Annotated in this window: 50 protein-coding genes and 4 tRNA genes (2 of these 54 running past the window's edge); 41 read left to right on the top strand and 13 right to left on the bottom strand. The window is 70.3% G+C overall.

Annotation, left to right across the window (positions count from 1 at the left end):
• The 3 genes from ACFYYB_RS17440 to ACFYYB_RS17430 form a co-directional block, all read right to left on the bottom strand.
• On the bottom strand, positions 1-642 hold the 5' portion of the coding sequence (locus ACFYYB_RS17440; RefSeq protein ID WP_389436235.1) for a response regulator. The gene continues 18 nt to the left of window position 1, outside the view; 642 of the gene's 660 nt are visible here — the first part of the coding sequence; its start codon is at positions 640-642; its stop codon lies off the left edge, out of view.
• A 330-nt stretch (positions 643-972) separates the two neighbouring features.
• Positions 973-2334 carry a sensor histidine kinase gene (locus tag ACFYYB_RS17435; RefSeq protein ID WP_389436004.1) on the bottom strand — a complete coding sequence of 454 codons (1362 nt, stop codon included), beginning with the start codon at positions 2332-2334 and terminating at the stop codon, positions 973-975.
• A gap of 1306 nt (positions 2335-3640) precedes the next feature.
• Complete coding sequence (locus tag ACFYYB_RS17430; RefSeq protein WP_389436003.1) at positions 3641-4834, bottom strand: sensor histidine kinase; 1194 nt, start codon at positions 4832-4834, stop codon at positions 3641-3643.
• Positions 4835-4989: 155 nt separating this feature from the next.
• On the opposite strand from ACFYYB_RS17430, the gene ACFYYB_RS17425 reads away from it, so the two are divergent.
• The 14 genes from ACFYYB_RS17425 (at position 4990) to ACFYYB_RS17360 (ending at position 18638) form a co-directional block, all read left to right on the top strand.
• Positions 4990-5397 carry an NADH-quinone oxidoreductase subunit A gene (locus tag ACFYYB_RS17425; protein WP_250740903.1) on the top strand — a complete coding sequence of 136 codons (408 nt, stop codon included), beginning with the start codon at positions 4990-4992 and terminating at the stop codon, positions 5395-5397.
• Positions 5388-6005, top strand: a complete 618-nt coding sequence (locus tag ACFYYB_RS17420; RefSeq protein WP_389436002.1) for an NADH-quinone oxidoreductase subunit B — start codon at positions 5388-5390, stop codon at positions 6003-6005. Before ACFYYB_RS17425 ends, ACFYYB_RS17420 begins: the two co-directional genes overlap by 10 nt.
• Positions 6002-7729, top strand: a complete 1728-nt coding sequence (locus tag ACFYYB_RS17415) for an NADH-quinone oxidoreductase subunit C (RefSeq protein ID WP_389436001.1) — start codon at positions 6002-6004, stop codon at positions 7727-7729. The genes ACFYYB_RS17420 and ACFYYB_RS17415 overlap by 4 nt, the downstream gene beginning before the upstream one ends.
• Positions 7726-8694: an NADH-quinone oxidoreductase subunit H gene (locus ACFYYB_RS17410; protein WP_389436000.1), complete on the top strand. Its 969-nt coding sequence runs from the start codon at positions 7726-7728 to the stop codon at positions 8692-8694. The genes ACFYYB_RS17415 and ACFYYB_RS17410 overlap by 4 nt, the downstream gene beginning before the upstream one ends.
• Positions 8695-9294 (top strand): NuoI/complex I 23 kDa subunit family protein, encoded by a 600-nt coding sequence (locus ACFYYB_RS17405; RefSeq protein WP_389435999.1) that lies wholly within the window; start codon positions 8695-8697, stop codon positions 9292-9294.
• Positions 9291-9890, top strand: a complete 600-nt coding sequence (locus ACFYYB_RS17400; RefSeq protein ID WP_389435998.1) for an NADH-quinone oxidoreductase subunit J — start codon at positions 9291-9293, stop codon at positions 9888-9890. The genes ACFYYB_RS17405 and ACFYYB_RS17400 overlap by 4 nt, the downstream gene beginning before the upstream one ends.
• Positions 9890-10264: an NADH-quinone oxidoreductase subunit NuoK gene (gene nuoK, locus ACFYYB_RS17395; RefSeq protein ID WP_389435997.1), complete on the top strand. Its 375-nt coding sequence runs from the start codon at positions 9890-9892 to the stop codon at positions 10262-10264. The genes ACFYYB_RS17400 and nuoK overlap by 1 nt, the downstream gene beginning before the upstream one ends.
• Complete coding sequence (locus ACFYYB_RS17390; RefSeq protein ID WP_389435996.1) at positions 10261-12306, top strand: NADH-quinone oxidoreductase subunit L; 2046 nt, start codon at positions 10261-10263, stop codon at positions 12304-12306. Before nuoK ends, ACFYYB_RS17390 begins: the two co-directional genes overlap by 4 nt.
• Positions 12307-12344: 38 nt before the next feature.
• Positions 12345-13913: a NuoM family protein gene (locus ACFYYB_RS17385; protein ID WP_389436234.1), complete on the top strand. Its 1569-nt coding sequence runs from the start codon at positions 12345-12347 to the stop codon at positions 13911-13913.
• Entirely contained in the window at positions 13910-15514 is a 1605-nt protein-coding gene (locus tag ACFYYB_RS17380; RefSeq protein ID WP_389435995.1) for an NADH-quinone oxidoreductase subunit N, read from the top strand. Before ACFYYB_RS17385 ends, ACFYYB_RS17380 begins: the two co-directional genes overlap by 4 nt.
• A 289-nt stretch (positions 15515-15803) precedes the next feature.
• Positions 15804-16667: a zinc metalloprotease HtpX gene (gene htpX / locus ACFYYB_RS17375; protein WP_250740894.1), complete on the top strand. Its 864-nt coding sequence runs from the start codon at positions 15804-15806 to the stop codon at positions 16665-16667.
• Positions 16664-17056, top strand: coding sequence for a YccF domain-containing protein (locus tag ACFYYB_RS17370; RefSeq protein ID WP_327305117.1), 393 nt, complete (start codon positions 16664-16666; stop codon positions 17054-17056). The genes htpX and ACFYYB_RS17370 overlap by 4 nt, the downstream gene beginning before the upstream one ends.
• Before the next feature lie 165 nt (positions 17057-17221).
• A complete protein-coding gene (locus tag ACFYYB_RS17365; protein WP_389436233.1) occupies positions 17222-18175 on the top strand; it encodes a glycosyltransferase family 2 protein in 954 nt (317 codons plus the stop codon).
• Between the two features lie 67 nt (positions 18176-18242).
• On the top strand, positions 18243-18638 hold the full coding sequence (locus tag ACFYYB_RS17360) for a hypothetical protein (protein ID WP_389435994.1): 396 nt from the start codon (positions 18243-18245) through the stop codon (positions 18636-18638).
• On the opposite strand, the gene ACFYYB_RS17355 is transcribed toward ACFYYB_RS17360, so the two are convergent.
• The 3 genes from ACFYYB_RS17355 to ACFYYB_RS17345 all read right to left on the bottom strand — a co-directional run bounded on the left by ACFYYB_RS17355 (position 18602) and on the right by ACFYYB_RS17345 (position 22127).
• Positions 18602-19825 (bottom strand): APC family permease, encoded by a 1224-nt coding sequence (locus tag ACFYYB_RS17355; protein ID WP_389436232.1) that lies wholly within the window; start codon positions 19823-19825, stop codon positions 18602-18604. The genes ACFYYB_RS17360 and ACFYYB_RS17355 overlap by 37 nt on opposite strands.
• Before the next feature lie 61 nt (positions 19826-19886).
• Positions 19887-21314: a SulP family inorganic anion transporter gene (locus ACFYYB_RS17350; RefSeq protein ID WP_389435993.1), complete on the bottom strand. Its 1428-nt coding sequence runs from the start codon at positions 21312-21314 to the stop codon at positions 19887-19889.
• A gap of 324 nt (positions 21315-21638) precedes the next feature.
• On the bottom strand, positions 21639-22127 hold the full coding sequence (locus tag ACFYYB_RS17345) for a YajQ family cyclic di-GMP-binding protein (RefSeq protein WP_243333311.1): 489 nt from the start codon (positions 22125-22127) through the stop codon (positions 21639-21641).
• A gap of 198 nt (positions 22128-22325) precedes the next feature.
• Here ACFYYB_RS17345 and ACFYYB_RS17340 point away from each other — a divergent pair.
• The 3 genes from ACFYYB_RS17340 to ACFYYB_RS17330 all read left to right on the top strand — a co-directional run bounded on the left by ACFYYB_RS17340 (position 22326) and on the right by ACFYYB_RS17330 (position 23475).
• A tRNA-Tyr gene (locus ACFYYB_RS17340) sits at positions 22326-22407 on the top strand.
• Positions 22408-22540: 133 nt separating this feature from the next.
• The gene (locus tag ACFYYB_RS17335) at positions 22541-22984 is read left to right on the top strand and encodes a hypothetical protein (RefSeq protein ID WP_389435992.1); all 444 of its coding nucleotides are present in this window, start codon (positions 22541-22543) and stop codon (positions 22982-22984) included.
• Between the two features lie 95 nt (positions 22985-23079).
• Entirely contained in the window at positions 23080-23475 is a 396-nt protein-coding gene (locus tag ACFYYB_RS17330; protein ID WP_389435991.1) for a DUF3574 domain-containing protein, read from the top strand.
• Between the two features lie 67 nt (positions 23476-23542).
• Here ACFYYB_RS17330 and ACFYYB_RS17325 read toward each other — a convergent pair whose 3' ends face one another.
• Positions 23543-24199 carry an SDR family oxidoreductase gene (locus tag ACFYYB_RS17325; protein ID WP_389435990.1) on the bottom strand — a complete coding sequence of 219 codons (657 nt, stop codon included), beginning with the start codon at positions 24197-24199 and terminating at the stop codon, positions 23543-23545.
• Positions 24200-24253: 54 nt separating this feature from the next.
• Positions 24254-25576 carry an amidohydrolase family protein gene (locus tag ACFYYB_RS17320; RefSeq protein ID WP_389435989.1) on the bottom strand — a complete coding sequence of 441 codons (1323 nt, stop codon included), beginning with the start codon at positions 25574-25576 and terminating at the stop codon, positions 24254-24256.
• Positions 25577-26300: 724 nt separating this feature from the next.
• Between ACFYYB_RS17320 and ACFYYB_RS17315 the strand changes: the two genes are divergently transcribed.
• The 10 genes from ACFYYB_RS17315 (at position 26301) to ACFYYB_RS17270 (ending at position 32359) form a co-directional block, all read left to right on the top strand.
• Positions 26301-26373: transfer RNA gene (locus tag ACFYYB_RS17315), tRNA-Thr, on the top strand.
• A 48-nt stretch (positions 26374-26421) separates the two neighbouring features.
• A tRNA-Met gene (locus tag ACFYYB_RS17310) sits at positions 26422-26494 on the top strand.
• An 88-nt stretch (positions 26495-26582) separates the two neighbouring features.
• Positions 26583-26747: a 50S ribosomal protein L33 gene (gene rpmG / locus ACFYYB_RS17305; protein WP_003956487.1), complete on the top strand. Its 165-nt coding sequence runs from the start codon at positions 26583-26585 to the stop codon at positions 26745-26747.
• Positions 26748-26863: 116 nt separating this feature from the next.
• A complete protein-coding gene (locus ACFYYB_RS17300) occupies positions 26864-27340 on the top strand; it encodes a MaoC family dehydratase N-terminal domain-containing protein (RefSeq protein ID WP_389435988.1) in 477 nt (158 codons plus the stop codon).
• 1 nt (position 27341) lies between these two features.
• Positions 27342-27770 (top strand): MaoC family dehydratase, encoded by a 429-nt coding sequence (locus tag ACFYYB_RS17295; RefSeq protein ID WP_389435987.1) that lies wholly within the window; start codon positions 27342-27344, stop codon positions 27768-27770.
• Between the two features lie 239 nt (positions 27771-28009).
• A complete protein-coding gene (locus ACFYYB_RS17290; RefSeq protein WP_389435986.1) occupies positions 28010-28564 on the top strand; it encodes a TetR/AcrR family transcriptional regulator in 555 nt (184 codons plus the stop codon).
• A 159-nt stretch (positions 28565-28723) separates the two neighbouring features.
• Complete coding sequence (locus ACFYYB_RS17285; protein ID WP_389435985.1) at positions 28724-30202, top strand: DHA2 family efflux MFS transporter permease subunit; 1479 nt, start codon at positions 28724-28726, stop codon at positions 30200-30202.
• A gap of 107 nt (positions 30203-30309) precedes the next feature.
• Positions 30310-30777 (top strand): DUF3291 domain-containing protein, encoded by a 468-nt coding sequence (locus ACFYYB_RS17280; RefSeq protein WP_389435984.1) that lies wholly within the window; start codon positions 30310-30312, stop codon positions 30775-30777.
• Between the two features lie 92 nt (positions 30778-30869).
• Positions 30870-31925 carry a UDP-N-acetylmuramate dehydrogenase gene (locus tag ACFYYB_RS17275; protein WP_389435983.1) on the top strand — a complete coding sequence of 352 codons (1056 nt, stop codon included), beginning with the start codon at positions 30870-30872 and terminating at the stop codon, positions 31923-31925.
• Positions 31926-31942: 17 nt separating this feature from the next.
• Entirely contained in the window at positions 31943-32359 is a 417-nt protein-coding gene (locus ACFYYB_RS17270; RefSeq protein ID WP_254387405.1) for a hypothetical protein, read from the top strand.
• A 28-nt stretch (positions 32360-32387) separates the two neighbouring features.
• Here the strand turns inward: ACFYYB_RS17270 and ACFYYB_RS17265 are convergent, their stop codons facing one another.
• Complete coding sequence (locus ACFYYB_RS17265) at positions 32388-33407, bottom strand: adenosine deaminase (RefSeq protein WP_383948076.1); 1020 nt, start codon at positions 33405-33407, stop codon at positions 32388-32390.
• 227 nt (positions 33408-33634) lie between these two features.
• The gene (locus ACFYYB_RS17260; protein ID WP_327305102.1) at positions 33635-34861 is read right to left on the bottom strand and encodes a pyridoxal phosphate-dependent aminotransferase; all 1227 of its coding nucleotides are present in this window, start codon (positions 34859-34861) and stop codon (positions 33635-33637) included.
• 192 nt (positions 34862-35053) lie between these two features.
• On the opposite strand from ACFYYB_RS17260, the gene ACFYYB_RS17255 reads away from it, so the two are divergent.
• The 10 genes from ACFYYB_RS17255 to ACFYYB_RS17210 all read left to right on the top strand — a co-directional run bounded on the left by ACFYYB_RS17255 (position 35054) and on the right by ACFYYB_RS17210 (position 48416).
• Positions 35054-35126, top strand: a tRNA-Trp gene (locus ACFYYB_RS17255).
• Between the two features lie 107 nt (positions 35127-35233).
• The gene (gene secE / locus ACFYYB_RS17250) at positions 35234-35515 is read left to right on the top strand and encodes a preprotein translocase subunit SecE (protein ID WP_030298162.1); all 282 of its coding nucleotides are present in this window, start codon (positions 35234-35236) and stop codon (positions 35513-35515) included.
• 84 nt (positions 35516-35599) lie between these two features.
• Positions 35600-36577, top strand: a complete 978-nt coding sequence (gene nusG, locus ACFYYB_RS17245; RefSeq protein WP_389435982.1) for a transcription termination/antitermination protein NusG — start codon at positions 35600-35602, stop codon at positions 36575-36577.
• A gap of 170 nt (positions 36578-36747) precedes the next feature.
• Complete coding sequence (gene rplK, locus ACFYYB_RS17240) at positions 36748-37182, top strand: 50S ribosomal protein L11 (protein WP_266905484.1); 435 nt, start codon at positions 36748-36750, stop codon at positions 37180-37182.
• Between the two features lie 86 nt (positions 37183-37268).
• Complete coding sequence (gene rplA, locus ACFYYB_RS17235) at positions 37269-37997, top strand: 50S ribosomal protein L1 (protein ID WP_266905482.1); 729 nt, start codon at positions 37269-37271, stop codon at positions 37995-37997.
• A 169-nt stretch (positions 37998-38166) separates the two neighbouring features.
• Positions 38167-39045: an LppX_LprAFG lipoprotein gene (locus tag ACFYYB_RS17230; protein WP_389435981.1), complete on the top strand. Its 879-nt coding sequence runs from the start codon at positions 38167-38169 to the stop codon at positions 39043-39045.
• A gap of 280 nt (positions 39046-39325) precedes the next feature.
• Positions 39326-39856 carry a 50S ribosomal protein L10 gene (gene rplJ, locus ACFYYB_RS17225; protein WP_215023401.1) on the top strand — a complete coding sequence of 177 codons (531 nt, stop codon included), beginning with the start codon at positions 39326-39328 and terminating at the stop codon, positions 39854-39856.
• Positions 39857-39966: 110 nt separating this feature from the next.
• Positions 39967-40347 (top strand): 50S ribosomal protein L7/L12, encoded by a 381-nt coding sequence (gene rplL, locus ACFYYB_RS17220; protein ID WP_266955925.1) that lies wholly within the window; start codon positions 39967-39969, stop codon positions 40345-40347.
• 589 nt (positions 40348-40936) lie between these two features.
• The gene (gene rpoB / locus ACFYYB_RS17215) at positions 40937-44419 is read left to right on the top strand and encodes a DNA-directed RNA polymerase subunit beta (protein ID WP_327305098.1); all 3483 of its coding nucleotides are present in this window, start codon (positions 40937-40939) and stop codon (positions 44417-44419) included.
• Positions 44420-44516: 97 nt separating this feature from the next.
• Positions 44517-48416, top strand: coding sequence for a DNA-directed RNA polymerase subunit beta' (locus tag ACFYYB_RS17210; RefSeq protein ID WP_243333344.1), 3900 nt, complete (start codon positions 44517-44519; stop codon positions 48414-48416).
• Between the two features lie 86 nt (positions 48417-48502).
• Here ACFYYB_RS17210 and ACFYYB_RS17205 read toward each other — a convergent pair whose 3' ends face one another.
• Entirely contained in the window at positions 48503-50968 is a 2466-nt protein-coding gene (locus tag ACFYYB_RS17205; RefSeq protein ID WP_389435980.1) for a YfhO family protein, read from the bottom strand.
• 1064 nt (positions 50969-52032) lie between these two features.
• Between ACFYYB_RS17205 and rpsL the strand changes: the two genes are divergently transcribed.
• The 4 genes from rpsL (at position 52033) to tuf (ending at position 56389) form a co-directional block, all read left to right on the top strand.
• The gene (gene rpsL / locus ACFYYB_RS17200) at positions 52033-52404 is read left to right on the top strand and encodes a 30S ribosomal protein S12 (RefSeq protein WP_007265893.1); all 372 of its coding nucleotides are present in this window, start codon (positions 52033-52035) and stop codon (positions 52402-52404) included.
• 3 nt (positions 52405-52407) lie between these two features.
• Positions 52408-52878 (top strand): 30S ribosomal protein S7, encoded by a 471-nt coding sequence (gene rpsG / locus ACFYYB_RS17195; protein WP_215023410.1) that lies wholly within the window; start codon positions 52408-52410, stop codon positions 52876-52878.
• 39 nt (positions 52879-52917) lie between these two features.
• Entirely contained in the window at positions 52918-55047 is a 2130-nt protein-coding gene (fusA, locus tag ACFYYB_RS17190) for an elongation factor G (protein ID WP_327305095.1), read from the top strand.
• 148 nt (positions 55048-55195) lie between these two features.
• Complete coding sequence (gene tuf, locus ACFYYB_RS17185; RefSeq protein ID WP_266912806.1) at positions 55196-56389, top strand: elongation factor Tu; 1194 nt, start codon at positions 55196-55198, stop codon at positions 56387-56389.
• Positions 56390-56623: 234 nt separating this feature from the next.
• Here tuf and rfbC read toward each other — a convergent pair whose 3' ends face one another.
• Positions 56624-57223: a dTDP-4-dehydrorhamnose 3,5-epimerase gene (gene rfbC, locus ACFYYB_RS17180; RefSeq protein WP_389435979.1), complete on the bottom strand. Its 600-nt coding sequence runs from the start codon at positions 57221-57223 to the stop codon at positions 56624-56626.
• Positions 57220-57671 carry the 3' portion of a glucose-1-phosphate thymidylyltransferase RfbA gene (gene rfbA / locus ACFYYB_RS17175; protein WP_389435978.1) on the bottom strand. 424 nt of this gene lie beyond the right edge of the window, so the window shows 452 of its 876 coding nt (coding positions 425-876); its start codon lies off the right edge, out of view; the stop codon is at positions 57220-57222. The genes rfbC and rfbA overlap by 4 nt, the downstream gene beginning before the upstream one ends.

The raw sequence follows: 57671 nt of genomic DNA, 5'->3' as shown, positions 1-57671 counted from the left end.
GAGAACGGCCAGCACGCGCCGGTGATCCCCGTCACTGGGTGACAGGCCCAGCTTCATGAAGATGTTGCTGACGTGCTTCTCCACCGCCCCGTCGCTCACCACCAGCCGCTTGGCCACCGCGGAATTGGTCCGCCCCTCGGCCATCAGCCCGAGCACCTCGCGCTCGCGCGGGGTCAGCCCCGCCAGCACGTCCTGCTTGCGGCTGCGGCCGAGCAGCTGCGCCACGACCTCCGGGTCCAGGGCGGTGCCGCCCCGGGCCACACGGACGACGGCGTCGAGGAACTCGCGCACATCGGCCACCCGGTCCTTCAGCAGGTACCCCACCCCGGTACTGGAGCCGGCCAGCAGCTCGGTGGCGTACTGCTCCTCCACGTACTGGGACAGCACGAGCACACCTATCCCGGGGTGATCGCGCCGCAGCCGCACGGCCGCCCGGATGCCCTCGTCGGTGTGCGTCGGCGGCATCCGCACATCGGCCACCACCACGTCCGGCAGCGCGTTCTCCGCCGCCAGCTCCGCCACCGTCTTGATCAGGGCTTCCGCGTCCCCTACGCCTGCGACGACGTCATGCCCCCGGTCGGTCAGCAACCGGGTCAGGCCCTCACGCAGCAGCACTGAATCCTCGGCGATGACCACCCGCACCCTGTCTTCCACGACTTCGTTGCTCCCGCGTTAGCTCACACCACGTGTTCCCTGACGCAGCCAAGCATCCCAGTCTTGAGCCCGGATGTAGCCGGAGCGCGATCAACGCGCAGCCCCGAACCGGCTGTTTCCGGCCCCGTGAGGCTCCTCGCCGCCCCCGGCCCGGAAAGTCAGGCCTTTGGCCCCCGGGCGCGACGGGACGAAGGGCACGGGGTCGGGGCCGGTCGGGGAGCCGGGGCCGGAGGGCCGGGGGGGGGGGGCATGCGACGGCACGGACACCCACGTACGGGGCATCCGTGCGGTCGTCGGTCGATCGGCAGGGGTACGGGGTCAGACGGCGGTCCGCCAGGGGAGCTCCGCGGTGACGGTCGTGCCGCCACCGGCGGGGGAGTCCACGACCAGCACCCCGTCCACGGCGTCGAGCCGCTCGGCCAGCCCGGCCAGCCCGGCCAGCCCGGATCCGGCGAGGGATCCGGACCCGCCGCCCACCCCCACCCCTACTCCTGCTCCTGCTATTGCTCCGCCCACGCCGTCGTCGGCGACCTGGATCAGCAGCCGCTCGCCGGACTTCCACACGTCGACCCCGGCCGTACGGGCCCTCGCGTGCTTGCTCACGTTCTGCAGCAGCTCCGACACCGTGAAGTACGCGATCCCCTCGATCGCCGCCGCCGGCCGCGAGGGCAGATCCACTGCCACCCGTACGGGCACCGCGCAGCGGGAGGCCACCGAGGACAGCGCCGCGTCCAGCCCCCGGTCGGTCAGGACCGCCGGATGGATGCCGCGGGCCAGGTCCCGCAGCTCCTGCAGGGCGATCTTCACTTCCCCGTGCGCCTCGTCCACCATCCGCGCGGCGGCCCGCGGATCCTGCGCCAGCTTCTCCTTCGCGAGCCCCAGATCCATGGCCAGCGCCGCCAGCCGGGCCTGCGCCCCGTCGTGCAGATCGCGCTCGATGCGCCGCAGGTCCGCCGCGGCGGTGTCGACCATGACGCCCCGGTCCGACTCCAGTTCGCTGACGCGGTTGTCGAGCCGCGACGGCCCGAGCAGCCCGGAGACGAGCACCCGGTCGACGGTGGTCAGGGCGCGGACCACCCAGGGGGTGGCGAGCGTGAGGGCGAGCCCGGTCGCGCAGGTCGCCACGATCGCGAGGGGGGAGTCCAGGTAGAAGCTGTAGGTGTCGCCGTTCTGGAAGAGCTGCAGCCCCGGCTGATCGGTGAACGCCGGGAAGACCCAGAACCAGAGCGGGTAGAGCAGCATGGCCCACCCGTAGGTCCAGAACGTCAGGGCCACGCAGAAGGCGAACACCGCCCACGGGAAGTGGATCAGCGAGTACAGCACGTGCCGCCAGGCGCTCCCGCTCTTGAGCAGCGCCGCCATGCGGGCGATCGCCCCGCCCTTCGCCGGCCGGATCGGAGCCGGCTCGGCGATGTCGTGGCCGAGCAGTCCGCGCACCCGGGCCCGCTCCACGCGCCCGAACCCGCGGCACATGGCCAGCACCCCCGCCAGCACCGGGACTCCGAGGAAGGTGACGAGCAGTCCGGCGCCGAGGCTGACGCCGGTGATGGCGAGCGAGAAGTACAGCGTGCTGAGCGGCAGCCCGAGCATCAGGTACCCGAACTCCCGCCAGGCCCGCCCCTCGAAGGGAGCCCGCACCACCCTGCCGAACGAACTACCGCCCGCTTCACTGCTACCCATGTCGCCGACCCGCCCTTCCTCCACTGTGTCCCCCAACCCTCCCGCGCCCCGCCCCCCCCAAACCATCCGGCAGGTAGGCCTCTCCCCGGGGGGTTAACCCCACCCTTGGCCTGCCCTGCCCTGCCCTGCCCTGGCCTTGGCCTTGGCCTTTGCCCCGGCCCAAGGCCCTGGCCCTGGCCCCGGCCTTGGCCCTGACCTTGACCTTCGCCCTGGCCCAGGCCCAGGCCCAGGCCCAGGCCTTTGCCCCGGCCCCAGGCCCAAGGCCAAGGCCAAGGCCAAGGCCAAGGCCAAGGCCAAGGCCAAGGCCAAGGCCAAGGCCAGGGGCCAGGGCGAAGGTCAAGGTCAGGGCCAAGGCCGAGGCCAGGGGTCAGGGCCAAGGTCAGGGCCAAGGTCAGGGCCAAGGCCAAGGCCAAGGCCAAGGCCAAGGCCAGGGTCAGGGTCAGGGTCAGGGTCAGGGCCAGGGCCAGGCGTGGGGCCGGGGCCAGGGGTGGGCCGGCCTGGGCCTGGCCCGGCCCCGGTGCTGACACTGGTCCAGCACGGCGAGCCGGTTCCCGTCCCCTGGCCCGGCCTTCGCCCCGGTCTCTGGCTCTGACCCCGTTCCCGTTCCCGGTCCCGGTCCCTGGTCCTGGCTCCGGCCCCGGTCTCGTTCCTGTCCCTGGTCCCGGCCCCGGTCTCGTTCCTGGCCCCGGCCCTGGCCCCGGCCCTGGCCCCGGTCCTGGCCCCGGTCCTGGCCCCGGCCCCGGCCCCGGTCCTGGCCCCGGTCCTGGCCCCGTTCCCGGCCCGGCCCGGCCTGGCCACTTGGGGGCGGATCTCGCGTTTGCGGCCGCGGCTATTCGGAGCCGCTGGGGGGAGGCTAGGTCCCCTAACCTCCCCCCTGACGGAGTCTGGGTGGAGGCTGGGTCCCTACCCTCCCCCCCAGACTCCCTCCGGGGTGACCCCGGTTCGCCCGTTCCCTGGGCTCCGCCCAGCCCCGGGCCTCAAACGCAGGCAGGGGCTGGATCGCCCTGAGGACGATCCAGCCCCTGCCCGACACACCCGGCCCCCGGAGGGACCGGGCGCGGGCGCCGGCCAATTCCAGCCCCGCCCGCCGCTGCACCCGCGCGCTCGCACGTGCCGAATCCACCTTCACGAGCCCGCACGTGCGCGCTGAAGCCGCCCAAAAAATCCAACCCCGTCGGCCTGTGAGGCGCCGGGGTCCGGGGGCCGGTCCCCGGCAACGGTGCCGCACGCCACCCCCGGCGGGGCCGGCGCAGCCGCCCTCAGGACCCCGGCCCCCGGCCGGCCAAGGGCCGGCCCCCGCGGAGCGCTATCGCGAGGCCCGCTCCCGCCACGGCAGCTCGGCCGTGACCACGGTCCCCGCGCCCTCGGGAGACTCGACCACCAGCACGCCGTCGACCGCGTCGAGCCGCTCGCCCAGCCCCGCCAGCCCGGACCCGGCAGCCGCATCCGCCCCGCCCCGCCCGTCGTCCGACACCCGGATCAGGAGCCGCCCGTCCGCGGAGCCACCCGCCCGCCAGACCTCGACCTCCGCGCACCGCGCCCCCGGCCCCGCGTGCTTGCTCACGTTCTGCAGCAGCTCCGAGACCACGAAGTACGCGATCCCCTCGATCGCCTCCGCCGGGCGACCCGGCAGATCCACCGACACCTTCACCGGGACCAGGCACCGTGACGCCACCGAGGACAGCGCCGCGTCCAGCCCCCGGTCGGTCAGCACCGCCGGGTGGATCCCGCGCGCCAGGTCCCGCAGCTCCTGCAGGGCGATCTTCACCTCTCCGTGCGCCTCGTCCACCATCGCCGCCGCCCCCTCGGGGTCCTCCAGCAGCTTCTCCTTCGCCAGGCCCAGCCCCATCGCCAGCGCCACCAGCCGCGCCTGCGCCCCGTCGTGCAGGTCGCGCTCGATGCGCCGCAGGTCCGCCGCCGCCGTGTCGACCACGACACCCCGGTCGGACTCCAGTTCGGCGATGCGCCGCTCCAGTTCGTCGGAGGGCGACAGCAGGCCCCGTACCATCGCGCGGTCCACGTTCGCGAGCCCCCGCACCACCCACGGCAGCACCGGCCACAGCACGAACAGCCCGGTCAGCGCCACGGTGAAGGTGACCATCGCCCACGGCAGCCGGATCAGCTCGAACAGCACGGTCCGCCACGCCACCGGGTCCTTGAGGGTCGCCCACAGCCAGGGGAAGAACCCGCCGGACCGCCGCGGCCCCGGCATCGGCGTCGGCTCGTCGACCCGTACGCCCAAGAGGTCGCGGGCCCGCGCCCGTTCCAGCCGTCCCAACTGGCGAGACACGAACAGACCGCATGCGAACAGCGGCAGACCGATCGCGGTCACCGACAGACCGCCGGCGGTCGCCACCATGAACACCGTGTAGACGAACCCGATGAGCGCGGCCGGAAAATTGCTCAACAGGTAGGCGATTTCCTTCCACGTCACGGCATCGAAGGGTGCGCGTACGGGCGGAGGAGCGCCGTCGTCGGGGGTGTGCTTGGTCGCGGTCATGCGCCTACCCTGCCAAGCCCGCGCCCCCCGTGCCATGGGGTAGCCGGGCCGAGGTAAACGGGGGATAACCCCACCCCGTGGAGCCCAGGCCCTAGACTCCCGTCCGTACCAGATCAACCTGATCGTCGACAGTGGCCGAGGAACGAGGAACGGACGTGCCCGAACCAACGGTATCGACCGTATCCGTGCTCGCCGCGGACTACTTCCGGACGTATTCGGTCGTCGGCCTCCTGGCCGCGCTCGGTGTGCTCTTCGTGGCGGTGGCGTTCGGCGCCAACCGCCTGCTGAGCCCGTCCGTCCCGACCCGCGAGAAGCTGCTGACCTACGAGTGCGGCGTGGACCCGGTGGGCGAGGGCTGGGCGCACACCCAGGTCCGCTACTACGTCTACGCCTTCCTCTACGTCATCTTCGCCGTCGACTCGATCTTCCTCTTCCCCTGGGCGACGGTGTTCGCCGCCGCCGGCTACGGCGCCACGACGCTGGTGGAGATGTTCATCTTCCTCGGCTTCCTGGCCGTCGGCCTGCTCTACGCGTACAAGAAGGGCGTCCTCGAATGGCTGTGACCCCGGCCGGTACCCCGGCCGTGCCGTCGGAGCCGCAGCTGCTCCCGGAGCCGAAGCGGCTGGGCGTCCTGTCCCGCCTCGCGCCCGAGCCCATGAAGGTGGTCCTCAACTGGGGCCGCCGCTACAGCCTGTGGGTCTTCAACTTCGGCCTCGCCTGCTGCGCGATCGAGTTCATCGCGGCCTCCATGGCCCGGCACGACTTCATCCGGCTCGGCGTCATCCCCTTCGCCCCCGGCCCGCGCCAGGCGGACCTCATGATCGTCTCCGGCACGGTGACGGACAAGATGGCCCCGGCGGTCAAGCGGCTGTACGAGCAGATGCCGGAGCCCAAGTACGTCATCTCCTTCGGCGCCTGCTCCAACTGCGGCGGCCCGTACTGGGACTCGTACTCGGTGACCAAGGGCGTCGACCAGATCATCCCGGTCGACGTCTACGTCCCCGGCTGCCCGCCCCGCCCCGAGGCCCTCCTCCAGGGCATCCTCAAGCTCCAGGAGAAGATCGCCCGCGAATCGCTGGCGGAGCGCTACGCGAACACGCCCGCGCCGTCCCCGGCGCAGCTCACGAGCGGACTGGTGTCTCCTCCTCCTGCTCCCGGGACGAACGCGTGAACCTCTACGACTCCCTCCCCGACGCGGCGGGAACGGTCTTCGGCGAGGAAGCGGTCGCGACCCTCGCCTACTCCGTCCTCACGGTCGACGTCCCCACCGCGAGCTGGATCCCCGCGCTGGAGATCGCCCGCGACAAGCTGGGCTGCACCTACTTCGACTGGCTGAGCGCGGTCGACGAGCCGGGCACGGGCTTCCGCGTCTGCGCGCACGTCGTCTCCCTGGAGAACCACCGCGTACGCCGCCTCCTGCTGCGGACCACCGTCCCGCACTCGGCGCCCTCCCTGCCCTCGGCCGTCGCCGTGTACGCGGGCGCCGAATGGCACGAGCGCGAGACCTTCGAGATGTTCGGGGTCGTCTTCACGGACCACCCGAACCTGGTCCCGCTGCTCCTCCCCGAGAACTTCGAGGGCCACCCGCTGCGCAAGGACTTCGTCCTCGCGGCGCGGGTCGCCAAGGCGTGGCCGGGCGCGAAGGAGCCGGGCGAGGCGCACGACCCGGACGCCCCGAAGCGTCGCCAGATGCTCCCGCCGGGCGTACCCGACCCCAACGACTGGGGCCCGATGAAGGGCCAGCTCCCCCCGGCCCCCGCCCGCCCCGCCCGCACCCCCCGAGGCGCGGCAGCCGGCGCCGCGGCCGGCGACCGCCCGGCCCGCACCCCGCGCGCCGCGGCCGGCGCCCCCGGCGACCGCCCGGCGCGCACCCCCCGCGAAGCCACCCCGCCTTCGGCGGACGCCTCGGCGGAAGCACCCCCGGCCCGCCCGGTACGCCGCTCCCGCTCGGTGGCGGACGGCTCGGCAAGCCAGGCGGAAGCCCCGACGACGGAAGCGACCCGGCCTTCGGCGCCCACCCCGGCCGAACCCGAAGCGTCCCCGTCCCCGTCCGAGGCACCCCCGGCCCGCCCGGTACGCCGCTCCCGCTCGGTGGCGGACGGCTCCGCGAGCCAGTCGCAAGCCCCGGACTCCGGAGCGACCCCGCCTGCGGCGGACGCCCCGGCGGCTCCCGCCCACGAGGCCCGGGCGGCAGCCGCCCCGGCCGAAGCCGAAGCCACGCCGACGACACCTGGGACGACCCCGGCCCCGGCCCGTCCGGTACGCCGCTCCCGCTCGGTGACGGAAGGCTCCGCGAGCCAGGCCGCCACGGCTCCGGCCGAAGCCGAGGGCGCGCCCGCCGCGGACCCCCAGGCCCCCGTGCGCCCGGTACGCGGCAGCGCGGACGCCCCCTGGCACAACCCGAAGCCCGCCTTCGACACCCCGGCCACCCCGGCGGCTCCCGCTACCCCGGCGGAGCCTGCTACCCCGGAGGCTCCGGCCACCCCGGCGGCTCCGGCCACCCGGGCCACCCCGGCGGCTCCGGCCACCCCGGCCACCCCGACGGCTCCGGCCACCCCGACGGCTCCGGCCACCCCGGCGGCTCCCGCCACCCCCGCCACCCCGGCGGCTCCGGCCAACCCGGCCTCTCCGGCGGCTCCGGCCACCCCGGCGGACCGGGCAGCCTCAGCCGCCCCCGTAGCTCCGGCCGCTCCGGCCGAAGCCCCGGCGGGCTCCGCCGAGTCCGAGCAGGAGCCCGATCCCGAGTCCGCCCCCAAGGCGGACCCCGCGGACCCCGCGGACCCCGCGGACCCCGCGGACCCCGCGGACCCCGCGGACCCCGCGGACCCCGCGGACCCCGCGGATCCGGCCGAGACGGACCCCACCCCCAACGACCCCACCGGAGGCGCCGCGTGAACGACGTCCTCGACGTCGCCCTGCGGCTGATCGTCGTCTTCGCCGTCTTCCTCGTGCTCCCGCTCGTCGTCGGGCAGGCCGAGCACAAGGTGATGGCCCACATGCAGGGCCGCCTCGGCCCCATGTACGCCGGCGGCTTCCACGGCTGGGCCCAGCTCGTCGCCGACGGGGTCAAGTTCGCGCAGAAGGAAGACATCGTCCCGGCCAACGCCGACCGCCGCGTCTTCCAGATCGCCCCCGCCGTCGCGCTCCTCCCGTACCTCCTCGTCCTCCTCGCCATCCCGATCGGCCCCGGCGAGGGCGCCGTCGGCCAGGTCATCGACGCCGGGCTCTTCTTCGCGCTCGCCGTCATGGGCATCGGCGTGCTCGGCTCGCTCATGGCCGGCTGGGCCTCCGCGAACAAGTTCTCCCTCCTCGGAGGCCTCCGCACCGCCGCCCAGCTGCTCGCCTACGAGCTCCCCATGCTGCTCGCGGCGGCCTCGGTCGCCATGGCCGCCGGAACGGTGTCGCTCCCCAGCATCGTCGGCGCCTTCGAGTGGTGGTGGCTGCCCTGGCAGATCGTCGGCGGGCTCGTCTTCTTCACCGCAGGCCTCGCCGAACTCCAGCGGCCCCCCTTCGACATGCCCGTCGCCGACTCCGAGATCATCTTCGGTGCGTACACCGAGTACACCGGCCTGCGCTTCGCGCTGTTCCTCCTCGCCGAGTACGCCGGCATCGTCGTCCTGTGCGCCCTGACCACCGTCCTCTTCCTCGGCGGCTGGCACGGCCCCTTCGGCGGCGACGGCTTCGGCTGGGCCTGGACCCTGCTCAAGATCGCCGCGCTCTCCTTCGTGGTGATCTGGCTCCGGGTCAGCTACCCCCGGCTCCGCGAGGACCAGCTGCAGAAGCTCGCCTGGACCGTACTCATCCCCCTCGCGCTCGCCCAGATCGCGCTCACCGGCATCGTGAAGGTGGCGATCCAGTAAATGCCTCCCATCCCCGGCTCAGGCCTCGCCAAGGGCCTGGCCGTCACGCTGCGCACGATGACGAAGCGCTCGCACACCGCCCAGTACCCCGAGGTACAGCCCGAACTCCCGCCGCGCTCGCGCGGGGTCATCGGCCTGTTCGAGGAGAACTGCACGGTCTGCATGCTGTGCGCGCGCGAGTGCCCCGACTGGTGCATCTACATCGACTCCCACAAGGAGACGCTCCCGGCCGCCGCCCCCGGTGGGCGTGAGCGCAGCCGCAACGTCCTCGATCGCTTCGCCATCGACTTCTCCCTCTGCATGTACTGCGGCATCTGCATCGAGGTGTGCCCCTTCGACGCACTGTTCTGGTCGCCGGAGTTCGAGTACGCCGAGACCGACATCCACGAACTGACCCACGAGCGCGACAAGCTGCGCGAGTGGATGTGGACCGTCCCGGCCCCGCCCGCCCTGGACCCGGCCGCCGAGGAGCCCAAGGAGATCGCGGCCGCCCGCAAGGCCGTGGAGAAGGCGGAGACCGCTGCCGCGGCAGCCGCCGCCGCAGCCGCCGCCGAGGCGAACCCCGACACCACGCCCCCGGCCCCGGAAGGAGACGCGTGATCACCGCAGCCGCCCAAGGCAACGGCTTCCTCTCCCCGACCGGCGTCGAGATCGCCTTCGTCCTCGTCGGCCTCGCCACCCTCGGCGCGGCCGCCGTCACGGTCACCACCAAGCAGCTCGTGCACGCCGCCCTGTGGCTGGTCGTCGCCCTCGGCGGGATCGCCGTCGAGTACCTGCTGCTGACCGCCGAGTTCATCGCCTGGGTCCAGGTACTGATCTACCTCGGTTCCGTGGTCGTCCTCCTCCTCTTCGGGCTGATGCTCACCAAGGCCCCCATCGGCCGCTCGCCGGACGCCGACTCCGGCAACCGCCCGGTCGCGCTCGGCGTCGCCCTCGTTGCTGCCGCCGCACTCGTCTGGGTGGTCGTCGACGCCTTCCGCGCCACCTGGATCGACCTCGACGGCCCCGCCCAGGGCTCCACCAAGGTTTCCGGAGAGATCCTCTTCCGGCACTGGGTGCTGCCGTTCGAGGCGCTCTCCGTCCTCCTTCTCGCGGCCCTGATCGGCGCCATCGTGCTGTCCCGCAAGGAACCCGCCGAGAGCGCCGACACCGCGCCCCCCGCCGCGCCCGCCACCGACAAGAAGGGGCAGCGCTGATGCACCTCGCCTACCCCGCCGTGCTGGCGGCGCTCCTCTTCTGCACGGGCCTGTACGGAGTGCTCGCCCGCCGCAACGCCATCCTGGTCCTGATGTCCGTCGAGCTGATGCTCAACGCCGTCAACCTCAACCTGGTGGCCTTCGACGTCTGGCTGCGCGACAGCCTGCACGCGGGCCAGGCCCTGACCCTCTTCACCATCGCCATCGCCGCCGCCGAGATCGGCATCGGCCTCGCGATCGTGCTGATGGTCTACCGCAACCGGGGCACCGCGGACGTCGACCGACTGCGTGACACCGTCGAGGGCCACGAGCAGGGCGGCCTTGCCTCCGACAGCGCGGACAGCGCGAACCCTGCGACCGGAGCCGCCGCGTGAGCACCCCGACCCTCGCCGTACTGGTCCCCCTCCTGCCCTTCCTGGGCGCGCTGGCGGGACTGCTGCTCGGCCGCACCGCCCCCGGCTTCGTCAAGCCGCTCGCCGTCCTGCCGACGCTGGCCGCCGGCGTCCTCGCGGTCCTGGTCGCCTTCCGCCAGGGCGGCGGCAAGGCCATCGACACGGCGACCGAGCTGACCCCGACCGGCTCGGTACCCATCGAGCTCTCGCTCCACCTGGACGGCTTCGCCGTCATGGTGGCCGTCCTCGTCGGCCTCGTCGCCACCTGCGTGCAGATCTACTCGACGGCGTACCTGCGCGAGGACCCGCGCTACCCGTCCTACGCCGCTCTGGTCTCACTGTTCACCTCCGCCATGCTGCTCGTCGTCTACTCCGGCGACCTGATGGTGCTGCTGGTCGGCTGGGAGATCATGGGCATCTGCTCGTACTTCCTGGTCGGCCACTACTGGGAGACCGAGGCGGCCCGATCCGCCTCCCTGAAGGCCTTCCTCGTCACCAAGCTGGGCGACGTCCCCTTCCTCATCGGCCTGTTCGCGCTCGCCACCGACGCCGGGTCCTTCCGGATCACCAAGATCCTGGGCACCGTCGCCGCGGGCGGACTCGACCACCCGACGCTCATCGCGCTCCTCCTGCTGGCCGGAGTCGCGGGCAAGTCCGCGCAGTTCCCGCTGCACACCTGGCTTCCGGACGCCATGGCGGGCCCCACCCCGGTCTCCGCACTGATCCACGCCGCGACGATGGTCGCCGCCGGTGTCTACTTCGTCGCGCGCCTCCTCCCCGTCTTCGCGGCCTCCCGGGCCGCGCTGGTGGTCCTGGCCGTCATGGCGGCCGTCACGATGGTCGGCTCCGCCCTCGCCGCCCTGGCCCAGGACGACATCAAGCGGGTGCTCGCCTACTCCACGATCGGCCAGCTCGGCTACATGACCGGGGCCCTGGCCGTCGGCGACCGCGCGGCCGCTGTCTTCCACCTCCTGTCGCACGGCGCCTTCAAGGCGCTCCTGTTCCTCGGCGCCGGCGTGATCATCCACGCCGCGGGGACGAACTCCCTGGCCGCCATGTCCCGCATGGACGGCCTGGCCAAGCGCATCCCCGACGCCTTCTGGACGATGACGATCGCGCTCCTCGCGCTCGCCGCCTTCCCGCCCTTCGCCGGCTTCTTCTCCAAGGAAGCCGTCCTCGTCGCCGCCGAGCACACCGCCGGCGGCCACTCGGAGCTCGCCCCGAGCGCGGCCGGCTGGGTGGTCCTCGTCGCCGGAGTGCTGACCGCCCTGCTCACCGCCGCCTACGCCACCCGGCTGTGGCTGATGGCCTTCCGCGGCCGGGGAGCCGCGGCCCCCGACCACGGCAAGGAGCCCGTCGCCATGACCGGCGTGCTGTGGCTGCTGGCCGTCCCGTCCGTGGGCTTCGGCCTGCTGGCCGGGCCCCTCTCCGACTTCTTCGACGGCCGCGAGCTCACCCCGTCGCTGACGACCTCGGTCCTCGGCACGGGCGCCGCCGCCGTCGGCGCGGTGCTCACCTACGCCCTGTGGCAGCGAGCCCGGGCCCAGGCCGCCACCCAGGTCCAGGCCGCCCCGGCTCCGTCCGGAGCGGGCTCCGCCAAGGTGCCCGCCACCGCCGCGGTGCCCGCGTCCGTCGCCGCCGCCGAGTCCGCCGCGGAGAGCCCCGAAGTCGCCGAGGTCACCCACGACCACCCGGTCGTCTCCACGGCCCCGGCCGCCGACCCCGGCCGCGCCCTGCTCGGCCCGCTGCACCGGCACGCCGCCGTCGGCTTCCACCTCGACGCCGTCTACGACCGCCTGTTCGTCCGCCCCGTCCGAGCCGCCGCAGCCCTCGTACGCTTCCTCGACCGCGAGGTCGTGGACTCGTACGTCCGTGGCGCCGGCCTCGGCCCCCGGCTGCTCGGCGGCCTCGTACGCCGCGCCCAGACCGGCAACGTGCAGAGCTACCTGAGTGCCCTGCTCGCCGGCGCCGTGGTCCTGGCGATCGCCACCGCCGTCCTCGCCAACGTCAACGCCGGATCGTGAGCCGTGAGTCAGCCGTGATTGATATCAGCCCGTCCGTGATGCAGTTCCTTCTGGCGTTCGTCGTGGCCGGCCCGCTCGTCGGCGCCGTCGCCGCCCTCCTGCCGGCCCCGCCCGGACTGAAGGGCAAGAGCCCCGAACAGGCCGTACTGCGCCACGGCGTGACCGTGACCGGTGCCATCCTCGCCGCGGCGATCGTCCTCGCCGTGGGCTTCGACCACGACGCCCCGTCCCGCTTCCAGGCGACGACGGACATCAGCTGGATCCAGGCCCTGAACGTCCGGATCCACCTCGGCATCGACGGCATCTCGCTCCCCCTCCTCCTGATGACCGCGCTGCTGTTCTTCCTCTGCGCGCTCTACAGCTACTTCAAGCTCCCCGCGGGCCCCTCCGCGAAGGCCTTCGTCGCCCTGCTCCTGGTCCTGGAGTCCGGCACCCTCGCCACCTTCGCCGTCCTCGACCTGCTGCTGTTCTTCCTCGCCTTCGAGATGGTCCTCATCCCGATGTACTTCCTCATCGCCCGCTGGGGCGGTGCTCAGCGGCAGGCGGCCGCCTGGAAGTTCATCCTCTACACCCTCCTCGGCTCCGTGGTGATGCTGCTCGGCCTGCTGCTGATCGGGCTGAACAGCGGCACCTTCGACATGGTGGCACTCGCCTCCGACAACGGCCGCGAACTGTCCCACACCACCCAGATCCTGGCCGTTCTCGCCATCGGGATCGGCCTCGCCGTGAAGACCCCGATGTGGCCGCTGCACAGCTGGCTGCCGGACGCCCACACGGCCGCCCCCACCGTCGGGTCCGTCCTCCTCGCGGGCGTCCTGCTGAAGATGGGCACCTACGGGTTCGTCCGGATCCTGCTGCCCGCCACCCCCGACGGCATGGCGACCTTCGCCCCGTACCTGGGCGCCTTCGCCGCCGTCGGCATCGTCTACGGGTCCCTGGCCTGTCTCGCCCTCGCCCGCAAGGGCAACAAGGGCGACCTCAAGCGCCTCATCGCGTACTCCTCCGTCGGCCACATGGGCTTCGTCCTCCTCGGCATCGCGTCCATGACCCCCACCGGCGTGAACGGCGCACTGTTCGCCAACGTCGCGCACGGTCTGATCACCGGCCTTCTCTTCTTTCTTGTCGGTTCGCTCAAAGACCGTTACAACACGGCCGATCTCGACACCCTCGCCGGAGCCACCGGAGCGGCCCTCTACGGCCGCGCCCCCCGCTTCGGAGCCCTCCTCGCCTTCGCCGCCATCGCCTCGCTCGGCCTCCCCGGCCTGGCCGGATTCTGGGGCGAGATGCTGGCGCTCTTCGGCGCGTTCGACCCCGCCGAGGGCCTGCCGCGGCCCGCGTTCCTCACGTACATGGCGTTCGGCGCGTTCGGCACCCTGCTCACCGCCGCCTATCTTCTGATCGTCGTACGGCGGGTGTGCATGGGCGACCCGAAGGCCGCGCGTGAGAACTCCGCCGCCCCGGTGGTCCTCGCGGACATCCAGCGCTACGAGTACGCCGCCTGGAGCCCGCTCGTCGCCCTCACCCTCCTCGCAGGCCTGTGGCCCGCGGTCCTCCTCGGCCTCACCGACCCGGCCGTCCAGAAGCTCCTCGCGGGAGGGAACTCATGACGGTCCTTCAGCCCTTCGTCCAGCCGCTCGTCATCGCCGCGGCCGACGCCGACGCCCCGAACCTGGTCCAGTCCGTCGACTGGCTCGCCATCGCGCCGGTCGTCATCACCGCCGCCGTGGGCCTCCTCGTACTGGTCCTCGACCTCTTCGTACCGGAGCGCCGCAAACCCCTGCTCGGCTGGATCTCCGTGGCCGGACTGGCCGCCGCGACCGCCACCCTGCTGCCGCTGCGCGACGGCGACCGCACCACCTTCTGCCTCACCGGCCCCGGTACGGCCGACCCCGCCGCGTGCAGCTACGCCGCCGACCACTTCGCGCTCGTCGTGCAGTTCCTCGTCCTGGGCGGCGCCCTGGTCACCGCGCTGCTGTCGGTCACCGCCGTCCGCGAAGCGCGCATGCCGGCCGGCGAGTACTGGTTCCTGCTGCTCTCCTCCGCCGCCGGCGCGGCCCTGCTCCCGGCCTCCCGCGACCTCGCCACCCTGATCGTCGCCCTCGAAGTCGCCTCGCTGCCCGCCTTCGCCCTCGTCGGCATGCGCCGCGGCGACCGGCTCTCCTCCGAGGCCGCGCTCAAGTTCTTCCTGTCCTCCGTGACCGCCACCGCCGTGTCCCTGATGGGCGTCAGCTTCGTCTACGCCGCCACCGGCTCCCTGCACCTGACCCAGGTCGCCGACCGGCTCGGGAGCGTCCCCGGACAGCTCGACACCCTCGCCATGGCCGGCGTCGCGCTCACCCTGGTCGGCTTCGCCTTCAAGACGGCCGCCGTCCCCTTCCACTTCTGGGTCCCGGACACCTACGTCGGCGCCCCGCTGCCCGTCGCCGGGTACCTGTCGGTCATCGGCAAGGCCGTCGGATTCACCGGCCTCATCCTCGTCACCGTGATCGCCTTCCCCGCGTACTCCGACGTCTGGGGCCCGGCCCTCGCCGTCCTCGCCGCGCTCACCATGACCCTCGGCAACGCGGCGGCCCTGCGCCAGTCCGCGGACCGGCCGGGCGGCGCCGTACGGCTGCTCGCCTGGTCCTCCGTGGGCCAGGCCGGCTACCTGCTGGTCCCGATCGCGGCCGCCGCCTACGCGGGCCGCGACCAGATCGGCTCCACGGTCGCCTACGCCCTCATGTACGCGGCCGTGAACCTCGGCGCCTTCGCCGTGGCCGCCCTGGTGGCCCGTACGAAGCCCCTGCACCGGCTCTCCGACTACCGGGGGCTCTACGCCGAGAACCCGCTCGCCGCCCTCGCGCTGGCCTTCTTCCTGCTCTGCCTGGCCGGTCTGCCGCCGGGCATCATCGGGCTCTTCGCGAAGGTCACCGTCTTCCGCTCGGCGGTCGACGCGGGCCTGGGCTGGCTCGCCGTGGTCATGGCCGTCAACGTCGTCGTCGCGCTGTACTACTACCTGCGCTGGACCGCCCTGCTCTTCCGGGGCCCCGACGCGGACACGGCGCAGGAGGGCGCTCAGGAGGGCGCACAAGGGGGCGCGCAGCCCCGTACGGCCACCCCCTGGCCGGTCACGGCCGCCATCGTGCTCACCGCCGCCACCGCCCTGGTCCTCTCGGGTGCCCCGCAGCTCGTCCTGCGCTTCGCGACGGGCAGCCTCTTCCCCCTGTAGACCCCGCCGACGGAGGGCTGCCGGAGCCCCGCCGGAGCCGCGCCCGAGCCCCGCCGGGCCCGGTCGGAGCCGTGCCCGGCCCCGCGCCCGTAACCCGTACGGCCTAATCCCCACCGCGCCCGCCACAGCCCCGCCCCCCGGCCCACCGGGGCGGGGCGCACGGGCGCGCCCGGGGAACCTGCCGCCCTCACCTCGCGTTGACCAGGAAGGAAGGGTCCACTGGACCGGAGGCCCTCCGATCCCCAGATCCTGGACGGGTCCCCCTGCCGCACCACTTGGAGGGCGCACCGTGCACCGCCGGCACAACGGGCTGAAGACCGCCGTACTCCTCGGCGGTCTGTCGGCCCTCATCATCCTCATCGGAAGCTTCTTCGGCCGCGGGGGCCTGATCGTCGCCGTCCTCGTGGCCCTCGGCACCAACGCGTACGCGTACTGGAACAGCGACAAGCTCGCCCTGCGCGCGATGCGGGCCCGCCCCGTCAGCGAGTTCGAGGCACCCGAGCTCTACCGCATGGTGCGCGAGCTCTCCACGTCCGCGCGCCAGCCCATGCCCCGCCTCTACATCTCCCCGACCGAGGCCCCCAACGCCTTCGCCACCGGCCGCAACCCGCGCAACGCCGCGGTCTGCTGCACCGAGGGCATCCTGCGCATACTCGACGAGCGCGAGCTGCGCGGGGTCATCGGCCACGAGCTCAGCCACGTCTACAACCGCGACATCCTCATCTCGTCCGTCGCGGGCGCACTCGCCTCCGTGATCATGTTCCTGGTCAACTTCGCCTGGCTGATCCCCATCGGCCGCTCCAACGACGACGAGGGGCCGGGACTCTTCGGCATGCTGCTGATCATGATCCTGGGGCCGCTGGCGGCCTCCGTGATCCAGCTCGCCATCAGCCGCTCGCGCGAGTACGAGGCGGACGCCTCCGGAGCCCAGCTCACCGGTGACCCGCTCGCCCTCGCCAGCGCCCTGCGCAAGCTGGACGCGGGCACCAAGCAGCTCCCGCTGCCGGCCGAGCCGCGGCTGGAGACCGCGAGCCACATGATGATCGCCAATCCCTTCCGTCCCGGCGAAGGATTGTCCAAGATGTTCTCGACGCACCCCCCGATGGCCGAGCGAATCGCCCGGCTCGAACAGATGGCAGGACGCAGCCAGTGAAGACCATCCTGAACGTCATTTGGCTCGTCCTCAGCGGAGTCTGGCTCTTCCTGGGCTACTGCCTGGCGGGTGTCATCCTCTGCATCACCATCATCGGAATCCCCTTCGGCATAGCCTCGTTCCGCATCGCGGTGTACGCCCTGTGGCCCTTCGGGTACACCGCCGTCGAGCGGCGTGACGCGGGCGCCGCGTCCTGCGTCGGAAACGTGCTGTGGCTGGTCCTGGCCGGCTGGTGGCTCGCCCTCGGCCACATCGTCACCGGCATCGCGCTGTGCCTCACGATCATCGGCATTCCGTTCGGCATCGCAAACTTCAAGATGGTTCCGCTCTCCCTGCTCCCGCTGGGCCGCGAGATCGTCCCCACGGACGCTCCGTTCGCCTCGCGCTGAGCCGCGCCGCTCCAGGAGCCGGTTCATCCGCTCGTATTAAGGTTCCGGGTTGCGGACGAGTGGCGCGGACGAGCGGCACGCACAACGGGCAGGGAAGAACCGATGTCGACTGAGCCCTCCGGGCATTCCGAGCCCTCCGAGTTCTCCGAGCCCTCCGAGCACCCCATGACCCTCTCGGTGGTCGTGCCGATGTTCAACGAGGAGGACGCGCTGCCGGCCCTGGTCGGCAGGCTGCGCCCGGTACTCGACGCCATGGCCGTCCGCTATGAGGTCGTCGCCGTCGACGACGGCAGCAAGGACCGCACCGCGGAGCTGCTCACCGAGTTCCAGGCCAAATGGCCCGAGCTGCGCGTCGTTCGGCTGCGCGGGAACTCCGGCCACCAAGCCGCCCTCACCGCGGGCCTGCACGGCGCCTCGGGCGCGTACGTGGCCAGCATCGACGCGGACCTCCAGGACCCGCCGGAGAAGATCCCGGAGATGCTGGACCTGGCCCGCGCGGACGGCCTCGACATCGTCTACGGGGTCCGGGCGGACCGGAGCACGGACACCGGGTTCAAGCGGCACACGGCCGGCGCGTACTACTGGCTGGTGCGCCGCCTGGTCGGCAAGCAGGTGCCCGCGCAGGCGGGCGACTTCCGGCTGCTCAGCCGCGCGGCGGTCGACGCGGTCAAGGCGATGCCCGACCAGCACCAGGTGTACCGCCTGCTCGTGCCGTGGCTCGGCTTCCCCAGCGGCCAGGTCACCTACCAGCGCGAGGAGCGGGTGGCGGGCGAGACCAAGTACCCGCTGAGCAAGATGATCCGGCTCGGCGTCGACAGCGTCATCAACTTCTCCGCCGCCCCGCTGCGCCTGGCGACCTGGCTGGGCGTGGCCAGCTTCTTCGGCTGCCTGCTGATGGTGGGCGCCACGCTGGCGATCTACCTGAAGGGCGAGACCGTCCCCGGCTGGACCTCACTGTTCATCGTGATGCTGTTCCTCGGCGGAGTGCAGCTGATCTGCGTCGGCCTGCTCGGTGAGTACATCGGCCGCATCTACACGGCGGTGCAGCGCCGACCCACCTTCTTCGTCGGGTACGACTCGCACGCCCCGGCGCCGAACACGGAGCGCGAAGCGGACTGAGGCCCGGCTGTTGCGGCTGAAATCGCAGGTCAGAGCGATTGTCAGTGGGGGATGTCACTCTGTGTGCATGAATGACATCGAAAAGTCGCCGAAGCGAGTCGCCGGCCGCGCGCGCAGCTCCCGTCAGGGGCGGTACGCGGACACCGGCACCCGGAGCGCGCCCCTTCCGGCGCCCCTGTCCCGCGCGGAGCCGCGCCGGGCCGGAGCAGCCCTGGGCTTCGCCCTGCCACCCCTCCTCGCAGCCCTCCACACCCGCGTGGCGGACGGCGGCCTCGGCCCGGAGTATGGCCCGCCGCCCCTGGAGCGCGCCGTCCGCGAACACACCGCGATGCGTGCCTCGGCCTGGCTCCGGCCCGGGGGAGTCCCGCCCATAGCCGACTACGGATGCGCCCTGCGCGCCTGCGTGGACCGCCGCTCGGAAGGGCTTCAGAGCACGGGCGTGAGCCGCCGGCGCACGCCGTAGGCCAGCGCGCCCAGCGCCAGCACCGAGGCCCCCGTGACCATCGACGCGGCGGGCAGTGAACAGGCCAGCACCACACAGCCGGACAGTCCCACCGCTGCCACGGCCCGGTCCTTGACACCTGAATCGAGAGTCCACGCGGAGGCGTTCGCGATCGCGTAGTAGGCGAGCACGCCGAAGGAGGAGAAACCGATCGCGCCCCGCAGATCGGTGGTGGCCGCGAGCACCGCCACCACCGCACCCACCGCGAGCTCGGCGTGGTGCGGTACCTGATGCCGGGGATGTACGGCGGCCAGCGCGCGCGGCAGATGGCCGTCCCGCGCCATCGCCAAGGTGGTCCGCGACACCCCCAGTACGAGCGCCAGCAGCGAGCCCAGCCCCGCCAGGGCCGCCCCCACCCGGACGACGGGAGTCAGTCCGGGCCACCCGGCCGCACGCACGGCGTCGGCCAGCGGAGCCACCGACCGCCCCAGGCCGTCGGCGCCGAGCACCGACAGCGCCGCCACCGAGACCGCGGCGTAGACGAACAGGGCGATCCCCAGGGCGAGGGGGACCGCCCGCGGGATCGTGCGCTCCGGGTCGCTCACCTCCTCGCCCAGGGTGGTGATCCGGGCGTATCCCGCGAAGGCGAAGAACAGCAGCCCGGCGCCCTGGAGCAGCCCGGCCGCCGCCCACTCCGAGCCACCGAGACGGCCGGCGTCGGCCGCGCCGGAGGACAGGCACGCCACGACGACCCCGGCCAGGACGGCCAGTACCGCCGCCACGATCACCCGCGCGATCCGGGCGGACTTCTGCACCCCGCCGTAGCTCGCCGCGGTCAGTGCCATCACCGCCGCCACGGCCACCGCGTGCTGCTGCCCGGGCCACACGTAGGCCCCGACCGTGAGGGCCATGGCCGCGCAGGAGGCCGTCTTGCCGACGACGAAGCCCCAGCCGGCCAGATATCCCCAGAAGGGCCCGAGCCGTTCGCGCCCGTAGACGTAGGTGCCGCCCGAGGAGGGGTAACGGGCGGCCAGCCGTGCCGAGGAGTGCGCGTTGCAGTACGCCACCAGGGCCGCGAGTGCGAGCGCCGCGAGGAGCGCCCCGTCGGCCGCGCGCGCCGCCGGGGCCAGCGCGGCGAAGATCCCGGCGCCGATCATCGCGCCGAGCCCGACGACGACGGCGTCGAAGACCCCCAGGGAGCGCTTCATCTCGTTGTTCAAGGCGTTCACGGGCGGAGGGTACCCGGGCCGGGTGACGCGACCGTGCGGCCTAGGTGACGCCTTCCCGGCCGGGGACCGGCGTGCGGCTCCGCTCCCAGCCCTCCAGGGCGGTCAGGCACGCGTGGTCGAGGTGGCGCAGCCCGCTCAGGTCGAGGTGGACGGCTCCGCCGCGGGGCAGCGCCTCCAACTCGTCGAGCAGTTTGGGCAGCCGCAGGAAGCTGGCGTTCCCCAGGATTCGCACGCGTAGTTCGTCGCCCTCCCACACCGGCTCGATGTGCACGTGCGAGGTCTCCCAGGCCGCCTTGGCGACGGCGAGCCCGAGCCCGGCGAGCACCCCCTCGAAGAGGTTCGTGGCCACGATCGCCGAGGCCGTCGCCACCAGGACGACCGCCTCGCCGCGGTGCGAGCGCCACAGGGCGGCCACCGCCCGGACCGGCAGCAGCTTCCAGCCGGCGTGCAGCAGTACCCCGGCCAGCGCGGCGAGCGGGACGGACTCCAGCAGCCCGGGGACGGCCACGGCGAACAGCAGCAGCCAGCCGCCGTGCAGGATCCGGGAGGCCCGAGTGCGGGCGCCGGCCTCGACGTTGGCGGCGCTGCGGACGATGACGGCGGTCATCGGCAGGGCCCCGAGCAGCCCGCAGAGGGTGTTGCCGACGCCCTGGGCGACGAGTTCGCGGTCGTAGTCGGTCCGGGCCCCGTCGTGCATGCGGTCCACGGCCGCCGCACTGAACAGCGTCTCGGCGGAGGCGATCAGCGCGAGCGCCACCACGGTCCCGACGGCCCCCACGGAGGCCAGCACCCCGAAGGCCTCCCAGCCGGGCGGCGTCACGGCCGACAGGACGCCCGTGACCCGGACCCGCTCCACGGGGAGGCGCAGCAGCACGGCCGCGGCGGTCGCGGCCGCGACCCCGACGAGCGCCCCCGGAACGAGCCGCAGCCGGTCGGGCATCCTCCGCCAGGCCACCAGGACCGCGACGGTCCCGGCCCCGAGCGCCACTGCGGTCCAGTCGGCGCGCCCGCCGAGCTCCAGCGCCCCGGCCAGTTTCTCCAGGGTCCGCCCCGGGGCCTCCACACCGGCCAGGGCGTACAGCTGACCGGTGATCAGCACGAGCCCGATCCCGGCCAGCATCCCGTGCACGACGGCCACGGAGATCGCCCGGAACCACCGTCCGAGCCGCAGCACGCCCATGGCCAGCTGGCCCAGGCCGGCGGCCAGGACGAGTACGCCGAGCGCGGGCAGCCCGTACGTCCGCACGGCTTCGTAGACGAGCACGGTGAGTCCGGCTGCCGGGCCGCTCACCTGGAGGGAGCTGCCCCGGAACCAGCCGGTGACCAGCCCGCCCACCACCCCGGTGAGGATCCCGAGTTCGGCCGGCACTCCGGAGGCGACGGCCACTCCGACGCAGAGCGGTAGCGCGACCAGGGCGACCACCAGGGACGCCCCGAAGTCTTCACGTAACGTGCCGGCCCCAGGCATACGGGAACCCCCAGTCGAGGCGGTGACGGACACCCCTCACCCTGGTGGGCGCACTGCCCGCCGCCCAAGTGCACACGGAGGGCGCGGCGAGCGCGCACGCCGCTCACGCCGGGCACACACCCACCGAGCGCCGGTCCCACGACACCGCGCGCGGTGTCGTGGGACAACGGCCGGCGACAGCGACAGCGACCGTGCCCGGCGGCCGCGCTGCGACGACCGCGCCGTAATGACCGCGCCGTAACGACCGCGGCCCGGCGGTCCTCGAAGGACCGCCGGGCCGGCGTACGGGCTGAAACTAGGCCGAAGCCAGGCCGAAGCCGTTGATCAGCGGTAGTTCACGAACTGGATCGCGAAGTCCAGGTCCTTGCCCTTGAGGAGGGCCTGGACTTCCTGGAGGTCGTCGCGGCTCTTGGAGCTGACGCGCAGCTCCTCGCCCTGGACCTGGGCCTTGACGCCCTTGGGGCCCTCGTCACGGATGATCTTCGCGACCTTCTTGGCGTTCTCCTGGGAGATGCCTTCCTCGATCGTGGCGAAGATCTTGTACTCCTTGCCGGACAGCTGCGGCTCACCGGCGTCGAGCGCCTTGAGGGAGATCCCGCGCTTGACCAGCTTGGTCTCGAAGACGTCCAGGACGGCCTTGACGCGCTCCTCGGAGTTCGCCTCCATCAGGATCTTCTCGCCGGACCAGGCGATCGTGGCGCCGGTGCCCTTGAAGTCGTAGCGCTGCGAGAGCTCCTTGGCGGACTGGTTGAGGGCGTTGTCGACCTCCTGCCGCTCGACCTTCGAGACGATGTCGAAACTGGAGTCGGCCATGTGCTGTGGCTCCTTGAAGTCGGTGGTGGCGGCCCCGAAGGGCGCGGCCGGACATCCCCGGACCGCTCGGCAAAGCCTAGCCACCGCGCCCACGTGCGGCGCTGATCAATCCGGTGGCGAAGCACCCCCGGTCATCGGGTATCGTTTACGTCGTTGCCAAGGAGCGCCGCCGCAAGGCGGAAAGAAGGCAGCGATCATGGCGGTGTGCCCGAGTGGCCAAAGGGAGCAGACTGTAAATCTGCCGGCTCAGCCTACCCAGGTTCGAACCCTGGCGCCGCCACGCGAGTGAAGCCCTCGCTCATTGCAGAAATGCAATGGGCGGGGGTTTTCTCGTACACCGGAAAACCCCGTGGGATCCGCCGGGGGCGTAGGGCATGGTGTTCGCATGATGAGCATCAGCGGCCGAAAGGGCCATGGCGCGTAAGGCGCCCTCGCAGGTCAGGTCGGACCTGCCACGCAGATCCTCCCACCAGAACGTCCAGGCCGTCCGGGCCGGCCGGGGAGTCATTCAGGGAGTCTCCTCCCGGACCCTCGCCGAGATCGCCCGTATCGAACGCCACCGGTACCAGGCAGGTGCCGCCCACGGAGCACTGTCCGCTTGGCGCGCCATGGTCCACCAGCGGGGCCCCTGGGTGATCTACCCGGACTGGGGTGACGACTGCCCTTGCTGCGACCCCGCTTGGGGAAACCACCGCGAGGCCCTGGAGGTCTTCTGCCACCTGCTGCCCCGACGGGCGGCCCGGGAGCTGCGGACCGTGCTCGCACCGATCGACGCGCGGTTCCTTGCCCGAACGCTCAACGATCCGTACGCCCCGTGGGGAGATCCGTGGTGGCGGCGCAGGCTGGAATCGGCGTGAGCCCATCGGGCGGATCGGGCGTGCCGATGGGGGGCTCCGGTCGTTCATCCGGCGTGAAATGGACTTCTGACAGGCGTGGAAAGGTCGGTGGCGGGGTGCTCATCGCCCTGCTCGGAGCGGGGATCCCGGCTCTGGTCGGAGCGGCACTGAACGCCGATGTGGGGGATCCCTACCAGGAGACCCGGCTCTACTTCGGCACCGAGCGGCCGGACGGCCGTCCGCCGGTCGGGGAGCGGGAGTTCATGGGGTTCCTCGAACGGGAGATCACCCCCGCCTTCCCCGAGGGGCTGACCCTCCAGGACGGGCGCGGCCAGTGGCAGCGGGGCGGGAAGATCATCCGGGAGATCTCCTACGAGGTCGTGCTGCTGTACCCGGAGAAGGAGGCCGATGAGCGCGGCGCGCGCATCGAGCGGATCCGGGAGGCCTACGAGCGGCGGTTCCAGCAGGATTCGGTCGGCCGGTCCGACGACCGCCTGACCGCCGACTTCTGACCGGCCGGTCATCCGCCCTGTTCCCCGGCCGGCTTCCGGCCGGGGCCGACGGGTGGGGAGGGGCGGCCTAGTTGCCCGCCACGTCCTTGACCGCCACCGGGACCGGGGTCGAGCCCGCGATCAGTTCCAGGGTGAGGCCCGCGGTCGCCGGTGTCTCGATCAGCTCGGCGAGGACCGCCGCCACGTCGTCGCGGGTGACCGGGCCGCGACCCGTCTGTGCCTCCAGGCGGACCAGTCCGCTACCCGTGTCGTCGGTCAGCGAGCCCGGGCGCAGGATCGTCCACCCCAGGCCCAGCCGGGTGCGGACGTGCTCGTCGGCCTCGCCCTTGGCGCGGAGGTAGTGGTCGAAGACCTCGTCGCCCTCGCGGCGGGTGTCCGCGCCCATCGAGGAGACCATCAGGAAGCGGCGTACCCGGGCCCGTTCGGCGGCGTCCGCGAACAGCACCGCCGCGCCCCGGTCCACCGTGTCCTTGCGTCCGGCCCCGCTGCCGGGACCCGCGCCCGCCGCGAACACCGCGGCGTCCGCGCCCTGCAGGATGCCCGCGACGTGCTCGACCGACGCCGATTCCAGGTCGCACAGCACCGGTTCGGCGCCCGCCTCCCTGAGGTCGTCGCCCTGAGCCGGATCGCGGATGATGCCCGCGACCTCGTACCCGCGCACGGCGAGCAGGCGCTCCAGCCGCAGCGCGATCTGACCGTGTCCACCCGCAATGACGATGCGCATGCCACGACCGTACGACGAGCCGGGCGCCCGCGCCCGGGAACATGCGGTGAACCTTCAGGGGCCGGGCTCCATACGGCCCTGCCGTGGCAGGTCCAGGGCCACCGCGACGGCGGAGTCGCAGTACTCCCGTACGGCACTCGTCCGGGCTACCACCCGCCCGCGGTGGATCACGATCCGGCTGTACGCGAGGGACAGCACGCTCGCGATCCGGTCGCCGCGCACGGCGAGCAGTTCCGCCGGGAAGCCGGCCTCCACCCGCACCTCGGGGAGTCCCATCGCCTCGCGGGCCGCGCCGGCGATCGAGTGGTAGGCCTCGGTGGCGCGGAGCCCGCCCTGGGAGGCCAGGAGGTACGCGGCTTCGAGCGGGTCCCCGCGCCCGACCGGGTTGCCGGCGTCGCGCAGGGCCCCGCTGCCCGCCGCGACGCGTACCCCGGCGGCGCGCAGCAGGCGTACGGGGGCGGTGCGCAGGCCCCGACGCTCCAGGGCTGCGCAATCGCCCTGGGGGAGGCAGGTCACCCCGACTCCGGCCGCCGCTAGTTGGTCGGCGGCCCGGGTCGCCACGTCCAGCGGGAGCCGGGACAGACCGCCGCAGGGCCCGATGGAGACCCCGGGCCGGAGTCCGCCGGCCATGGCCGCGAGCCGGGACAGGCGGGCGGGGTCGTCGCCGTCGGTGTGCAGGTCGACGGGGCAGCCGTGCTCGGAGGCGAGTTCCAGTACGGCTTCGAGGAAGCCGGTGGGGTCGGGGTCGAGGTCGGGGCAGCCGCCGATGACGGAGGCGCCCATCTTCACGGCGTCCCGCAGCATGGCGAGCCCGTCGGCCCCGGCCACCCCGGTCAGCAGGCGGGGAACGGCGACGGCGGTGAGATCGGTGAGCCCGCGCAGGGAGCGGCGGGCCTGGAGCACGGCCTCCAGGGGGCCGAGGCCGTGTACGTCGCCGATGCGCACGTGCGAGCGGACGGCCGTGGCGCCGTGCCCGAGCTGGAGCAGGGACGCCTCGGTGGCGCGGCGCTGCACCTCGTCGGGGGAGTAGGAGACGGGCCCCTCGGTGTCCGCGGTCAGGGCGGTGTCCCCGTGGGAGTGGGGTTCTGCGGGCGCGGGGAGCAGCAGGTAGCCGGTGAGGTCGACGCGGGCCCCCGAGGCGGCGTGCAGGCTGCCGGCCGTGCCGACGGCCTGGATCCGGCCGCCGCCGAGGCGGACGTCGACGCTCCGGCCGTCGGTGAGGCGGGCGCCGGTGAGGAGCAGGCTGGAGGCCTCGGGGGCCGCCGGGCCCGGACTTCCCTGGGTGCCCTCGGGGCCGGGCCCCTGCCCTTGCCCCCGGCCGCTGCCGGGGCGGTTGCGCGGGGAGTGGGACGGCTGCTGCGGCGGGCTGTCGGACATCGCGCTCCTGCGGTGGCTCGGGCGGTTCCTGGGGCCCGTGGCCGCGGCCCGCGGCCCAAGATCACGCAGCGTGCTCAGAGCCTAGGGGGCGGGGGTGCTCCCTTCGCGGAAGAGGGCAATAGTCGTACCGGTGCGTCTGCGCGGACCCCGCCGGCAAGGCCACCCCGAGGGGCCGACCGGGCCCCAAGCGGGTCCGGGCGCAGCCCCGGGAACGGGCGAAGGGCGGGGTAGGGGGGACCTCCCCCCGGCACCCTGCGCCCGGCACGGCCCCCGTGCCGCCCGCACAGGCAGGTCCGCACGCCCGAGCCCGGCTCTGCTCCTTCGCGGGCGGGAGCCGACAGCCTGGCCCGCTCGACCGAGCACAGTCGGCCCGGACGGCCAGGCCCGGTCCGGGCCGGCCCGGACCCGCCCCGCCCTCGTGGGTCTCCGGGGGCGTTCGGGCTCCGGCGGTCCGCTTCGGTGGGGCGGGGCTACGGCTCCTAGGTGGTCGGGAGAGGGGGCGAGGGGTTCGCTTCGGCGGGGAGAGCGGGTTCGGTGGTGACTCAGGGTGGGGATCGGGTGGGCGCCGGTGTGATGCCGGACACCTTTCGGGGTGAAAGGCGCCCGGAGAGGGGCCCGAGGCGTGTTTCCCGCGGATCAAGAAAGTCGGCGATGGGGCTCCGAGGCCAGGCGCCGCAAAGGATTTGGGCGATCGGCGGGCAACCGTGTAATGTCTTCCTCGCTCGCCCCAATAGCTCAGTCGGTAGAGCGTCTCCATGGTAAGGAGAAGGTCTGCGGTTCGATTCCGCATTGGGGCTCTGGTGAGAGAGGTTCCCCACCCTCGGGTGGGGAGCGGATCTCATCAAAGCGGCGTAGCTCAGTCGGTAGAGCAAGCGGCTCATAATCGCTGTGTCACCGGTTCAAGTCCGGTCGCCGCTACACACAGTAGCCGATTGCGGGGTCGGTCTCCCGATCGGCTACTCTTTTATGCGTTCATCCGTCCAATTGTCCGTCAAGGAGCACTCACGTGGCTGCCACCGACGTCCGCCCGAAGATCACGCTGGCCTGCGTGGAGTGCAAGGAGCGGAACTACATCACCAAGAAGAACCGGCGTAACAACCCGGACCGTCTTGAGATGAAGAAGCACTGCCCGCGTTGCAACTCGCACACCGCGCACCGCGAGACCCGCTAACAACTGGCGAAGTCTCGTACAACAGGCACAGTCTTACCGTCATGAGGTCGTCCCCTTCATTGGGGGGCGGCCTTGTGTCGTTTCGACAGATCGTTTCAACAAGGAGGTAGGGAGTCATGGCGCTCGACCAGTCCTTCGTGGGGCGGAGCTACCCGCCCACCGATCCGTACGAGGTCGGCCGGGAGAAGATCCGCGAATTCGCGGTCGCCGTGGGTGACGCCAATCCGGTGTACACGGATCCCGAAGCAGCCAAGGCGTTCGGTCACCAGGACGTGATCGCCCCGCCGACCTTTGTGTTTGCCATCACGTTCGCGGCGGCCAGCCAGGTCGTCGACGATCCGCAGCTGGGGCTGGACTACAGCCGCGTCGTGCACGGCGACCAGAAGTTCGCGTACACCCGTCCCGTGCGGGCCGGTGACCGGCTGACGGTGACCTCGACCATCGAGGCCATCAAGTCGCTCGCGGGCAACGACGTCATCGACATCCGCGGTGAGGTCCACGACGAGTCCGGCGAGCACGTGGTGACCGCCTGGACGAAGCTCGTCTCCCGGGCGCCCGAGCCCGCCGCCGCTCCCGCCCCCGAGGAGGCCTGAGATGGCTGCCAAGATCCAGTACGACGAAGTCGAGGTCGGCACCGAGCTGCCGGCGGCGTCCTTCCCCGTCACGCGGGCGACGCTGGTGCGGTACGCGGGTGCGTCGGGTGACTTCAACCCGATCCACTGGAACGAGAAGTTCGCCACCGAGGTCGGGCTGCCCGACGTGATCGCCCACGGCATGTTCACCATGGCCGAGGCGATCCGCGTGGTGACCGACTGGGCGGGCGACCCGGCCGCGGTCGTCGAGTACGGGGTGCGGTTCACCAAGCCGGTCGTCGTCCCGAACGACGGGCAGGGTGCGCTGATCGAGGTCACGGCCAAGGTCGCGGCCAAGCTGGACGACAACCGGGTACGGGTCGACCTGACGGCCATGAGCGCCGGGCAGAAGGTGCTGGGGATGTCCCGCGCGGTGGTTGCTCTCGCGTAGGGATCCCTGGGACGCCTCCTGGGTCCCGCTGGGGTGCCAACTGGCTCCCCTGGGGTCCCCGCCCGGGATCCCTCCCCAGGATCCCTTCCCGGGATCCCGGATCCCCCCGGACCCCCCTCAGGGTCCCCCCAGATCCCCAAGAGCCCTGACCGGCGAGGAAGCTCGCAGGTCAGGGCCTTTTTGGTCGGCAGGTCGGAATCGGGGTTGCCAAGTTAGTGATTGAGCACTAACTTTGAAGCATGGCAAGGATGAGTGCGGAAGAGCGGCGCGAGAGCGTCATCCTGGCGGCGATGCGCGAGTTCGCTCGGGGTGGGTACTACGGGACCTCCACCGAGACGATCGCCAAGCGCGTCGGGGTGTCACAGCCGTACCTGTTCCGGCTCTTTCCGAACAAGCAGGCCATCTTCCTGGCTGCGGCCGCCCGCTGCATGGAGGACATCCGACGCGTCTTCGAGGAAGCCGCCAAGGACCTCCACGGTGAGGGCGCGGTCGAGGCCATGAGTGTGGCGTACGTGAAACTGATCGCCGAGCAGCCCGAGAAGCTCCAGATGCAGCTCCAGACGTACGTGACCGTCGCCGCCGCCGAGGCCGCCGGGGAGCCCGAGTTCGGCGAGATGGTGCGGGCCGCCTGGATGGAGCTGTGGGACACCCTGCACGTGCCGCTCGGGGCGGACGTGAACGAGACGACCAGCTTCCTCGCGTACGGGATGCTGATCAACACCCTGTCCGCCATGGGGTTCCCTCCGGGGCACCGGGTCTGGGACGGCTGCTACCCGGGCGTCCGGCCCGAGTAGGGGTGACCGCGCCTTGGCGCGCAAGTCCTGGCGAGTGCGGCCCAGTGAGTAGGGCCTAGCGAGTAAGTACCTCCGTTCTGCCGCGCCCGTGAAACGGCCGGCGCCGGGCTCAGGTCTGTCCGTTGAAGTTAGTGATCAATAACTAGTTTTGGGGGAAACGTGCAAGACACCAAGCTGCGTGGGCCCGCTGTCTGGGCGCTCGTCATCACCGGAGCCGCCAGTTTCATGGCCGCGCTCGACAACCTCGTCGTCACCACCGCCCTCCCCTCCATCCGCGAGGACCTCGGCGGGAAGCTGGAGGACCTGGAGTGGACGGTGAACGCCTACACGCTCACCTTCGCCGTCCTCCTCATGTTCGGCGCCGCCCTCGGTGACCGGTTCGGCCGCCGGCGGCTCTTCATGGCCGGTACGGCCGTCTTCACCGTCGCCTCCGCCGCCGCGGCCCTGTCGCCCGGCATCAACGAACTCATCGCCGCCCGGGCCGTCCAGGGCGTGGGCGCGGCGATCATGATGCCGCTCTCGCTCACCCTCCTGACCGTCGCGGTCCCCGCCGCCCGGCGCGGAATGGCCCTCGGCATCTACGGAGCCCTCACCGGCCTCGCCGTGGCGAGCGGGCCGCTCATCGGCGGCAGCCTCACCGAGCACATCTCCTGGCAGTGGATCTTCTGGCTGAACGTCCCGATCGGACTGGCGCTCATACCGCTCTCCCGGATGCGGCTCGGCGAGTCCACCGCCCCCCAGGCGAAGCTCGACGTCCCGGGCACCCTCCTCATCAGCGGCGGGCTCTTCGGCATCGTCTACGGGCTGGTCAACGCCAACGCCCACGGCTGGACCAGCCCCTCCGTGCTCACCGCCCTGCTCGTGGGGGTCGCGCTCGTCGGCGGATTCATCCACCAGGGCTTCCGCAACGCCAACCCGGTGCTGCCCATGCGGCTCTTCCGCGACCGGGGCTTCTTCGGCATCAACATGGCGAGCCTGCTGATGTTCGTCGGGATGTTCGGGTCGATCTTCCTGCTGAGCCAGTTCCTCCAGGGAGTACTCGGTTACTCGCCCACCGAGGCCGGGCTGCGCATGCTTCCCTGGACCGCCATGCCCATGATCGCCGCCCCGATTTCGGGGATCCTCTCCGACCGGATCGGCAGCCGCCCCGTCGTGGTCGCCGGGCTGGCGCTCCAGGCACTCGGCCTCGGCTGGTTCGCCATGATCCTGAGCACCGACGTCTCCTACGCCGCCCAGCTTCCGGCGCTGATCATCAGCGGCATCGGGATGGGCCTGTTCTTCGCCCCCGCGTCCAACGCCCTCATGTCCACCGTGGCCCCCGCCGACCAGGGCAAGGCCGCCGGCGCCAACAGCGCCCTGCGCGAAGTCGGCGGAGCCCTCGGCGTCGCCGTCCTCGCCTCCGTCTTCTCCTCCCGGGGCGGCTACGAGTCCGGGCAGACCTTCACCGACGGCACCGTCCCCGCCCTCTGGATCGGCGGCGCGGCCGTCGCCGTGGCGGCCGTCCTGGCGCTGCTCCTCCCCGGCCGGACCGCGGAGAAGGACCGGGCCGCGGAGTCCCTGCCGACGGCGGACCGGCCGGCGGACGACCTCGGCACGGCCCCGGCCGGCGGGCGCGCCACCGAGAAGGTGACCGTCTGAGCGGGTCCCGCTCGCCGGCCCGTGCCCGGGCGGTGGCCGGCGGGGGGACCGCAGCCGCCGCCCGGCACGACGTTCCGTACGACACGTCCGCAGAGGAGAGGCCCGTCATGCCCGACATTCCCTGGTCCACGCCCACCCGGCCCGCCCCCGGAGCCGAGGTCTACGTCATGGCCTCCCGCTTCGAGACCGCGAGCCTGGGCGGAGCACTGCGGTTCTTCCTGAAGTCGCCCGGCATCGTCCTGCAGACGCGCAAGGCCTCCGGCGCCCACGGGGTCGCCCTGCGGGCCCGGGTCCTGAGCCGCACCTTCCTGACCCTGTCCGCCTGGGAGGACCGCAGCGCGCTCTACCGCTTCGCGGGCAGCGAACCGCACCGCTCCAGCTCCCGTGCGGCCGCCGCCTACATGAAGGAGGCCGGGTTCGTCTTCTGGACCGTCCCGGCGAGCGAGCTCCCCATCAGCTGGGCCGAGGCGGAGCGCCGCCTCGCCGAGGCGGCGACGGAGAAGGAAGGGACGGAGAAGGAAGCGACGGAGAAGGAAGAGGGGAAGAAGGAAGACGAGAGGGAGGGGCGCGGCTGAGAGGGGCCGATCCGGCCCCGTACGGCCCTGCGATACGCCTACGGTCCGTGGCCCCGCCTGCTCGGCGGGACGCGGACCGTACTCTTGTCCACGTGCAGGAACTCCACGACGCCCCCCTCGCCCCGCTGACCACCTTCCGGCTCGGCGGCCCGGCCGCCCGGCTGGTCACCGCGACCACCGACGCCGAGGTCGTCGCCACCGTGCGCGCCGCGGACGCCAGCGGCACCCCGCTCCTGGTCATCGGAGGCGGCAGCAACCTGGTCATCGGCGACCAGGGCTTCGACGGCACCGCCCTGCGGATCGCGACCACCGGGTTCGCGCTCGACGGGACCCGGCTGGAGCTCGCGGCCGGCGAGAACTGGAGCGAGGCCGTCGCCCGCGTGGTCGACGCCGGGCTCGCGGGCATCGAATGCCTCGCCGGGATCCCCGGCTCGGCCGGCGCCACCCCGATCCAGAACGTCGGGGCGTACGGCCAGGAGGTCTGCGACACGATCACCGAGGTCGTCGCCTACGACCGCACGAGCGGCGAGACCGTCACGCTCTCGGCCGCCGACTGCGCGTTCTCCTACCGCGACAGCCTCTTCAAGCACCGGCCCGACCGCTACGTCGTCCTGCGCGTCCGGTTCGCCCTGGAGGACGCGGGCGGCCTGTCCGCGCCGATCAAGTACCCCGAGACGGCCCGCGCCCTCGGCGTCGAGGCCGGCGACCGGGTGCCCGCCGCCCAGGCCCGCGAGACCGTCCTGCGGCTGCGCGCCGGCAAGGGCATGGTCCTCGACCCCGCCGACCACGACACCTGGTCGGCCGGCTCCTTCTTCCACAACCCGATCCTGAGCGACACGGCGTACTCCGCCTTCCTCGCCCGCGCCCAGGACCGGCTCGGCCCCGACGCCGCCCCGCCCGCGTACCCGGCCGGCGAGGGCCGTACGAAGACCAGCGCGGCCTGGCTGATCGACAAGGCCGGCTTCACCAAGGGCTACGGCGACGGCCCCGCCCGCATCTCCACCAAGCACACCCTCGCCCTCACCAACCGCGGCGAGGCCACCACCGAAGACCTCCTGGCCCTGGCCCGCGAAGTGGTCGCGGGCGTCCACGCGGCCTTCGGCGTCACCCTGGTCAACGAGCCGGTGACGGTCGGCGTCAGCATCTGAGGAGTCCCGGCCCGCCCATGCTCTGTCCCCTGCACGGGGCCGGTACGGACCCCACCCGGCTGGTGGGACGCACGATCCGAAGGGTCGTCGCGTCCTGGCACATCAGCGACGGCGAACGCTCCGAGGCACCCCTCGACGTCTGGCTCTTCGACAGCGACGGGGAGTCCACCCGGATCACCACCGGGTCCGACGCCTGCCTCATCGTGGAATCCGAGGCGCCGCACGAGCCCTACGACATGGGGGAGTGGGGCCGCATCGAGGTCGGCGAGGACCTCGGGGACCACCCCTTCCTGCGCCACCTCGGCGACACCGTGGAATCGGTCGCCGAGTTCGCGCTGCCCGCGCAGGGCCGCACCCACCTGGAGATCGGCTTCCCGGACGGCGCGCGGGTGCGGGCCGACTGCCACGAGGGCGACCTGCGGCTCACGCGCTGAGGCGCGCCGCCTTCCGTGCGAGGCCCCCTTACGAAGCGATCCAGTGGTCGATCCCGGCCAGCAGCTTGTCCTGTACGTCGGAAGGCGCCGCGCTGCCCCGCACCGACTGGCGGGCCAGCTCGGCGAGCTCCGCGTCCGTGAAGGCGTGGTGCCGGCGGGCGATCTCGTACTGGGCCGCGAGCCGGGACCCGAAGAGCAGCGGGTCGTCCGCGCCCAGGGCCATCGGGACCCCGGCCTCGAAGAGGGTGCGCAGCGGGACGTCCTCGTGGCGCTCGTAGACCCCGAGGGCCACGTTGGACGCGGGGCAGACCTCACAGGTGATCTGCCGGTCGGCGAGCCGTTTGAGCAGGCGGGGATCCTCGGCGGCCCGTACGCCGTGCCCGATCCGGGCGGCGTGCAGATCGTCGAGGCAGTCGCGGACCGAGGAGGGGCCGGTGAGCTCGCCGCCGTGCGGGGCCGCGAGCAGTCCGCCCTCGCGGGCGATGGCGAAGGCCCGGTCGAAGTCGCGGGCCATGCCGCGGCGCTCGTCGTTGGAGAGACCGAAGCCGACGATGCCGCGGTCGGCGTAGCGGACGGCGAGCCGGGCCAGGGTGCGGGCGTCCAGGGGGTGCTTCATGCGGTTGGCGGCGATGACGACGCGCATGCCGAGGCCGGTCTCGCGGGAGGCGGCGTCGACGGCGTCGAGGATGATCTCGACGGCCGGGATCATCCCGCCGAGGAGGGGGGCGTAGGAGGTGGGATCCACCTGGATCTCCAGCCAGCCGCTGCCGTCGCGCACGTCCTCCTCCGCGGCCTCGCGGACCAGGCGGCGGATGTCGTCGGGCTCGCGGAGGCAGGAGCGGGCGGCGTCGTAGAGCCGCTGGAAGCGGAACCAGCCGCGTTCGTCCGTGGCGCGGAGCTTCGGTGGCTCACCGGAGGTGAGGGCGTCCGGGAGGCGGACGCCGTACTTGTCGGCGAGCTCCAGCAGGGTCGACGGGCGCATCGAGCCGGTGAAGTGCAGGTGGAGGTGGGCTTTCGGCAGAAGCGTGAGGTCGCGTACGTGCTCCATTTGTTGATCCTGCCGCACATTCACCCCGGCCTGCAGCCCGATTCCCTGAACGGGGGCTTGCCCGAACGTAAATCCTGGGGTCGGGAGGCTGGGCTGGCGCCGCGCGGACCCCGCTCCTCAAACGCCGGAGGGGCTGGAGAGGGCCGGGGTCGGCCCGCGAACGCCTGAGCGGCGGCTCCCCCGTAGGGGAACCGCCGCTCGGGTTTGGCTGTGGAGCCGCCGGAGGCTTAGGCCTTGGCCTCCGCCAGGAGCTTCTGGATGCGGGAGACGCCCTCGACCAGGTCCTCGTCGCCCAGGGCGTAGGAGAGGCGCAGGTAGCCGGGGGTGCCGAAGGCCTCGCCCGGGACGACCGCGACCTCGGCCTCGTCCAGGATCAGGGCCGCGAGCTCGACGGAGGTCTGCGGGCGCTTGCCGCGGATCTCCTTGCCGAGGACGTCCTTGACCGCCGGGTAGACGTAGAACGCGCCCTCGGGGGTCGGGCAGAAGACGCCGTCGATCTCGTTCAGCATCCGCACCATCGTCTGGCGGCGGCGGTCGAAGGCGGTGCGCATCTCGTGGACGGCGTCCAGGTTGCCCGAGACGGCGGCGAGCGCCGCGACCTGGGCCACGTTGGAGACGTTGGAGGTGGCGTGCGACTGGAGGTTGGTCGCGGCCTTGACCACGTCCTTCGGGCCGATGACCCAGCCCACGCGCCAGCCCGTCATGGCGTACGTCTTGGCGACGCCGTTGACGATGATGCACTTGTCGGCCAGCTCGGGAACGATCGCCGGGAGGGAGACGAACTTCGCGTCGCCGTAGACCAGGTGCTCGTAGATCTCGTCGGTCAGGACCCACAGGCCCTTCTCGACGGCCCAGCGGCCGATCGCCTCGGCGTCGGCCTCGGAGTAGACGGCGCCGGTCGGGTTCGACGGGGAGACGAAGAGGACGACCTTCGTGCGCTCGGTGCGGGCCGCTTCGAGCTGCTCGACGGAGACCCGGTAGCCGGTGGTCTCGTCCGCCACGACCTCGACCGGGACACCGCCGGCGAGACGGATCGACTCCGGGTACGTGGTCCAGTACGGCGCCGGGACGATGACCTCGTCACCCGGGTCCAGGATCGCCGCGAACGCCTCGTAGATGGCCTGCTTGCCGCCGTTGGTCACCAGGACCTGGGAGGCGTCTACCTCGTAGCCGGAGTCGCGCAGCGTCTTGGCGGCGATGGCGGCCTTGAGCTCGGGCAGACCGCCGGCCGGCGTGTAGCGGTGGTACTTGGGGTTCCGGCAGGCCTCGACCGCGGCGTCGACGATGTAATCCGGGGTCGGGAAGTCGGGCTCGCCCGCTCCGAAACCGATCACCGGACGCCCGGCGGCCTTGAGTGCCTTGGCCTTGGCGTCGACGGCGAGGGTGGCGGATTCGGAGATGGCACCGATACGGGCGGATACGCGGCGCTCAGTGGAAGGCGTTTCAGAGGTCATGCGGCCAATCGTCCCAGACGCGAAACGAGCACCGCACTCCGTTTCAGTTACCGGACGGGAGTCTGTCAGGACGGCGCTGTTCGACGTCAGGGCCCGGACCACGTACACTCAACCGTCGTTGGCCCAAGTCGACCGCTGCAGAGCGTGAGCACACCGTGCACTCGCCTGGATGCGGTAGGTTGGGACACGCAAAGGGTCGTAGCTCAATTGGTAGAGCACTGGTCTCCAAAACCAGCGGTTGGGGGTTCGAGTCCCTCCGGCCCTGCTCCACACTCCTTCTCGGACGTGTGTGCGCAGGTACGTACTTAGATGCAGTGCCGTGCGGCGCAACCGGGCGCGGCTACGGCCACGACCCGGATTCAGGTGAGAGACGTGACGGACGCCCTGGGCTCCATCGACATGCCTGACGCCGAGGATGACACTCGCGAGAAGAAGGCCCGCAAGGGCGGCAAGCGCGGCAAGAAGGGCCCTCTGGGTCGTCTCGCGCTGTTCTACCGCCAGATCGTCGCGGAACTCCGCAAGGTTGTATGGCCCACTCGCAACCAGCTGACGACGTACACCACTGTGGTGATTGTCTTCGTCGTCATCATGATCGGTCTGGTGACCGTGATTGACTATGGGTTCCAGGAAGCCATCAAGTTCGTCTTCGGCTGATCCCCGCGGAGGGCGGCGCCTTGATGGGTGCCGCCCGTTTTCGCATGTTCGACCACCTTTTGTATCCAGGAAGAAGCAGCCACCGTGTCTGACCCGAACCTGAACGCGAGCCCCGACTCCGTCGAGTCCGTCGAGGACGCGCTCGACATCGTCGAGGCTGCAGACGCTGTGGACCCCGACGAGGCCGAGCTCGCCGACGCCGAGGCGGGTGTCGCCGCCGAAGAGGCCGCGCTGCACGTCGAGGGTGAGGTCGACGCCGAGGCCGAGGACGACGCGGAGGCCGAAGAGGCCGACGACCAGTCCGACGAGGACGAGTCCGTCGACTCCGACGAGGACGACGCCGACGACGCCGACGCAGAGGTCTCCGACGAGGACGCCTCCGACGACGCCGAGGCCGAGGACGACGCGGAGGCCGAAGAGGCCGACGCCGAGCCCGCCGAGCCGGTCGACCCCATCCAGGCCCTGCGCGAAGAGCTGCGCCTCCTGCCCGGCGAGTGGTACGTCATCCACACGTACGCCGGCTACGAGAAGCGCGTGAAGGCCAACCTGGAGCAGCGCGCCGTCTCGCTCAACGTCGAGGACTTCATCTACCAGGCCGAGGTGCCCGAGGAAGAGATCGTCCAGATCAAGAACGGCGAGCGCAAGAACGTCCGGCAGAACAAGCTGCCCGGTTACGTTCTCGTCCGCATGGATCTGACGAACGAGTCCTGGGGCGTCGTCCGCAACACCCCGGGCGTCACCGGCTTCGTGGGCAACGCGTACGACCCGTACCCGCTGACCCTGGACGAGATCGTCAAGATGCTCGCCCCGGAGCTGCAGGAGAAGGCCGCCAAGCTGGCAGCGGAAGAGGCCGGTCTGCCGGCGCCCGCCGTCAAGCGCGCCATCGAGGTCCTGGACTTCGAGGTCGGCGACTCGGTCACCGTCACCGACGGCCCGTTCGCGACGCTGCAGGCGACCATCAACGAGATCAACCCGGACTCGAAGAAGGTCAAGGGTCTCGTCGAGATCTTCGGCCGCGAGACCCCGGTCGAGCTCAGCTTCGACCAGATCCAGAAGAACTGATCCACAGCCTTCTGGCACACGCTTCCGGACAGGTCAGATTGCCCCCTCGCGGGCGGTCTGACCTGCTCGGTTTTCAGCCTCGCACCGATACCCGTTATCGTGGTGCGGTATGCCTCCATCCGGATGACCGGATTGGCGGCGAAAACTCTCACTAGGACCCGGAGAGAGCAATGCCTCCCAAGAAGAAGAAGATCACGGGGCTTATCAAGCTCCAGATCAAGGCCGGTGCGGCCAACCCGGCTCCGCCGGTCGGCCCCGCGCTCGGTCAGCACGGCGTCAACATCATGGAGTTCTGCAAGGCCTACAACGCCGCGACCGAGTCGCAGCGTGGCATGGTCGTGCCGGTGGAGATCACGGTCTACGACGACCGCTCCTTCACCTTCATCACCAAGACGCCGCCGGCCGCGCGCCTCATCCTGAAGGCCGCAGGCATCGAGAAGGGCTCCGGCGAGCCGCACAAGACCAAGGTCGCCAAGCTTTCCGGCGCCCAGGTCCGCGAGATCGCCGAGCTGAAGATGCCCGACCTGAACGCCAACGACGTCGACGCCGCGATGAAGATCATCGCCGGCACCGCGCGTTCGATGGGCGTCACGGTCGAAGGCTGATTCAGCCTCCCCCCAGCACCACAGTGGTAGGGCCAAGCGCTGGTCCGCACCACGACTCCATGCCTGATCACAACACAGGAGCAGAAGTGAAGCGCAGCAAGACTCTCCGCGCTGCGGACGCCAAGGTCGACCGGGAGAAGCTGTACGCCCCGCTCGAGGCCGTCCGTCTCGCCAAGGAGACCTCCGCCACGAAGTTCGACGGCACCGTCGAGGTCGCCTTCCGCCTGGGTGTAGACCCGCGCAAGGCCGACCAGATGGTCCGCGGCACCGTGAACCTCCCGCACGGCACCGGCAAGACCGCCCGGGTCCTGGTCTTCGCGACCGGTGACCGTGCTGCGGCCGCGGAAGCCGCCGGCGCCGACATTGTCGGCGACGACGAGCTCATCAACGAGATCGCCAAGGGCAACCGCCTCAACGAGTTCGACGCCGTTGTCGCCACGCCGGACCTCATGGGCAAGGTCGGCCGCCTCGGCCGCGTGCTCGGTCCCCGTGGCCTGATGCCGAACCCGAAGACCGGCACCGTCACGATGGACGTCGCGAAGGCTGTCACCGAGATCAAGGGTGGCAAGATCGAGTTCCGCGTCGACAAGCACTCGAACCTGCACTTCATCATCGGCAAGGTTTCCTTCTCCGATGAGCAGCTGGTCGAGAACTACGGCGCGGCCCTGGACGAGATCCTTCGTCTGAAGCCGTCCGCCGCGAAGGGCCGCTACATCAAGAAGGCCGCCCTCAGCACCACCATGGGCCCCGGCATCCTGCTGGACCAGAACCGCACCCGGAACCTCCTCGTCGAGGAAGACCCGGCCGCGGTCTGACTGAGCCGGGCCTGACGGCCCGCCTGAGTTGCCCGAACGGGCCCTTCTCCCCCTTCACGGGGGGAGAAGGGCCCGTTCTGCGTTTTCGCCCCGGAAATTGCCGGAGCGATCGGCAGCCCGGCCAGTAGGGTCGGATCTCATCAAACGATCACATCAGGGGTGGGGACTCTTGTTCGCGTACCGCAACAGCAACCGTACGAAGACCGCTGGGGCCGCGCTGGCCGCCGTACTGCTCGTGGGTGGGGCCACGGCCTGCGAGAGCGGCCAGAAGGGCGGCACGGGGAAGGCAGCGGCCGGCCAGGGCGCCACGAAGGGCGCGGTGGAGGTGGTCCCGGCCGCCTACCTGGAGAAGGTCAAGGCGAAGTCGGAGGAACTCACCTCCCTGCACTACTCGATGACCGGTACAGCGGAGGGCGCGCAGTTCTCCGGGGACGTCTCCATGCGGATCAAGCCGTCCTTGGCGATGTCGATGAAGATGAGCACCACGGGCGAGGGCGGCCAGAAGGCCGAGATCCGCCTTGTCGACGAGGCGATGTTCATCGGCGCCGAGGGCAAGTGGATCAAGTTCGACATGAAGAGCCTGGACCCGGCCATGGCCGAGAAGCTGAACAGCGCCGGCGGCACGGCGAACAAGGGCGGCGAGAACCCCGGTGACCGGGCGGGTGAGCTCCTGAAGGCCAAGGACCTCAAGTACGTTGGCGAGGAGACCATCGACGGGGTGAAGACCAAGCACCTCAGCGGCACGGTCACCCTCGACGACCTGCGGGCCGCGCTGGCCTCCTCGGCCCCCGACGCCAAGAAGCGTCAGGAGCAGTCCGTCACGGCCCTGGAGGCGCAGGGCGTCAAGAGCCTGACCCTGGACATGTGGATCGACGAGTCGGACCACACCAAGCAGGTCCGTACCCGTGGTGAGGCGGCCAAGGGGCCGGTGGACACGACCATCAAGTTCCTGGACTACAACCAGCCGGTCGACGTGGCCGCGCCGCCCGCCGACCAGGTCATGGACCTGGCCGAGATGATGAAGGGCGCGGCCGAAGACCAGGGCTGACCTGGCAGTTCAGGGGCGCGCGGGGCCGTCGGGTGACCGATTTGCTCTGCGCGGCACCGGTCCCGTACTCTTCCGGAGAAGCCAAAGACCGCTGGTCGTTGCCGTGCCCGCAAGGGTGCGGTGGCCGAAGGATCCGCTAACCGCGGACGTCCTGCGCAGGTGTTCAAGGAAAGTTCCCGGACTCGTCCGGTTGAGCTACGCCCTGGCGCCTGCGCCGGGGCGTTTCGTGTTTATGCCCCTTCTGAGCGGTCCTCATCACCCGGAAGGAGGCCGACGCACTATGCCGACGCCCAACAAGGCTGCCGCGGTAGCCGAGCTCACGGACCAGTTCCGCGACTCGAACGCCGCCGTGCTGACCGAGTACCGGGGTCTCACCGTCGCGCAGCTCAAGACGCTGCGTCGCTCTCTCGGTGAGAACGCCCAGTACGCCGTGGTGAAGAACACGCTGACCAAGATTGCGGCCAACCAGGCCGGGATCACCGCGCTGGACGAGCACTTCGCTGGTCCCACCGCGGTCGCCTTCATCACCGGTGACCCGGTGGAGTCGGCGAAGAGCCTGCGTGACTTCGCCAAGGAAAACCCGAACCTCATCATCAAGGCGGGTGTCCTTGATGGTAAGGCGCTCACCGCCGATGAGATCAAGAAGCTTGCGGACCTCGAGTCCCGCGAGGTTCTGCTCAGCAAGCTGGCCGGCGCGTTCAAGGGCAAGCAGTCTCAGGCTGCCTCGCTCTTCCAGGCGCTGCCGTCGAAGTTCGTCCGCACTGCGGAAGCGCTTCGCGTCAAGCTCGCCGAGCAGGGCGGTGCCGAGTAATTCGGCTCGCGCACTGATCCACGCCGCCTAGTGCGTGGGTCAAAGCGGGCCGTTACGCCCGCCTCTATATACATCCGGCACCTGCCGATTTAGTGGAAGGATCGCCCATCATGGCGAAGCTCAGCCAGGAAGACCTGCTCGCTCAGTTCGAGGAGCTCACCCTCATCGAGCTCTCCGAGTTCGTGAAGGCGTTCGAGGAGAAGTTCGACGTCACCGCCGCCGCGGCCGTCGCCGTTGCCGGCCCGGGTGCCCCGGCCGCCGCCGAGGCCGTCGAGGAGCAGGACGAGTTCGACGTCATCCTCGAGGGTGCTGGCGACAAGAAGATCCAGGTCATCAAGGTCGTGCGCGAGCTCACCTCCCTGGGCCTCAAGGAGGCCAAGGACCTCGTCGACGGCGCTCCGAAGCCGATCCTCGAGAAGGTCGCCAAGGAGGCCGCTGACAAGGCTGCCGAGTCCCTCAAGGCTGCCGGCGCGTCTGTGACCGTCAAGTAACACCTCTGGGGCCCTTCTGGGACCCATTCAAAGGGCGACCACCCGTAAGGGTGGTCGCCCTTTGGCGTACCCGGAGTGCCTGACTTGCCCCAGTCTCGTTGGGGAGTAGGGTGATCTTCGTTGCTCTGCTGCAGGGTCCTTCGATGATCCGCTCGGAGCAGGGGGCCTTGACGAACGGGACGCGGCGCGCAATTCTCAGATCCGTCGTGAGATCGGCAGGCCCGATCCGAGATCCGAGGCATGGATCGGGTCCGCATCGGGCATGGATCGACTACGAAGAGGGCAGTACTGCTACGCGCTCCGTATGCGGAGCCGGGCGGCACGCAAGGTTGTTTCAACGACATGGGGAAGGCCTGTTGCCGGTTTCCGGAAACCTGGTCTGGACATCAGTGAGCCTAGTGGCTACACTGACCCTTTGCGCTGCCTGTTAGCTGCCCCCTGCCCGTCGCCAGGGGCATGCCCACGCATGAGCACACTTGATTGAACGGCCCTGAGCTGGTCCCTTTGACCAGATGGGGGGCGCTTGTCTTCTGTGTCAGCTGGGACCGGTACGCGCGTAGTGAGTCCGAGCCCTCGGAAGGACCCCCTCTTGGCCGCCTCGCGCAACGCCTCGACCAATACGAACAACGGTGCCAGCACCGCCCCGCTGCGCATCTCCTTTGCAAAGATCAAGGAGCCCCTCGAGGTTCCGAACCTCCTGGCGCTGCAGACCGAGAGCTTTGACTGGCTGCTCGGCAACGCCGCCTGGAAGTCTCGCGTCGAGTCGGCGCTTGAGAGCGGACAGGACGTTCCCACCAAGTCCGGTCTGGAAGAGATCTTCGAGGAGATCTCGCCGATCGAGGACTTCTCCGGGTCGATGTCGCTGACGTTCCGCGACCACCGTTTCGAGCCGGCGAAGAACTCGGTCGACGAGTGCAAGGACCGCGACTTCACGTACGCGGCGCCGCTTTTCGTCACTGCCGAGTTCACGAACAACGAGACCGGAGAGATCAAGTCTCAGACGGTCTTCATGGGCGATTTCCCGCTCATGACCAACAAGGGCACCTTCGTCATCAACGGCACCGAGCGTGTCGTCGTGTCGCAGCTCGTCCGTTCCCCCGGTGTCTACTTCGACTCCTCCATCGACAAGACGTCCGACAAGGACATCTTCGCCGCCAAGATCATCCCTTCCCGGGGTGCCTGGCTCGAGATGGAGATCGACAAGCGCGACATGGTCGGTGTTCGCATCGACCGCAAGCGCAAGCAGTCCGTCACCGTGCTCCTGAAGGCTCTCGGCTGGACCACCGAGCAGATCCTCGAGGAGTTCGGCGAGTACGAGTCCATGCGCGCCACCCTGGAGAAGGACCACACCCAGGGCCAGGACGACGCGCTGCTCGACATCTACCGCAAGCTGCGTCCCGGCGAACCGCCGACCCGCGAAGCTGCTCAGACGCTGCTCGAGAACCTCTACTTCAACCCGAAGCGCTACGACCTCGCGAAGGTCGGCCGCTACAAGGTGAACAAGAAGCTCGGCGCGGATGAGCCGCTGGACGCCGGCGTGCTCACCACCGACGACGTCATCGCGACCATCAAGTACCTGGTCAAGCTGCACGCCGGTGAGACCGAGACCGTCGGTGAGTCGGGTCGTTCGATCGTCGTCGAGACCGACGACATCGACCACTTCGGCAACCGTCGTCTGCGCAACGTCGGCGAGCTCATCCAGAACCAGGTCCGTACGGGTCTGGCTCGTATGGAGCGCGTCGTCCGCGAGCGGATGACGACCCAGGACGTCGAGGCGATCACGCCGCAGACCCTGATCAACATCCGGCCGGTCGTCGCCTCCATCAAGGAGTTCTTCGGCACCAGCCAGCTGTCGCAGTTCATGGACCAGAACAACCCGCTGTCGGGTCTCACCCACAAGCGCCGTCTGTCGGCGCTTGGCCCGGGTGGTCTGTCCCGTGAGCGGGCCGGCTTCGAGGTCCGAGACGTTCACCCGTCGCACTACGGCCGCATGTGCCCGATCGAGACCCCTGAAGGCCCGAACATCGGTCTGATCGGCTCGCTCGCGTCCTACGGCCGCGTCAACGCGTTCGGTTTCGTCGAGACCCCGTACCGCAAGGTCATCGACGGTGTCGTCACCGACGACGTCGACTACCTGACGGCCGACGAGGAAGACCGCTTCGTCATCGCCCAGGCCAACGCCGGCCTGTCCGAGGACATGCGCTTCACCGAGAACCGCGTGCTGGTTCGCCGTCGTGGTGGCGAGATCGACTACATCGCCGGCGACGACGTCGACTACATGGACGTCTCCCCGCGCCAGATGGTGTCCGTCGCGACCGCGATGATCCCCTTCCTGGAGCACGACGACGCCAACCGTGCCCTCATGGGCGCGAACATGATGCGCCAGGCCGTTCCGCTCATCAAGGCGGAAGCGCCGCTCGTCGGCACCGGCATGGAGTACCGCTGTGCGGTCGACGCCGGTGACTCGATCCGTGCGGAGAAGGACGGTGTCGTCCAGGAGGTCTCGGCCGACTACATCACCGTCGCCAACGACGACGGCACGTACACCACGTACCGCGTCGCCAAGTTCTCCCGCTCGAACCAGGGCACCTCGGTCAACCAGAAGGTCATCGTCAACGAGGGTGACCGGATCGTTGAGTCCCAGGTCCTCGCCGACGGTCCTGCGACCGAAGAGGGCGAAATGGCCCTCGGCAAGAACCTGCTCGTCGCGTTCATGCCCTGGGAAGGTCACAACTACGAGGACGCGATCATCCTGTCGCAGCGCCTCGTACAGGACGACGTCCTCTCCTCGATTCACATCGAGGAGCACGAGGTCGACGCCCGTGACACCAAGCTGGGCCCCGAGGAGATCACCCGGGACATCCCGAACGTCTCCGAGGAGGTCCTGGCGGACCTCGACGAGCGCGGCATCATCCGCATCGGTGCGGACGTCGTCGCCGGCGACATCCTGGTCGGAAAGGTCACGCCCAAGGGCGAGACCGAGCTGACCCCGGAAGAGCGCCTGCTCCGCGCGATCTTCGGTGAGAAGGCCCGCGAGGTGCGTGACACCTCGCTCAAGGTTCCTCACGGTGAGATCGGCAAGGTCATCGGTGTCCGCGTCTTCGACCGCGAGGAGGGCGACGAGCTTCCCCCGGGCGTGAACCAGCTGGTCCGCGTCTACGTCGCCCAGAAGCGCAAGATCACCGACGGTGACAAGCTCGCCGGCCGTCACGGCAACAAGGGTGTCATCTCCAAGATCCTTCCGATCGAGGACATGCCCTTCCTTGAGGACGGCACGCCGGTCGACATCATCCTGAACCCGCTGGGTGTCCCGTCCCGAATGAACCCGGGACAGGTCCTGGAGATCCACCTCGGCTGGCTCGCCAGCCGCGGCTGGGACGTCTCCGGCCTCGCGGAGGAGTGGGCCGAGCGACTGAAGGTCATCGGCGCCGACCGCGTCGAGCCCGGCACCAACGTCGCCACCCCGGTGTTCGACGGTGCCCGCGAGGACGAGATCTCCGGCCTGTTCGAGCACACCATCCCGAACCGCGACGGTGACCGCCTGGTCCTCCCGTCCGGCAAGGCGCGTCTGTTCGACGGCCGCTCCGGCGAGCCGTTCCCGGAGCCGGTCTCGGTCGGCTACATGTACATCCTGAAGCTCCACCACCTGGTCGACGACAAGCTCCACGCTCGGTCGACCGGTCCGTACTCGATGATCACGCAGCAGCCGCTGGGTGGTAAGGCGCAGTTCGGTGGCCAGCGCTTCGGTGAGATGGAGGTGTGGGCGCTCGAGGCTTATGGCGCCGCTTACGCCCTCCAGGAGCTCTTGACCATCAAGTCCGATGACGTGACCGGCCGCGTGAAGGTCTACGAGGCCATCGTCAAGGGCGAGAACATCCCCGAGCCGGGCATTCCCGAGTCCTTCAAGGTGCTCATCAAGGAAATGCAGTCGCTCTGCCTCAACGTGGAGGTGCTGTCCTCGGACGGCATGTCCATCGAGATGCGCGACACCGACGAGGACGTCTTCCGCGCGGCGGAGGAGCTCGGTATCGACCTGTCCCGGCGTGAGCCGAGCAGCGTCGAAGAGGTCTGACGGGCCTGACGGGGGGCTCGCTCAAGAGCCCCCCGTCATCCCCGGGACCGTTCAGACCATGATTGAGACTCGACCCCGAAAGAGGGATTGACGCACAGTGCTCGACGTCAACTTCTTCGACGAGCTGCGGATCGGCCTTGCCACCGCGGACGACATCCGAACCTGGTCCCACGGCGAGGTCAAGAAGCCGGAGACCATCAACTACCGCACCCTCAAGCCCGAGAAGGACGGACTCTTCTGCGAGAAGATCTTCGGTCCGACCCGGGACTGGGAGTGCTACTGCGGTAAGTACAAGCGTGTCCGCTTCAAGGGCATCATCTGTGAGCGTTGTGGCGTCGAAGTCACGCGCGCCAAGGTGCGTCGCGAGCGGATGGGCCACATCGAGCTTGCCGCTCCCGTCACCCACATCTGGTACTTCAAGGGCGTCCCGTCGCGCCTCGGATACCTGCTGGACCTCGCGCCGAAGGACCTCGAAAAGGTCATCTACTTCGCCGCGTACATGATCACGTTCGTGGACGACGAGCGCCGCACCCGCGACCTCCCGTCCCTGGAGGCGCACGTCTCCGTCGAGCGCCAGCAGATCGAGAACCGACGCGACTCGGACCTCGAAGGCCGTGCCAAGAAGCTCGAGACCGACCTGGCCGAGCTCGAGGCCGAGGGCGCCAAGGCCGACGTACGCCGCAAGGTGCGCGAAGGTGCCGAGCGCGAGATGAAGCAGCTCCGTGACCGCGCCCAGCGCGAGATCGACCGCCTCGACGAGGTGTGGGCCCGCTTCAAGAACCTCAAGGTCCAGGACCTCGAGGGCGACGAGCTGCTCTACCGCGAGCTGCGCGACCGCTTCGGTACGTACTTCGACGGCTGCATGGGCGCCGCGGCGCTCCAGAAGCGTCTGGAGTCCTTCGACCTCGACGAAGAGGCCGAGCGCCTTCGCGAGATCATCCGTACCGGCAAGGGCCAGAAGAAGACCCGTGCGCTCAAGCGCCTCAAGGTCGTCTCCGCGTTCCTGCAGACCAGCAACAAGCCCAAGGGCATGGTTCTGGACTGCGTGCCGGTGATCCCGCCGGACCTGCGTCCGATGGTGCAGCTGGACGGTGGCCGCTTCGCGACCTCCGACCTGAACGACCTGTACCGCCGCGTGATCAACCGCAACAACCGTCTGAAGCGCCTCCTGGACCTCGGTGCCCCCGAGATCATCGTGAACAACGAGAAGCGCATGCTTCAGGAGGCCGTCGACGCCCTCTTCGACAACGGTCGTCGTGGTCGTCCGGTCACCGGTCCCGGTAACCGTCCCCTGAAGTCCCTCAGCGACATGCTGAAGGGCAAGCAGGGTCGATTCCGTCAGAACCTCCTCGGCAAGCGCGTGGACTACTCCGCGCGTTCCGTGATCGTCGTCGGTCCCCAGCTGAAGCTGCACCAGTGTGGTCTGCCCAAGGCCATGGCGCTGGAGCTCTTCAAGCCGTTCGTGATGAAGCGCCTGGTCGACCTGAACCACGCGCAGAACATCAAGTCGGCGAAGCGCATGGTCGAGCGCGGCCGCACGGTCGTCTACGACGTGCTCGAAGAGGTCATCGCCGAGCACCCGGTTCTGCTGAACCGTGCGCCCACGCTGCACCGCCTCGGCATCCAGGCCTTCGAGCCCCAGCTGGTCGAAGGCAAGGCCATCCAGATCCACCCGCTCGTCTGCACCGCGTTCAACGCGGACTTCGACGGTGACCAGATGGCCGTGCACCTGCCGCTTTCGGCAGAGGCGCAGGCCGAGGCCCGCATCCTGATGCTGTCCTCGAACAACATCCTGAAGCCGGCAGACGGTCGTCCCGTCACCATGCCGACCCAGGACATGGTGCTGGGTCTGTTCTTCCTCACCACCGACGGCGAGCTCCGTGACGTCAAGGGCGAGGGCCGTGCGTTCGGCTCGACCGCCGAGGCGACCATGGCGTTCGACAACGGTGAGCTGGCTCTCCAGTCGGCCGTCGACATCCGCTTCCCGGTGGGCACCATCCCGCCGCGCGGCTGGGTGGCGCCGATCGCCGAAGAGGGCGAGCAGGAGTTCCAGCCGGGCGACAGCTTCCGTCTGAAGACGACCCTGGGTCGCGCGCTCTTCAACGAGCTGCTTCCCGAGGACTACCCGTTCGTCGACTACTCGGTGGGCAAGAAGCAGCTCTCCGAGATCGTCAACGACCTGGCGGAGCGCTACCCCAAGGTGATCGTGGCGGCGACGCTCGACAACCTGAAGGCGGCCGGCTTCCACTGGGCGACCCGTTCGGGCGTCACCGTGGCCATCTCCGACGTCGTCGTGCCCGAGGCCAAGAAGGCCATCGTCAAGGGCTACGAGGAGCTGGACGAGAAGGTCCAGAAGCAGTACGAGCGCGGTCTGATCACCAAGGACGAGCGCACGCAGGAGCTCATCGCGATCTGGACCAAGGCGACCAACGAGGTTGCCGAGGCGATGAACGCGAACTTCCCCAAGACGAACCCCATCTTCATGATGGTTGACTCGGGTGCCCGAGGAAACATGATGCAGATGCGACAGATCGCCGGTATGCGTGGTCTGGTGTCGAACGCGAAGAACGAGACCATCCCGCGTCCGATCAAGGCGTCCTTCCGTGAGGGCCTCACCGTTCTGGAGTACTTCATCTCCACGCACGGTGCCCGTAAGGGTCTGGCGGACACCGCCCTGCGTACCGCCGACTCGGGTTACCTCACCCGTCGTCTGGTGGACGTCTCGCAGGACGTCATCATCCGCGAGGAGGACTGCGGCACCGAGCGCGGCCTGAAGCTGAAGATCGCCGTTCGCGGCGAGGACGGCGTGCTGCGCAAGGCCGACGACGTCGAGACCTCGATCTACGCCCGCATGCTGGCCGAGGACGTCGTCATCGACGGCAAGGTCATCGCGCCGGCCAACGTCGACCTCGGTGACGTGCTCATCGACGCCCTGGTCGCCAACGGCGTCGAGGAGGTCAAGACCCGCTCGGTCCTGACCTGTGAGTCCGCGGTCGGCACCTGTGCCTTCTGCTACGGACGCTCGCTCGCCACCGGCAAGCTGGTCGACATCGGTGAGGCGGTCGGCATCATCGCCGCCCAGTCCATCGGTGAGCCCGGTACCCAGCTGACGATGCGTACCTTCCACACCGGTGGTGTGGCCGGTGACGACATCACGCAGGGTCTGCCGCGTGTCGTCGAGCTCTTCGAGGCCCGTACCCCGAAGGGTGTCGCCCCGATCTCCGAGGCCGCCGGCCGCGTGCGGATCGAGGAGACCGAGAAGACGAAGAAGATCGTCATCACGCCCGACGACGGCAGCGAGGAGACGGCCTTCCCGATCTCCAAGCGCGCCAAGGTCATCGTCGGCGAGGGCGACCACGTCGAGGTCGGCCAGAAGCTGACCATGGGTGCCACCAACCCGCACGACGTGCTGCGCATCCTCGGCCAGCGTGCGGTCCAGGTCCACCTGGTCGGCGAAGTCCAGAAGGTCTACAACTCGCAGGGCGTGTCGATCCACGACAAGCACATCGAGATCATCATCCGGCAGATGCTGCGCCGCGTGACGATCATCGAGTCCGGCGACGCGGAGCTCCTGCCGGGCGAGCTGGTCGAGCGGTCGAAGTTCGAGACCGAGAACCGTCGTGTGGTCACCGAGGGCGGTCACCCCGCCTCCGGCCGTCCGCAGCTGATGGGTATCACCAAGGCCTCGCTCGCGACCGAGTCCTGGCTGTCGGCGGCGTCCTTCCAGGAGACGACCAGGGTTCTGACGGACGCGGCGATCAACGCCAAGTCCGACTCCCTGATCGGCCTCAAGGAGAACGTCATCATCGGTAAGCTCATCCCGGCCGGTACGGGCCTCGCCCGCTACCGCAACATCCGGGTCGAGCCGACCGAGGAAGCCAAGGCCGCGATGTACTCGGCCGTCGGCTACGACGACATCGACTACTCGCCCTTCGGCACCGGCTCCGGCCAGGCTGTCCCGCTGGAGGACTACGACTACGGCCCGTACAACGGCTGAGCTCGTTAGCTAGTACGAAGAAGCCCCCCGCCGCTCCGAGAGGAGAGGCGGGGGGCTTCTTCGTGTCGTGGGCGGGGCCGTGGGGGTCAGGCCCGCCGGCGGCGCCGCAGGCCCGTCACCGTGGCCGAGGTCAGGGCCAGGAGGGCTAGGGTGGCGCCGGCCAGGCCGGGGGTGAGGCCCCGGGGGGTGAAGGTGCAGGAGAGCTTGCTCGTGTTCCGGGGGATGTCCAGGGCGATCAGGCCGTGGAAGCTCTTGAGCGGCGCCGAGCACTGCCAGCCGGGGACGGCGGTCATCGCGAAGACGGCGGTGCCGGAGGCTCCCTTCGGGAGGGTGGCCTCGATGCTGTGGCCGCCCGCGGTGACCTGGCCGGCGCCCGTGACCGTGAGGCGGCCGACCGTCGTGGCGAGCGCGGCCCGGTCCAGGCAGCCGACGGGGTGCGCGCCCGCGGTGCCGCCCCGGGTCCGGGTCCGTACGGTGACGTCGACCCGGCCGGAGGCGGGGACCTCGCCGAGGCGGACGACCCCGGCCGTGCGGTCCGCCAGGGGCTTCTCGGTACCGGCGAAGCCGAGGGTGCCGTACAGCTGCGGCGAGTACCAGAAGGCTTCGGAGCCGGGGGTGCAGGTGGCGGTGTACCGCTGCTTGGAGGCGGTGCCGCCCCGGGTGACGGGCGGGACCTGGTAGACGGTGGCGCCGAGGACCTGCTCCTGGTGGGCGTAGACGCTGGCCGGGGGGTTGGGGGAGGCGTACGGGGCGCTGCGGACGGTGACCAGGGGCGGGGCGGGGAAGCTGCGGGCCGTCCAGCTGTTCTTCTCCGGACCCGGTTCGGCGCGGGCGCCGATCGAGAAGATCGCGTCCAGGACGGGGTTGTCGGCGCCGAAGAAGGTGCGGCCGTCGTTCGTGTAGCCGTAGCCGAGGGGTTCGAGGGCCTTGTACGTGCTCTCGGGGAGGTAGCTGCTGTAGTACTGCGGGCCCTCGGCCTGGAGGGAGAGCGCGTCGTTGAACGAGGTGCGCGGGGCGCCGGAGTCGGTCCGGTAGGCGGGCCAGCCGTCGACCGAGCGGACCGCGTCGAAGTGGTTCGTGATCGACCTTCCGGAGGTGGCGATCGGCTTCGCCCAGCGTTCGCGGGCGCGGCGGGCGTCCGCGTTGACCGCGGCGGCGGTGGATTCGGCGAAGACGACGCCGACCATGAGGACCGCGGCCAGGGGGATCAGTACCCGGCGCTTCTCGCCCAGCGCCAGCAGGACCAGGGCGAGGAGCGACACCGCGCCGCCGCCCAGGACGGCCCGCCAGGTGGTGCCGCCGAAGTCGTTGGTGTGGCGGAGCGCGAAGGTCGCGGCGACCAGCAGGCCGGCGGTCAGCGCCACGTGCGCCGGTCGGGGCCGGTTGGCCAGCGAGAGCCAGGCGATGATCACGAGGATGCCGCTGAAGACGAAGGTCTCGCGGTAGGGGTTGCCGTTCGGCACCGCCAGCCCGTGCCACACGTACTGGGTGGGCGGGAACTGGAAGGAGAGGACGACGAGCAGGGCCGCCGCCGCCCACACCAGGCGGGTCCTGCGGGCCACGGCCTTGTTGAGGAGGAAGGACCCGGCCAGGATCAGCCCGAGCGAGGCCACGTACAGGCGCGGGCGGCCGCCCCACAGGTGGGTGCCGGGGAGCATGCCGGTCAGGAACACCTCGATCCGGACGGGATCGAAGGCGGCCGCCCGGGTGGGCTGGGCGGCTCCGCTGGAGAGGAACGAGGGCAGCAGGAGGGGCAGCGTCAGCAGGACACCGGTCACGGCGGCGGTCCCGGCCCGCCATACGGCGCGCAGCCGCCGGGCCCGGGTCAGGTCGAGGACGATCAGGCGGACGGCGAGCAGCACGCAGGCGGCGATCGTCGCCATCATCGCGGTGTAGAAGTTCCCGAACCAGGCGAGGGCGACCAGCAGCGCGGCGCCCGGCCAGTGGCGCTCCTCCAGGCACCACTCGACGGCGATGCCCAGGAGCGGGAGCGCGACCAGGCCCCACATCCACATGGGGATGTACGAGGCGTCGCTGAGGGCCCAGCCGCACAGCCCGTAGACGGCTCCGAGCACGCCGCGCTGCCACCACGGGCCGGGCTGCAGCTTGCCGAGGTAGACGGCCATCAGGGCGGCGGCGGTGCCCATCGTGACCGGGGTGATCACGAAGACGGCGAGGTCCACGTGGGCGCGGGGGACCAGGACGGCCAGCCAGGAGAAGGGGTTGCCGAGGTAGGTGGAGTAGTCGGACAGGAACTGCTGGCCGAAGCCGCCGCGCCAGGTGAAGAGGAGGTCGCCCGCGGACTGGCCGTGGACCAGGTCCCACAGGGCCCGGTGGAACGGGACGTACTGGTTGGCCTGGTCGTTGACGGCCCGGCCGGTGGTGCCGAAAGGGAAGGTGCCCCGGGCGGCCCAGGACGCGCAGAAGGCGCCCGAGGCGATGAGGAACGCGAGGAGCGGGCCGTGGGAGCGGGTGGCGCGACGTGGTGCGGGCCGGTCTCGATCGGGGGGCGGGCTGCTCTGCGTCGCGTGCTCGACGGCCAAGGTCCCCAAGGGTCTGCTCCCTGCTGGTCTGCTGTCCGACTAGTGGTACATCTGGATGGTTTGTCTGACTCGTCAGTTTAGGTCGGAGGCGGGCCCGGCCGACGTCGTGGCGTTGGGGTGTTGCGTCGGCTTTTGTCCCGAGCCCGCGGGTCCATCGGGCGTCGTCAGCAGGGCCGTTGGGCCTTGGTCGGCAGCCGGCAGCCCGCCGCCGGTTGTCCCGCAGCCGCTGTCCGCGGCAGCCGGTGGGCTGACGGTCGGTCCGGTCGCCGCGGCGGGCGCGGGAGGGGGGTGCGTGGTCGATCCGGGCGGACCCGGCCCTCATGGTGCCGCGCGGCCGCTCCGGTTCCGCGGCGGCGGAGCGCGGCCCCGGGGGTGCGCGGGTCGGTGGCGCGCCGGTCCGGCGCGCGGGCGCGGCCTCGGGGGTGCGGGGTCCGGCCGCCGGATGCCCGGGACGGGCTGCTGGGGCGCCGGACGCGCCGGCTGGGGTGGGCGGCGGGACCGGAGGTCGGGGCGGCTGCCGCCGAGGCCTCCCGGAAGCGTGTGCGCAGGGTGTGTTCACCGGCTTCGGGTACGGGGCTTCCTCCCTTCGATGGAGTCGAGGGGGTGCCGCTCCCCCCGCGGCCGGCTCCGGGGGGTGGCGAGGTCGTACCTCAGGGTGGCCGGGACCTCGCTCGGCGGGCCGCCTTCCGGGGGTCGCGCCGGAGCGGGAGCCGCCGCGGGCCGGGGAGGGGCGGCGCGCTCCACGTAGCACATGCGCACCACAGCCGCACATCGGAGGGACTGCATCCCGGCCTCGGCCGTGTGGCGACTGGCCACGGGGCCCTTCGGGCTCCGGGGTCGGGGGCTTTTGTTTTGACCGGAGTGGATGCGGTGGGTACGCTCAGACCTTGTGCCTGGGGTGTGCCTGGGCTCCTGTGCGTGTCCATCAACCGCACTCGAGTCGTACAAGCCACCGCGATTCATGCGTTTCCACGCTTGCGTGGAGGTCCGCCGGATCCGACACACCCGACCGCGTGGGTCGGCAAATGTTCCAGGTTAGCTTCACTACACGGCACACAGAAACCGGAGAAGTAGTGCCTACGATCCAGCAGCTGGTCCGTAAGGGCCGGCAGGACAAGGTCGAGAAGACCAAGACCCCCGCGCTTGAGGCTTCGCCCCAGCGTCGCGGCGTCTGCACGCGTGTGTTCACGACCACCCCGAAGAAGCCGAACTCGGCGCTGCGTAAGGTCGCGCGTGTGCGTCTGACCTCTGGCATCGAGGTCACGGCCTACATTCCGGGTGAGGGACACAACCTGCAGGAGCACTCGATCGTGCTCGTGCGTGGTGGCCGTGTGAAGGACCTGCCGGGTGTTCGTTACAAGATCATCCGTGGTGCGCTTGACACCCAGGCTGTCAAGAACCGCAAGCAGGCCCGCAGCCGCTACGGCGCCAAGAAGGAGAAGTAAAAAATGCCTCGTAAGGGCCCCGCCCCGAAGCGCCCGGTCATCATCGACCCGGTCTATGCATCTCCTCTGGTGACGTCGCTCATCAACAAGATCCTCCTGAACGGCAAGCGCTCCACCGCCGAGCGCATCGTCTACGGCGCCATGGAAGGCCTCCGCGAGAAGACCGGCAACGACCCGGTCATCACGCTGAAGCGCGCGCTGGAGAACGTCAAGCCGTCGCTTGAGGTCAAGTCCCGCCGTGTCGGTGGCGCCACCTACCAGGTGCCGATCGAGGTCAAGCCGGGTCGTCAGTCGACCCTCGCGCTGCGCTGGCTCGTGGGTTACTCCCGCGCCCGCCGCGAGAAGACGATGACCGAGCGCCTCATGAACGAGCTGCTCGACGCGTCGAACGGTCTTGGCGCCGCTGTCAAGAAGCGCGAAGACACGCACAAGATGGCCGAGTCCAACAAGGCCTTCGCGCACTACCGCTGGTAGTCCGAACCCACATCGAGACCGAGAGAAGACTGAGCCGATATGGCTACCACTTCGCTTGACCTGGCCAAGGTGCGCAACATCGGCATCATGGCTCACATCGACGCGGGCAAGACGACCACCACCGAGCGCATCCTGTTCTACACCGGTGTGTCTTACAAGATCGGTGAGGTCCACGACGGCGCTGCCACGATGGACTGGATGGAGCAGGAGCAGGAGCGTGGTATCACCATCACGTCTGCCGCTACCACCTGCCACTGGCCGCTCGAAGATGTTGACCACACCATCAACATCATCGACACCCCGGGTCACGTCGACTTCACCGTCGAGGTGGAGCGTTCGCTCCGCGTCCTCGACGGCGCCGTCACCGTCTTCGACGGTGTGGCCGGCGTCGAGCCGCAGTCCGAGACCGTTTGGCGTCAGGCGGACCGCTACGGCGTCCCGCGCATCTGCTTCGTCAACAAGCTGGACCGCACCGGCGCCGAGTTCCACCGCTGTGTCGACATGATCAAGGACCGCCTCGGTGCGGTTCCGATCGTCATGCAGCTCCCCATCGGCGCCGAGATGGACTTCCAGGGCGTTGTCGACCTGGTCACCATGAAGGCGTTCGTTTGGTCCGCCGAGGCGACCAAGGGCGAGATGTACGACATCGTCGACATCCCGGACACCCACAAGGAAGCCGCTGAAGAGTGGCACGCCAAGCTGGTCGAGACCGTCGCCGAGAACGACGACGCGATCATGGAGCTGTTCCTCGAGGGCGTCGAGCCCACCGTCGAGCAGCTGCACGCCGCTGTGCGCCGCATCATCATCGGCTCCAAGGGCGACAAGGGTGCCACCGTCACCGCGGTGTTCTGTGGCACGGCGTTCAAGAACAAGGGCGTTCAGCCCCTGCTCGACGCCGTCGTCCGCTACCTCCCGTCGCCCCTGGACATCGAGGCCATCGAAGGCCACGACGTCCGGGACGCCGAGGTCGTCGTGAAGCGCAAGCCGTCTGACGAGGAGCCCCTCGCGGCGCTCGCGTTCAAGATCATGCGCGACCCGCACCTCGGCAAGCTCACCTTCGTCCGGGTTTACTCGGGCCGCCTGGAGGCCGGCACTGCGGTGCTGAACTCCGTCAAGGGCAAGAAGGAGCGCATCGGCAAGATCTACCGCATGCACGCGAACAAGCGTGAAGAGATCGAAGCGGTGGGCGCCGGTGACATCGTCGCCGTCATGGGCCTGAAGCAGACCACCACCGGTGAGACGCTGTGTGACGACAAGAACCCGGTCATCCTGGAGTCCATGGACTTCCCGGCCCCGGTCATTCAGGTCGCCATCGAGCCCAAGTCCAAGGGTGACCAGGAGAAGCTGGGTGTCGCCATCCAGTCTCTCGCGGAGGAGGACCCCTCCTTCCACGTTCACTCGGACGAAGAGACCGGCCAGACCATCCTCGGCGGTATGGGCGAGCTGCACCTCGAGGTGCTGGTCGACCGTATGAAGCGCGAGTTCAAGGTCGAGGCCAACGTCGGCAAGCCGCAGGTCGCTTACCGCGAGACGATCCGCCAGACGGTGGAGCGTCACGACTACACCCACAAGAAGCAGACCGGTGGTACCGGTCAGTTCGCCAAGGTGCAGATCGCGATCGAGCCGATCCTCGAGGCCGACGGTCCGGCGTACGAGTTCGTGAACAAGGTCACCGGTGGCCGCATCCCGAGGGAGTACATCCCCTCGGTCGACGCGGGTGCGCAGGAAGCCATGAAGTTCGGCATCCTCGCCGGCTACGAGATGACTGGCGTCCGCGTCATTCTTCTCGACGGTGGCTACCACGAGGTCGACTCCTCCGAGCTCGCCTTCAAGATCGCCGGTTCGCAGGCCTTCAAGGAGGCCGCGCGCAAGGCTTCTCCCGTGCTCCTCGAGCCGATGATGGCCGTCGAGGTCACCACGCCGGAGGAGTCCATGGGTGACGTCATCGGTGACATCAACTCCCGCCGTGGCCAGATCCAGGCCATGGAGGAGCGTCACGGCGCTCGCCTCGTGAAGGGCCTCGTGCCCCTCTCGGAGATGTTCGGCTACGTCGGAGACCTCCGCAGCAAGACCTCGGGTCGCGCCAGCTACTCGATGCAGTTCGACTCCTACGCCGAGGTTCCCCGGAACGTCGCTGAGGAGATCATCGCGAAGGCCAAGGGCGAGTAACTCTTCCGAGTACACGCTTTAGGCTTGTCACCGGAGCCTCTGGGGCAACAGGAGCAACCCTCCCGTTGCCCCGGGGAACCGGCTATCCAGCAAAGATCACCTGGCGCCGATGAGCAAGGCGTACAGAACCACTCTCCAGGAGGACCCCGTGGCGAAGGCGAAGTTCGAGCGGACTAAGCCGCACGTCAACATCGGCACCATCGGTCACATTGACCACGGTAAGACGACCCTTACGGCCGCCATTACCAAGGTGCTGCACGACGCGTACCCGGACCTGAACGAGGCCTCGGCCTTCGACCAGATCGACAAGGCTCCCGAAGAGCGCCAGCGCGGTATCACCATCTCCATCGCGCACGTCGAGTACCAGACCGAGGCGCGTCACTACGCCCACGTCGACTGCCCCGGTCACGCGGACTACATCAAGAACATGATCACCGGTGCCGCGCAGATGGACGGCGCGATCCTCGTGGTCGCCGCCACCGACGGCCCGATGCCGCAGACCAAGGAGCACGTGCTCCTGGCCCGCCAGGTCGGCGTTCCGTACATCGTCGTCGCCCTGAACAAGGCCGACATGGTGGACGACGAGGAGATCCTGGAGCTCGTCGAGCTCGAGGTTCGTGAGCTCCTCTCCGACTACGAGTTCCCGGGCGACGACCTTCCGGTCGTCCGCGTCTCCGCGCTGAAGGCGCTCGAGGGCGACAAGGAGTGGGGCGAGAAGCTTCTCGGCCTCATGGCTGCCGTCGACGAGGCGATCCCGACCCCGCCGCGTGACACCGAGCTGCCGTTCCTCATGCCCGTCGAGGACGTCTTCACGATCACCGGTCGCGGTACCGTCGTCACCGGCCGTATCGAGCGTGGTGTCCTGAAGGTCAACGAGACCGTCGACATCATCGGTATCAAGGAGACCAAGACCACCACCACGGTCACCGGTATCGAGATGTTCCGCAAGCTGCTCGACGAGGGCCAGGCGGGCGAGAACGTCGGTCTGCTCCTCCGTGGCATCAAGCGCGAGGACGTCGAGCGCGGCCAGGTCATCATCAAGCCCGGTTCGGTCACCCCGCACACCGAGTTCGAGGCCCAGGCCTACATCCTGTCGAAGGACGAGGGTGGCCGTCACACCCCCTTCTTCAACAACTACCGTCCGCAGTTCTACTTCCGTACCACCGACGTCACGGGTGTTGTCACCCTGCCGGCCGGCACGGAGATGGTCATGCCGGGCGACAACACCGAGATGACGGTCGCGCTGATCCAGCCGGTCGCCATGGAGGAGGGCCTCAAGTTCGCCATCCGTGAGGGTGGTCGTACCGTGGGCGCCGGCCAGGTCACCAAGATCACGAAGTAATTCGTGTTCTGACCTGGTAGCTCGCTGACGCGGGCACCATGTTTGACAGGAGGGCCCCTCCCCCGTCGTTCACCGACGGGGGAGGGGCCCTTCGCCGTACGGGCCTTTCCTACGGGCCTACGGGCCTACGGGCCTACGGGCCTGCGCGCCGCGGGCACGCGAAGAGGGCCGCACCCCCCGGGGGGTGCGGCCCTCTTCCGTACGAGGCTCCGTACGCAGCTCCGTGAGCGGCGGTCACTTCACCCGCAACGACTCCGTGAACTCGACGCAGGCGGCGTAGTCCGGCAGCAGGCCCGACGCGACGGCGTCGGCCAGCGAGGGGGCCGCGTCGTCGCGGGCGGACAGCAGCGGCACGTCCGCCGGCCAGTCGATGCCCAGGTCGGGGTCGAGCGGGTGGACCGAGTGCTCGGCCGTCGGGTTGTACGTCTCCGAGCAGATGTAGGACAGCGTGGCGTCGTCCGTCAGCGCGCAGAAGCCGTGGCCCATGCCCTCCGGGATGTAGACGGCGCGGCGGTCCACGTCGTCCAGCCGGACGCCTTCCCAGCGGCCGAAGGTCGGGGAGCCGACCCGGATGTCCACGATGACGTCCAGCACGGCGCCGCGCACGCAGGTGACGTACTTGGCCTGGCCGCGCGGGACGTCGGCGAAGTGGATGCCGCGGACCACGCCGCGCTGGGAGACCGACATGTTGGCCTGCGCCAGGTTCAGCGGGTGCCCGACGACCTCGGCGAGGTGGTCGAAGCGGTACCACTCCATGAACATGCCGCGCGGGTCACCGTGCTGCTGGGGCGTGATCTCGAAGACTCCCTCTATGGAGAGTTCGCGGAACTTCATCGTGCGGCTTCCTCTTCGAGCAGACCGATCAGGTAGTCGCCGTAACCGCTCTTGGTGAGCGGTTCGGCCAGTGCGCGCAGCTGCGCGGAGTCGATGAGGCCCGCCCGCCAGGCGGCCTCCTCGATGCAGCCGATCTTGAACCCCTGGCGCTCCTCGATGACGCGCACGAACTCGGAGGCCTGCACCATCGAGACGAAGGTGCCGGTGTCCAGCCAGGCCGTACCGCGGTCGAGGATGGTGACGTTCAGCTCGCCGGCCTGGAGGTACGCGTCGTTGACGGCGGTGATCTCCAGCTCGCCGCGGGCGCTGGGCTTCAGGGCGCGGGCTATCTCCACGACGCGGTTGTCGTAGAAGTACAGACCGGGCACGGCATAACGGGACTTCGGCTTCTCGGGCTTCTCCTCGATGGAGATGGCCTGGCCGTCCGCGTCGAACTCCACCACGCCGT

This window comes from Streptomyces sp. NPDC002886 (genome assembly GCF_042888445.1).
GTDB lineage: Bacteria > Actinomycetota > Actinomycetes > Streptomycetales > Streptomycetaceae > Streptomyces.
Note: the sequence above shows the minus strand (reverse complement) of the source record. Positions and strands in the feature narration are given on the sequence as shown.

What these genes read in the sequence shown, in the direction of transcription:
- ACFYYB_RS17435 (WP_389436004.1), bottom strand. Translation starts at nt 2,334, where the DNA reads ATGGGTAGCAGTGAAGCGGGCGGTAGTTCGTTCGGCAGGGTGGTGCGG.
- ACFYYB_RS17430 (WP_389436003.1), bottom strand. Translation starts at nt 4,834, where the DNA reads ATGACCGCGACCAAGCACACCCCCGACGACGGCGCTCCTCCGCCCGTA.
- ACFYYB_RS17420 (WP_389436002.1), top strand. Translation starts at nt 5,388, where the DNA reads ATGGCTGTGACCCCGGCCGGTACCCCGGCCGTGCCGTCGGAGCCGCAG.
- ACFYYB_RS17405 (WP_389435999.1), top strand. Translation starts at nt 8,695, where the DNA reads ATGCCTCCCATCCCCGGCTCAGGCCTCGCCAAGGGCCTGGCCGTCACG.
- nuoK (WP_389435997.1), top strand. Translation starts at nt 9,890, where the DNA reads ATGCACCTCGCCTACCCCGCCGTGCTGGCGGCGCTCCTCTTCTGCACG.
- ACFYYB_RS17385 (WP_389436234.1), top strand. Translation starts at nt 12,345, where the DNA reads ATGCAGTTCCTTCTGGCGTTCGTCGTGGCCGGCCCGCTCGTCGGCGCC.
- ACFYYB_RS17380 (WP_389435995.1), top strand. Translation starts at nt 13,910, where the DNA reads ATGACGGTCCTTCAGCCCTTCGTCCAGCCGCTCGTCATCGCCGCGGCC.
- ACFYYB_RS17365 (WP_389436233.1), top strand. Translation starts at nt 17,222, where the DNA reads ATGACCCTCTCGGTGGTCGTGCCGATGTTCAACGAGGAGGACGCGCTG.
- ACFYYB_RS17360 (WP_389435994.1), top strand. Translation starts at nt 18,243, where the DNA reads ATGAATGACATCGAAAAGTCGCCGAAGCGAGTCGCCGGCCGCGCGCGC.
- ACFYYB_RS17355 (WP_389436232.1), bottom strand. Translation starts at nt 19,825, where the DNA reads ATGAAGCGCTCCCTGGGGGTCTTCGACGCCGTCGTCGTCGGGCTCGGC.
- ACFYYB_RS17350 (WP_389435993.1), bottom strand. Translation starts at nt 21,314, where the DNA reads ATGCCTGGGGCCGGCACGTTACGTGAAGACTTCGGGGCGTCCCTGGTG.
- ACFYYB_RS17345 (WP_243333311.1), bottom strand. Translation starts at nt 22,127, where the DNA reads ATGGCCGACTCCAGTTTCGACATCGTCTCGAAGGTCGAGCGGCAGGAG.
- ACFYYB_RS17335 (WP_389435992.1), top strand. Translation starts at nt 22,541, where the DNA reads ATGGCGCGTAAGGCGCCCTCGCAGGTCAGGTCGGACCTGCCACGCAGA.
- ACFYYB_RS17325 (WP_389435990.1), bottom strand. Translation starts at nt 24,199, where the DNA reads ATGCGCATCGTCATTGCGGGTGGACACGGTCAGATCGCGCTGCGGCTG.
- ACFYYB_RS17320 (WP_389435989.1), bottom strand. Translation starts at nt 25,576, where the DNA reads ATGTCCGACAGCCCGCCGCAGCAGCCGTCCCACTCCCCGCGCAACCGC.
- ACFYYB_RS17300 (WP_389435988.1), top strand. Translation starts at nt 26,864, where the DNA reads ATGGCGCTCGACCAGTCCTTCGTGGGGCGGAGCTACCCGCCCACCGAT.
- ACFYYB_RS17295 (WP_389435987.1), top strand. Translation starts at nt 27,342, where the DNA reads ATGGCTGCCAAGATCCAGTACGACGAAGTCGAGGTCGGCACCGAGCTG.
- ACFYYB_RS17290 (WP_389435986.1), top strand. Translation starts at nt 28,010, where the DNA reads ATGGCAAGGATGAGTGCGGAAGAGCGGCGCGAGAGCGTCATCCTGGCG.
- ACFYYB_RS17280 (WP_389435984.1), top strand. Translation starts at nt 30,310, where the DNA reads ATGCCCGACATTCCCTGGTCCACGCCCACCCGGCCCGCCCCCGGAGCC.
- ACFYYB_RS17270 (WP_254387405.1), top strand. Translation starts at nt 31,943, where the DNA reads ATGCTCTGTCCCCTGCACGGGGCCGGTACGGACCCCACCCGGCTGGTG.
- ACFYYB_RS17265 (WP_383948076.1), bottom strand. Translation starts at nt 33,407, where the DNA reads ATGGAGCACGTACGCGACCTCACGCTTCTGCCGAAAGCCCACCTCCAC.
- ACFYYB_RS17260 (WP_327305102.1), bottom strand. Translation starts at nt 34,861, where the DNA reads ATGACCTCTGAAACGCCTTCCACTGAGCGCCGCGTATCCGCCCGTATC.
- rplK (WP_266905484.1), top strand. Translation starts at nt 36,748, where the DNA reads ATGCCTCCCAAGAAGAAGAAGATCACGGGGCTTATCAAGCTCCAGATC.
- rplJ (WP_215023401.1), top strand. Translation starts at nt 39,326, where the DNA reads ATGCCGACGCCCAACAAGGCTGCCGCGGTAGCCGAGCTCACGGACCAG.
- rplL (WP_266955925.1), top strand. Translation starts at nt 39,967, where the DNA reads ATGGCGAAGCTCAGCCAGGAAGACCTGCTCGCTCAGTTCGAGGAGCTC.
- rpsG (WP_215023410.1), top strand. Translation starts at nt 52,408, where the DNA reads ATGCCTCGTAAGGGCCCCGCCCCGAAGCGCCCGGTCATCATCGACCCG.
- fusA (WP_327305095.1), top strand. Translation starts at nt 52,918, where the DNA reads ATGGCTACCACTTCGCTTGACCTGGCCAAGGTGCGCAACATCGGCATC.
- rfbC (WP_389435979.1), bottom strand. Translation starts at nt 57,223, where the DNA reads ATGAAGTTCCGCGAACTCTCCATAGAGGGAGTCTTCGAGATCACGCCC.